This window comes from Glutamicibacter sp. AOP5-A2-18, from assembly GCF_052446055.1.
In the GTDB taxonomy this organism is placed as follows: domain Bacteria; phylum Actinomycetota; class Actinomycetes; order Actinomycetales; family Micrococcaceae; genus Glutamicibacter.
The window spans coordinates 3,548,855-3,603,139 of sequence record NZ_JBQSVW010000001.1; the positions used below are offsets into that span (position 1 = coordinate 3,548,855).

General features: G+C 55.1%; 51 protein-coding genes and 1 riboswitch (1 of these 52 running past the window's edge). Of the genes, 19 read left to right on the forward strand and 32 right to left on the reverse strand.

Going from position 1 to position 54,285, the window contains the following annotated elements; translation table 11 throughout:
- From ACT3RW_RS16980 to ACT3RW_RS16995, 4 genes are all read right to left on the reverse strand, one after another.
- A protein-coding gene (locus tag ACT3RW_RS16980) for an MFS transporter (protein ID WP_131089605.1) crosses the window boundary here: on the reverse strand, positions 1-1,033 show its 5' portion. The gene continues 353 nt to the left of window position 1, outside the view; only the first 1,033 of its 1,386 coding nucleotides appear in the window; the start codon lies at positions 1,031-1,033; the stop codon falls past the left edge of the window.
- 23 nt (positions 1,034-1,056) lie between these two features.
- A complete protein-coding gene (locus ACT3RW_RS16985; protein ID WP_131089606.1) occupies positions 1,057-1,800 on the reverse strand; it encodes a ZIP family metal transporter in 744 nt (247 codons plus the stop codon).
- Positions 1,801-1,838: 38 nt separating this feature from the next.
- Positions 1,839-3,194 (reverse strand): replicative DNA helicase, encoded by a 1,356-nt coding sequence (gene dnaB / locus ACT3RW_RS16990; protein WP_131089607.1) that lies wholly within the window; start codon positions 3,192-3,194, stop codon positions 1,839-1,841.
- 650 nt (positions 3,195-3,844) lie between these two features.
- Positions 3,845-4,345 carry a flavin reductase family protein gene (locus ACT3RW_RS16995; protein WP_131089608.1) on the reverse strand — a complete coding sequence of 167 codons (501 nt, stop codon included), beginning with the start codon at positions 4,343-4,345 and terminating at the stop codon, positions 3,845-3,847.
- Positions 4,346-4,441: 96 nt separating this feature from the next.
- A riboswitch (SAM riboswitch) is annotated at positions 4,442-4,559 on the reverse strand.
- Positions 4,560-4,901: 342 nt separating this feature from the next.
- Between ACT3RW_RS16995 and ACT3RW_RS17000 the strand changes: the two genes are divergently transcribed.
- The 3 genes from ACT3RW_RS17000 to ACT3RW_RS17010 are packed head-to-tail and all read left to right on the forward strand — an operon-like array spanning position 4,902 to position 7,573.
- Positions 4,902-6,509, forward strand: a complete 1,608-nt coding sequence (locus ACT3RW_RS17000) for an AMP-binding protein (RefSeq protein WP_444614567.1) — start codon at positions 4,902-4,904, stop codon at positions 6,507-6,509.
- A gap of 17 nt (positions 6,510-6,526) precedes the next feature.
- Positions 6,527-6,943, forward strand: coding sequence for a PaaI family thioesterase (locus ACT3RW_RS17005; RefSeq protein WP_262198942.1), 417 nt, complete (start codon positions 6,527-6,529; stop codon positions 6,941-6,943).
- A gap of 45 nt (positions 6,944-6,988) precedes the next feature.
- Complete coding sequence (locus ACT3RW_RS17010) at positions 6,989-7,573, forward strand: dihydrofolate reductase family protein (RefSeq protein WP_131089611.1); 585 nt, start codon at positions 6,989-6,991, stop codon at positions 7,571-7,573.
- 78 nt (positions 7,574-7,651) lie between these two features.
- Here ACT3RW_RS17010 and ACT3RW_RS17015 read toward each other — a convergent pair whose 3' ends face one another.
- Complete coding sequence (locus ACT3RW_RS17015; RefSeq protein WP_165477326.1) at positions 7,652-7,816, reverse strand: hypothetical protein; 165 nt, start codon at positions 7,814-7,816, stop codon at positions 7,652-7,654.
- A 43-nt stretch (positions 7,817-7,859) separates the two neighbouring features.
- On the opposite strand from ACT3RW_RS17015, the gene ACT3RW_RS17020 reads away from it, so the two are divergent.
- Positions 7,860-8,621, forward strand: a complete 762-nt coding sequence (locus ACT3RW_RS17020; RefSeq protein ID WP_444614568.1) for a hypothetical protein — start codon at positions 7,860-7,862, stop codon at positions 8,619-8,621.
- 3 nt (positions 8,622-8,624) lie between these two features.
- Here ACT3RW_RS17020 and ACT3RW_RS17025 read toward each other — a convergent pair whose 3' ends face one another.
- Positions 8,625-10,142: an acetyl-CoA hydrolase/transferase family protein gene (locus tag ACT3RW_RS17025; RefSeq protein ID WP_444614569.1), complete on the reverse strand. Its 1,518-nt coding sequence runs from the start codon at positions 10,140-10,142 to the stop codon at positions 8,625-8,627.
- Positions 10,143-10,469: 327 nt separating this feature from the next.
- On the opposite strand from ACT3RW_RS17025, the gene ACT3RW_RS17030 reads away from it, so the two are divergent.
- Together ACT3RW_RS17030 and ACT3RW_RS17035 are read left to right on the forward strand one after the other, a co-directional pair.
- Positions 10,470-10,772, forward strand: a complete 303-nt coding sequence (locus ACT3RW_RS17030; protein WP_131089613.1) for a PadR family transcriptional regulator — start codon at positions 10,470-10,472, stop codon at positions 10,770-10,772.
- Between the two features lie 9 nt (positions 10,773-10,781).
- Positions 10,782-11,168: a hypothetical protein gene (locus ACT3RW_RS17035; protein ID WP_444614570.1), complete on the forward strand. Its 387-nt coding sequence runs from the start codon at positions 10,782-10,784 to the stop codon at positions 11,166-11,168.
- 169 nt (positions 11,169-11,337) lie between these two features.
- Here the strand turns inward: ACT3RW_RS17035 and rplI are convergent, their stop codons facing one another.
- The 10 genes from rplI to ACT3RW_RS17085 all read right to left on the reverse strand — a co-directional run bounded on the left by rplI (position 11,338) and on the right by ACT3RW_RS17085 (position 20,722).
- Positions 11,338-11,796, reverse strand: coding sequence for a 50S ribosomal protein L9 (gene rplI, locus ACT3RW_RS17040; protein ID WP_131089615.1), 459 nt, complete (start codon positions 11,794-11,796; stop codon positions 11,338-11,340).
- Between the two features lie 20 nt (positions 11,797-11,816).
- Positions 11,817-12,056 (reverse strand): 30S ribosomal protein S18, encoded by a 240-nt coding sequence (gene rpsR, locus ACT3RW_RS17045; protein WP_013350683.1) that lies wholly within the window; start codon positions 12,054-12,056, stop codon positions 11,817-11,819.
- 61 nt (positions 12,057-12,117) lie between these two features.
- Positions 12,118-12,696: a single-stranded DNA-binding protein gene (locus ACT3RW_RS17050; protein WP_131089616.1), complete on the reverse strand. Its 579-nt coding sequence runs from the start codon at positions 12,694-12,696 to the stop codon at positions 12,118-12,120.
- A gap of 55 nt (positions 12,697-12,751) precedes the next feature.
- The gene (gene rpsF, locus ACT3RW_RS17055) at positions 12,752-13,048 is read right to left on the reverse strand and encodes a 30S ribosomal protein S6 (protein ID WP_060703203.1); all 297 of its coding nucleotides are present in this window, start codon (positions 13,046-13,048) and stop codon (positions 12,752-12,754) included.
- A 187-nt stretch (positions 13,049-13,235) separates the two neighbouring features.
- A complete protein-coding gene (locus tag ACT3RW_RS17060; RefSeq protein ID WP_131089617.1) occupies positions 13,236-14,429 on the reverse strand; it encodes an aminotransferase-like domain-containing protein in 1,194 nt (397 codons plus the stop codon).
- Positions 14,426-15,601, reverse strand: a complete 1,176-nt coding sequence (locus tag ACT3RW_RS17065; protein ID WP_444614571.1) for an ABC transporter ATP-binding protein — start codon at positions 15,599-15,601, stop codon at positions 14,426-14,428. The genes ACT3RW_RS17060 and ACT3RW_RS17065 overlap by 4 nt, the downstream gene beginning before the upstream one ends.
- Positions 15,602-15,949: 348 nt before the next feature.
- Positions 15,950-18,040 (reverse strand): acyltransferase family protein, encoded by a 2,091-nt coding sequence (locus tag ACT3RW_RS17070; protein ID WP_444614572.1) that lies wholly within the window; start codon positions 18,038-18,040, stop codon positions 15,950-15,952.
- 77 nt (positions 18,041-18,117) lie between these two features.
- Positions 18,118-18,609 carry a helix-turn-helix domain-containing protein gene (locus ACT3RW_RS17075; RefSeq protein WP_444614573.1) on the reverse strand — a complete coding sequence of 164 codons (492 nt, stop codon included), beginning with the start codon at positions 18,607-18,609 and terminating at the stop codon, positions 18,118-18,120.
- Between the two features lie 192 nt (positions 18,610-18,801).
- Complete coding sequence (locus tag ACT3RW_RS17080) at positions 18,802-19,350, reverse strand: LURP-one-related/scramblase family protein (RefSeq protein WP_131089625.1); 549 nt, start codon at positions 19,348-19,350, stop codon at positions 18,802-18,804.
- 91 nt (positions 19,351-19,441) lie between these two features.
- Positions 19,442-20,722, reverse strand: a complete 1,281-nt coding sequence (locus ACT3RW_RS17085; RefSeq protein ID WP_444614574.1) for a M18 family aminopeptidase — start codon at positions 20,720-20,722, stop codon at positions 19,442-19,444.
- A gap of 182 nt (positions 20,723-20,904) precedes the next feature.
- Here ACT3RW_RS17085 and ACT3RW_RS17090 point away from each other — a divergent pair, with 182 nt between their 5' ends.
- The gene (locus ACT3RW_RS17090) at positions 20,905-21,330 is read left to right on the forward strand and encodes a LapA family protein (RefSeq protein ID WP_444614575.1); all 426 of its coding nucleotides are present in this window, start codon (positions 20,905-20,907) and stop codon (positions 21,328-21,330) included.
- A 60-nt stretch (positions 21,331-21,390) separates the two neighbouring features.
- Here ACT3RW_RS17090 and ACT3RW_RS17095 read toward each other — a convergent pair whose 3' ends face one another.
- The 6 genes from ACT3RW_RS17095 to ACT3RW_RS17120 all read right to left on the reverse strand — a co-directional run bounded on the left by ACT3RW_RS17095 (position 21,391) and on the right by ACT3RW_RS17120 (position 28,223).
- Complete coding sequence (locus ACT3RW_RS17095; protein ID WP_131089628.1) at positions 21,391-22,095, reverse strand: response regulator; 705 nt, start codon at positions 22,093-22,095, stop codon at positions 21,391-21,393.
- Complete coding sequence (locus ACT3RW_RS17100) at positions 22,092-23,387, reverse strand: sensor histidine kinase (protein ID WP_444614576.1); 1,296 nt, start codon at positions 23,385-23,387, stop codon at positions 22,092-22,094. Before ACT3RW_RS17100 ends, ACT3RW_RS17095 begins: the two co-directional genes overlap by 4 nt.
- 34 nt (positions 23,388-23,421) lie before the next feature.
- On the reverse strand, positions 23,422-24,264 hold the full coding sequence (locus ACT3RW_RS17105; RefSeq protein ID WP_131089630.1) for a hypothetical protein: 843 nt from the start codon (positions 24,262-24,264) through the stop codon (positions 23,422-23,424).
- Between the two features lie 5 nt (positions 24,265-24,269).
- A complete protein-coding gene (locus ACT3RW_RS17110; protein WP_444614577.1) occupies positions 24,270-25,196 on the reverse strand; it encodes an ABC transporter ATP-binding protein in 927 nt (308 codons plus the stop codon).
- Positions 25,197-25,329: 133 nt separating this feature from the next.
- Positions 25,330-26,763 carry a phytoene desaturase family protein gene (locus ACT3RW_RS17115; RefSeq protein WP_444614578.1) on the reverse strand — a complete coding sequence of 478 codons (1,434 nt, stop codon included), beginning with the start codon at positions 26,761-26,763 and terminating at the stop codon, positions 25,330-25,332.
- Positions 26,760-28,223, reverse strand: coding sequence for a glycosyltransferase family 87 protein (locus ACT3RW_RS17120; RefSeq protein ID WP_131089633.1), 1,464 nt, complete (start codon positions 28,221-28,223; stop codon positions 26,760-26,762). The genes ACT3RW_RS17115 and ACT3RW_RS17120 overlap by 4 nt, the downstream gene beginning before the upstream one ends.
- A 229-nt stretch (positions 28,224-28,452) precedes the next feature.
- On the opposite strand from ACT3RW_RS17120, the gene ACT3RW_RS17125 reads away from it, so the two are divergent.
- The 7 genes from ACT3RW_RS17125 to ACT3RW_RS17155 all read left to right on the forward strand — a co-directional run bounded on the left by ACT3RW_RS17125 (position 28,453) and on the right by ACT3RW_RS17155 (position 36,636).
- Positions 28,453-29,634, forward strand: a complete 1,182-nt coding sequence (locus ACT3RW_RS17125) for an acylneuraminate cytidylyltransferase (RefSeq protein WP_131089634.1) — start codon at positions 28,453-28,455, stop codon at positions 29,632-29,634.
- An 11-nt stretch (positions 29,635-29,645) separates the two neighbouring features.
- Positions 29,646-30,539 (forward strand): N-acetylneuraminate synthase family protein, encoded by an 894-nt coding sequence (locus tag ACT3RW_RS17130; RefSeq protein ID WP_131089635.1) that lies wholly within the window; start codon positions 29,646-29,648, stop codon positions 30,537-30,539.
- 111 nt (positions 30,540-30,650) lie between these two features.
- A complete protein-coding gene (locus tag ACT3RW_RS17135; RefSeq protein ID WP_444614579.1) occupies positions 30,651-31,649 on the forward strand; it encodes a glycosyltransferase family 2 protein in 999 nt (332 codons plus the stop codon).
- Positions 31,646-32,992 (forward strand): polysialyltransferase family glycosyltransferase, encoded by a 1,347-nt coding sequence (locus tag ACT3RW_RS17140; RefSeq protein ID WP_444614580.1) that lies wholly within the window; start codon positions 31,646-31,648, stop codon positions 32,990-32,992. Before ACT3RW_RS17135 ends, ACT3RW_RS17140 begins: the two co-directional genes overlap by 4 nt.
- A gap of 8 nt (positions 32,993-33,000) precedes the next feature.
- A complete protein-coding gene (locus ACT3RW_RS17145) occupies positions 33,001-34,014 on the forward strand; it encodes a hypothetical protein (RefSeq protein ID WP_444614581.1) in 1,014 nt (337 codons plus the stop codon).
- A gap of 8 nt (positions 34,015-34,022) precedes the next feature.
- A complete protein-coding gene (locus ACT3RW_RS17150; protein WP_444614582.1) occupies positions 34,023-35,255 on the forward strand; it encodes a DUF6716 putative glycosyltransferase in 1,233 nt (410 codons plus the stop codon).
- Positions 35,256-35,550: 295 nt separating this feature from the next.
- Positions 35,551-36,636, forward strand: coding sequence for an inositol-3-phosphate synthase (locus tag ACT3RW_RS17155; protein WP_444614583.1), 1,086 nt, complete (start codon positions 35,551-35,553; stop codon positions 36,634-36,636).
- A 139-nt stretch (positions 36,637-36,775) separates the two neighbouring features.
- Here the strand turns inward: ACT3RW_RS17155 and ACT3RW_RS17160 are convergent, their stop codons facing one another.
- Both ACT3RW_RS17160 and ACT3RW_RS17165 read right to left on the reverse strand, forming a co-directional pair.
- Entirely contained in the window at positions 36,776-36,898 is a 123-nt protein-coding gene (locus tag ACT3RW_RS17160) for a hypothetical protein (RefSeq protein ID WP_262198890.1), read from the reverse strand.
- A gap of 584 nt (positions 36,899-37,482) precedes the next feature.
- A complete protein-coding gene (locus ACT3RW_RS17165) occupies positions 37,483-38,934 on the reverse strand; it encodes a CCA tRNA nucleotidyltransferase (protein WP_444614584.1) in 1,452 nt (483 codons plus the stop codon).
- A gap of 124 nt (positions 38,935-39,058) precedes the next feature.
- On the opposite strand from ACT3RW_RS17165, the gene ACT3RW_RS17170 reads away from it, so the two are divergent.
- The 5 genes from ACT3RW_RS17170 (at position 39,059) to trxA (ending at position 44,645) form a co-directional block, all read left to right on the forward strand.
- Positions 39,059-39,598 (forward strand): NUDIX domain-containing protein, encoded by a 540-nt coding sequence (locus ACT3RW_RS17170; protein WP_131089642.1) that lies wholly within the window; start codon positions 39,059-39,061, stop codon positions 39,596-39,598.
- The gene (gene murJ / locus ACT3RW_RS17175; RefSeq protein WP_444614585.1) at positions 39,582-41,342 is read left to right on the forward strand and encodes a murein biosynthesis integral membrane protein MurJ; all 1,761 of its coding nucleotides are present in this window, start codon (positions 39,582-39,584) and stop codon (positions 41,340-41,342) included. The genes ACT3RW_RS17170 and murJ overlap by 17 nt, the downstream gene beginning before the upstream one ends.
- 126 nt (positions 41,343-41,468) lie before the next feature.
- Complete coding sequence (locus tag ACT3RW_RS17180) at positions 41,469-43,223, forward strand: hypothetical protein (RefSeq protein ID WP_444614586.1); 1,755 nt, start codon at positions 41,469-41,471, stop codon at positions 43,221-43,223.
- A gap of 100 nt (positions 43,224-43,323) precedes the next feature.
- On the forward strand, positions 43,324-44,292 hold the full coding sequence (trxB, locus tag ACT3RW_RS17185) for a thioredoxin-disulfide reductase (RefSeq protein WP_444614587.1): 969 nt from the start codon (positions 43,324-43,326) through the stop codon (positions 44,290-44,292).
- Positions 44,293-44,321: 29 nt separating this feature from the next.
- Positions 44,322-44,645, forward strand: coding sequence for a thioredoxin (gene trxA / locus ACT3RW_RS17190; protein ID WP_131089644.1), 324 nt, complete (start codon positions 44,322-44,324; stop codon positions 44,643-44,645).
- A gap of 3,505 nt (positions 44,646-48,150) precedes the next feature.
- Here the strand turns inward: trxA and ACT3RW_RS17195 are convergent.
- From ACT3RW_RS17195 to rpmH, 8 genes are all read right to left on the reverse strand, one after another.
- Positions 48,151-49,350, reverse strand: a complete 1,200-nt coding sequence (locus tag ACT3RW_RS17195) for a ParB/RepB/Spo0J family partition protein (RefSeq protein WP_444614588.1) — start codon at positions 49,348-49,350, stop codon at positions 48,151-48,153.
- 194 nt (positions 49,351-49,544) lie between these two features.
- Positions 49,545-50,468 carry a ParA family protein gene (locus ACT3RW_RS17200; RefSeq protein ID WP_278184788.1) on the reverse strand — a complete coding sequence of 308 codons (924 nt, stop codon included), beginning with the start codon at positions 50,466-50,468 and terminating at the stop codon, positions 49,545-49,547.
- Positions 50,469-50,643: 175 nt separating this feature from the next.
- On the reverse strand, positions 50,644-51,285 hold the full coding sequence (gene rsmG, locus ACT3RW_RS17205) for a 16S rRNA (guanine(527)-N(7))-methyltransferase RsmG (RefSeq protein WP_444614589.1): 642 nt from the start codon (positions 51,283-51,285) through the stop codon (positions 50,644-50,646).
- A gap of 46 nt (positions 51,286-51,331) precedes the next feature.
- Positions 51,332-51,859, reverse strand: a complete 528-nt coding sequence (locus ACT3RW_RS17210; RefSeq protein WP_131089647.1) for a Jag family protein — start codon at positions 51,857-51,859, stop codon at positions 51,332-51,334.
- Positions 51,860-51,861: 2 nt separating this feature from the next.
- Positions 51,862-52,836 (reverse strand): membrane protein insertase YidC, encoded by a 975-nt coding sequence (gene yidC / locus ACT3RW_RS17215; RefSeq protein WP_131089648.1) that lies wholly within the window; start codon positions 52,834-52,836, stop codon positions 51,862-51,864.
- Positions 52,836-53,213, reverse strand: a complete 378-nt coding sequence (yidD, locus tag ACT3RW_RS17220) for a membrane protein insertion efficiency factor YidD (RefSeq protein WP_131089649.1) — start codon at positions 53,211-53,213, stop codon at positions 52,836-52,838. Before yidD ends, yidC begins: the two co-directional genes overlap by 1 nt.
- Positions 53,213-53,566, reverse strand: coding sequence for a ribonuclease P protein component (gene rnpA, locus ACT3RW_RS17225; protein WP_131089650.1), 354 nt, complete (start codon positions 53,564-53,566; stop codon positions 53,213-53,215). The genes yidD and rnpA overlap by 1 nt, the downstream gene beginning before the upstream one ends.
- Before the next feature lie 65 nt (positions 53,567-53,631).
- Positions 53,632-53,769, reverse strand: coding sequence for a 50S ribosomal protein L34 (gene rpmH, locus ACT3RW_RS17230; RefSeq protein ID WP_075972541.1), 138 nt, complete (start codon positions 53,767-53,769; stop codon positions 53,632-53,634).
- Positions 53,770-54,285: the final 516 nt, after the last annotated feature.

The following is a 54,285-nucleotide window of genomic DNA, read 5'->3' on the forward strand; positions in this document are numbered from 1 at the left end:
CCGCCACTGCCCCGAGGGTAATGCAGGTTGAGGCTTGGACCTTCTCCCCCAGCTTGCCTTGCAACCACGAACCTACCGACCAGAACAAGGCCGAAGCCGTCAAAATCAGCCCCGCTTTATCCGGGGCAAGCTGGTAGTCCTGTCGCAACAGGTAGGGGAGATAAACCTCCACACCAAAGAAGGCACCGGTGACAAAGATCCGGGTCATGATGGTGGCTGGCAGACCGCGCCGCAAGGTGAAGGTACCGACGGGCAACAACGGGCGAATGGCCACAAGTGCCACCACCAGGGCTAACGCTAGTCCGATCAGTGACCAGCTACTGCGCGAATTTCCTAACAGGTTCATGGAGATCACCGCTAGACCGGTGAGACCTGCCAACCCGAGGCGCTTCATCGAGATCGGGCCGAGGTCTTCGTTGCGTTCAGACCCCAGGGCTCTGAGCACCGGAATGATCCCGCAGAACGCTACGACCACCAAAACGGCGACACCAGTAAAGACCCAGCGCCAGCCCAGGTGCACCGCCATCAGACCTGCCAACCATGGACCGATCATCGCCGGCAGTACCCAGGCGGTAGCAAACAACGCAAAGATTTTAGAGTGCAAGTGTCCGGGATAGGCGCGTGCAATCAGCACGTAAATGGCTACGGTAATGGCGCCACCACCGATGCCCTGCAGGATGCGACCTGTAATAAGCACCTGCATGTTCGCGGCCGAACCACAGACTACCAAGCCCACACAGAAGATCGTGACACTGATCAGCAGAGGAAACTTTGGCCCCCAGCGGTCGGTAATCTCGCCAGCTGCGACCATGCCCAGCATGCCACTGGCAATCGGAGCGGCAAAGGCTAACGCAAAATAGCGTTGCCCGTGCAGTAGTTCGCTGACCAACGGCATGACGGTGGTAACCGCCATGGACTCAAAGGCAACAAGGAACACCAGAATAAACATGCCGATGGTGGTGGCAAGATACTGCGGTGCGTAGATCGATTCTGTAGTGGGTCCAGACAGGCGGGAACTACGGTTTGAAGGCATAGTCCAATCTTGCCAGCTTGTGGTTAGCCGCCTAGCACGTGCAAGGCAAAGGCCGAGAGGAAACCGGCGGTAACCAACAACCCGGTGTAGTCATGCTCAACGGAATAGGCTTCGGGGATCATCGTGTCGGCAATCATGGTCAGGATGCCACCAGCGGCCACTGCTGTAGCGAAAGCCAGAGCCTGCCCAGGCATGGATTGCATAACAAGTGCGCCAAAGAAGGCAGCCAGCCCACAGGAAATTGCGATGGATCCCCATAGCGCGGCAATCGTTTTGCCTTGGCGCCCGGCGTCTTTCATTTGAGCTGTGCTGGCCAGACCTTCGGGAACATTCGAGATGAAGATGGCGATAAGCATGGCTGGGTTGATGCTCGCACTGGTAACCACAGTTAGGCCCAGGGCCACCGACTCCGGGATACCGTCAATCAGTGCACCAACGGCCAGGGCGGTGCCTGACGATTCCCCTTGGCTGCCTTTACCTGACTTCACTTGACGCTTTTTCGTACGCCAATCCAGTAATCGATTGGCTAAGAAATATAGTCCGGCACCTACCAGCACGCCAGCGATGGTAGCTAGCAGGCCACCGGTTTCGAAGGCTTCTAACACCAACTCAAAACTCAGCGCACTAACCAATACTCCGGCGCCGAAAGCCATGATCGCGCAGACCCAAACTTTTGGGATCTTGAACCACCAGGCCGCACCGGAACCCAGCAAAAGTGCCGAGCCGGCCACCGTACCCCACAGCAGAGCCTGCAAAGAAGCAATCATGGAACTCACTATAGCCAGCAAATCGAATCTGGCTGGAACTAGCCCTCTGAGGACATGTTATTAAAGCGTGAGTAGTGACCCTGGAAGGCTACGGTGATGGTCTTAGTTGGACCCGCACGGTGCTTAGCGATGATCACGTCAGCTTCACCCGGACGGTTTTCCTTGTCGTAAACATCATCACGATGCAGCAAGATAACCATGTCGGCGTCCTGCTCAATCGAGCCCGATTCACGAAGATCGGAAATCATTGGCTTCTTGTCGGTTCGCTGTTCGGAACCACGGTTCAGCTGAGACAGTGCAATCAGTGGAACGTCGAGTTCTTTGGCCAGCAACTTCAGGTTACGCGAGAACTCCGAGACTTCCTGCTGACGGGATTCAACGCGCTTACCCGAGCTCATCAGCTGCAGGTAGTCAAGAACAATCATACGCAGCTCGTTGCGCTGCTTGAGTCGACGGCACTTGGCACGGATTTCCATCATGGACATATTCGGCGAATCATCGATGAATAGTGGAGCTTCGTTCAAGCGACCCATGGTGGTTGCAATCTTGGTCCACTGCGAGTCTTCCACCGAACCCTTTCGCAGGTCCTGAAGCTGGATGGAGGCTTCTGCCGAAAGCAGGCGCATCGCGATCTCGTTGCGGCCCATTTCCAAGGAGAAGAAGACGGTAGCCATATTGTTCTTGATGGCTGCAGAGCGTGCGAAGTCCAGTGCGAAGGTCGACTTACCGACGGCGGGACGGGCCGCGATGATGATCATCTGACCACCCTTGAGGCCCTGGGTCAGCTCATCAAATTCGTAGAAACCGGTAGGTACGCCGGTGATGCCGTCGCCTGCGTTGGCTGCGTTTTCGATTTCGTCAACGGTGCCTTCGATAATGTCCGAAAGGCGTACGTAGTCTTCACTGCTGCGGTTTTCGGCAACCTTGTAGACCTCAGCCTGAGCTTCGTTGACGATGGCATCAACTTCACCGTCTGGCGAGTAACCCATCTGAACAATGCGGGTACCGGCGTCCACCAAACGACGAAGTACTGCGCGTTCTCGTACGATTTCTGCGTAGTATCCAGCGTTCGCAGCGGTTGGGACTTGCTGGATGAGGTTGTGCAGATATGCGGCTCCACCAATACGTGAGATCTCTCCACGTTTGGTCAGTAAGTCAGCAACGGTCACCGCATCGGCTGGTTCTCCTCGACCATAAAGATCGATGATTGCTTCGTAAATGGATTCGTGAGCGGGACGATAGAAATCGGTGCCACGCAGTGCTTCAACTACGTCTGCAATGGCGTCCTTGGAGAGCATCATGCCACCGAGCACGGACATTTCCGCCTCGATGTCCTGTGGCGGCTTGCGCCCCGCGTCGGATTCCCGTGCCTCGTAAACCGGCTCAGCACTCATTACAGCCACTTCCATCCCTATTGAACCGCTGGGAAAAACTTCCTTGCCAGATGGCAACGCTCCATCATGTCAGTCGATACCGACAACTGAAAAAGCGTCTGTGGATATTTCTGTCCCAAAGTCAACACTAAGACCGTTATTTGCTCACGTAAACCTCGTTATCCACAGCGCCTGTGCATAACATGGCCTGACTTGTGGACTGCCCTGTTCACTAACTGGGGAGAACCCTGTGGATTAATAACTATTACCATTCGGTAATATGTTTTGACTTGGGTGTTTGTGTTTACACAGCTGTGGACAGAAAAATATTTTGTTGAAGCTTGCGGCACCCTTCGCAGAGTTATCAACAGCCAAAAACACCCGGAATTCGGGGTTATTAGCGATATGCACAGAGTTCTACACACATCACCCACAAGCGTGTGGATAACCCTGTGGATAGTGAGATTCTCCTAAAACCCTTAGTCACCGTAGGTTAAGCGGTTCACTTGACCCTCAAAAACGACGTCGTCCACATTTCTTTGCCCCAAGGCATCTTTTGTCCCCGTGGATAACTCACCACATCATCAAAATGCTGCCGTCACGCAAAAACGCTCCGGGTGGAACACCGTGTGTTCCGTCCGGAGCGTTTGAGCAACTAGCTAGCTGAAGTTTTAGACGAGTTCAGGAACTGGGATTGAATGAAATCGTGAATCATGGAAGATCTGTGGCGAATGTTCGGAGGCGTGGTGCCCGTGCACTTCCAAGAAGACGACCCAGTGATCTCCAGCTTCAACTTCGTTGTAGATGGAAGTCTCCAGCCACAATGTGGATTCCTCGATAAACAGCGCGCCACGATCAGTGACGGCAGTGTCTACACCACGGAAGCGGTCACCGGTCTTTGAGGCGAGCTGCGCGCACACTCCCCCATTGCGGTCGCTGAGCACTGAGACGCCAATGTGGCCAGCTTCGCGTAATTTGGGCCAGGTGTTAGAAGTTTTCTGTACTGCAAACATCACCAGCGCAGGTTCCAACGAAACACCAACGGTGAACGACGAAGCGATAATTCCGGTTTTTACACCGTCAATCTCGGCGCAAAGAGCTGCGATGCCTGAGGGGTGCTGAGCGAAAACCTTGCGGAGCGTCAGCGGGTCAAGTTCACGATTCAATGACATGGCTCGATTCCTTCTGGTCTTGCCCACGGCGCTGAAGAGACCCGAGCAAACGGTTCGGCGTCCCCGAATCCACTTCTCACTGATCATTCACGCAGTGCGCGGTACTTGTTTCAACACCATTTAGCGCGAAACCGAATCCTCACCTGGAGCACCCCACTACCGTAGAGAGGGTTGCCGATCAGCAAGCCAGGGCTTATAGCTGATGCTCTTGATTCTGTTTAAAACGATATGGGTCATGACGAAGTATCGTCAAACAAATCACTTCGTAAATCGCAATATTCAATGATTCATTCGACGCATAGGCCTACATCGAGGTGTCTGGCAGTCAATTATTCAGAAGATGTGTGATCCATAACGCAATCCGCTTATCGGTGACATCCTGCCCAGCTCGGTCACCAAGGCCACTTCAACGCTTTTCTGGGGCCGCCCACCGTAATGAAACCGGGTTCCTTTCTCTGGCGTTCAGGTTCATGCCACGATAAAAGATGCAGTGTTATGCGTCACACCATTCATTGCCTGCCGCCGTTGCCAGAGATGATGAGTGAAGGATGCCTCCATGGTAGAAATTCAGGCCAACCATTCAGAACTAACCCCGTTGCGTTTCCTTGAACGCTCGGCCGAGGCCTACCCCAGCAAGACCGCCATCATTCATGGGACTCGTAGTTATACCTACAAAGAATTCGAAACTCGGGTGCACCGTTTTGCTCAAGTACTAGCCGAGCGCATCGAACCCGGTGACCGAGTAGCGGTCTTGGCACCAAATACTCCTGAGATGTTGATGGCTCACTACGCCGTGCCGCTAGCTGGGGGTGTGCTCATCGCTCTGAACACGCGACTCTCCGCCCACGAGCTGCAGTACATCATCGACCATTCGGGAGCGAAGCTCCTCCTGGCCGATACCGAATTATTGGAGAACACCAAAACCCTGCGAGGCGAAAACCCCGGCCTGCAGGCACTGATTGAGATCACCGACGACCAGTTCACCTCCCCACGCCCGAACGTGGAAGTTGATGGAACCTTGGAGCAATTGCTGTCTACCACCAGCGACGAGAAACTGCCCTATGCGATCGCGGACGAGTGCTCTGCCATCGCCTTGAACTACACCTCGGGGACCACGGGAAAGCCCAAGGGTGTGCTCTACTCGCACCGCGGCAGCTACCTAAACTCTCTGGGTGAAGCGCACCATCAGGGCCTTAGCTCAGCGACCCGATACCTCTGGACGCTACCGATGTTTCACTGTAACGGCTGGTGTACACCTTGGGCAGTGACCGCAGTTGGTGGCACCCATCTATGCCTGCGTGGAGTGCGTGAAGATGCAGTGTGGGATGCCATCGAGAACCTCGGAACTACTCACCTGTGCGGTGCCCCGACTGTTTGCTCGATCATCGCCGACTCGACTCGGGCGCACCAACTTCAGGCTCCGCTGCGCATCACCACCGCTGGAGCTCCACCGTCCCCGGCCATCATTTCCAAGTTGCAGAAACTGGGCATCGAAGTCGTTCACGTCTATGGGCTGACCGAAGTGTATGGCCCCTACACAGTCTGCGAATACCAAGAAGAATGGGATCAGCTAGAGCCGGCCGAACGCGTGGCCAAGCTAGCCCGCCAAGGCGTCGGAATGATCACCGCGGAGTCGGCACGCATTGTTGATGAGAACATGTTCGACGTTCCTGCCGATGCCCAGACTATGGGCGAAATCGTCTTGCGCGGTAACAATGTCATGATCGGCTATTACCGAGACGAAGAAGCAACCGCACAGGCCTTTGCCGGCGGATGGTTCCACACCGGCGACTTAGGCGTCATGCATCCCGACGGCTACATTCAGGTGCGCGACAGGGCCAAAGACATCATCATTTCCGGTGGCGAAAACATCTCAACCATCGAAGTGGAACAAGCTTTGGCTTCCCACCCCGAGGTACTGGATCTGGCCGTTGTTGGCATCGCCGATGAGAAGTGGGGCGAACGTCCCGTGGCCTACGTGATCCGAGCCAGCGACTCCACCTTGAGCGCGCAAGATCTGATCGATTTCGCCAAGCAGAAACTTGCTGGCTACAAAGTTCCGCGCACCATCGTTTTCCCGCAGGATTTGCCGCGTACTTCAACGGGTAAAGTGCAAAAGAACGTACTACGAGCCCAAGCGCTTGAACAGCTTAATAAGAACTAAATGTTTTGGAGTCAGCTATGAGTTCCACCAACCAACCAATCCCCGATAAGACCAGCCGGTTCACCGATAGTGTCGGTCTTATCTTTGATGAAGTCTCAGCCACACTTGTCCGTGGGCACGCGGAGCTGAACGAAGACCACCACACACCTTGGGGAGTGGTCCACGGAGGCATTTACGCCACCATGGTTGAAAGCGCTGGCAGTGTGGGAGCCAGTTACGCGGTGGCCGAGCGCCAGCAGTTTGCCGTTGGTGTTCATAACGCCACCGACTTCCTCCGCCCCTCCACCGGAGCACATGTGCAGGTCGAGGCCAAGGCCCTTTTCCAAAGCAAAACTCAGCAGCTCTGGGACGTTGTTATTACCGATACGGCTACGGGCAAAGTACTTTCGCGCGGACAATTGCGCACCCAGAACGTAGATTTGCCCAAATCTTGAGCGTAATCTGATGGCATCTAGCGGATCAGCCTCGGGAGGCTCATTATGAGTGCCACCTATACCTTTGATGTGTTCAGTAGTCTTGATGGTTTCGGCAGTGCCGGTGGCGACTGGGGAGGATACTGGGGCAAACAAGGACCGGAGCTACTTGCTCGACGCCTTGAGCTCTACGGCCAGGAGTGCCACATGGTTTTTGGGGCGAATACTTTTCGTTTGTTCTCCCAGTTTTGGCAGGAGATTGAACAGAATCCTGAAGTTGAAGATCCTTGGGGCGTTGCCATGCATGAGCAACCCGCCACGGTCATCTCCACAACGCTTAGCGACCCACTGAAGTGGCCACAGGCCACCTTGGAGCGGGCCGATGCCGTGGAGGTGGTCAGGCAATTAAAGGCCACCTCAGCGTTGCCCCTGCGATCTCACGGTAGCTTGGCGATGAACCGCTCCCTGCTCGCCGCCGGTCTGGTGGACTTTATTCAAATAACCATTTTCCCGGTACTCACCGGAGCTCACGGAGACTCCCCTGTGCTGGATGTCGGCGAAGACTACGATCTAGAACTCATTGATTCGCGACTTTTAGATGGCAGTATCCAAGAATTGACCTATCGGCCAACTCAACACGTAACTCTCTGAGCTTTTCAGAGCTCTAGGTAATAACCATTCATTCTGCATGTTTGAATATTTGAAGGTGAGACTGACATTGAGAGTGCATCAAAGATTCCCAACAGTTATCGCGGTCATTGCAGCCTTGTCGCTGACGGGCTGCTCGGCTTCTGAATCAACGGCCCAGAGTTCCACATCATCCCTGACGACTTCTTCGTCCGCCTCAGCCTCTGCCTCTTCACCCCGTTCATCCCCGTCTCCCACAGCGCTCAAGGACCTCACACCAAATATGGTTCTGGGCGCCAGCATCCCGTCAATGTGCGAGTTTCCGGCCGGGAAATTGGTCGGCGGTGTCCTGAAGGAAGAGCACTCCGAATATCCCAACGCCACCCCACCATCGCTCGTTTCTGAAAAGTTAGTGGTGGCAGGTGACCTGACCGGTGATGGGGTTAAAGAACTGGCGGCGACCTTTTACTGCGACAAGGGTGGTGTTGCTTGGCCTACCCATATCCAGCTGTTCCAAAACACGGCCAAGGGCATCGCCCCGCTGGGCCAGCCCTTCCAAATGGGTGACGTTAATGGTGGCGCTCGCACCCTACCGAGCTCACTAAAATACGCCAACGGTCAGCTGGTGGTGATCGATCAAGCTCTGCTACCGATGGAAGCCGCGGCGGCTGCCTCAGGAAAAAACAAAGCAACACTGAAATGGAACGGTAAGAAGTTAGCGGCCAGTTCAATTCAGGATCTGGCAGTCCCACAAAATGGCACGTTGAAGACTGCAACGGTCAACGGGACTTGGTGTCTGCTGGACGGCAAGGGGAAGTCCACAACAAAAGACTGTCTGACTATCGACTATCCAAATGTCACCAGAAAAGGCGAAGACGCGCAGACCCTATCCTTCTCAACAAATAATGGCTTCACGGTGCTGAGCTACTTTGATGCGCCGCTAGGCATGATCTATTCATCAGGAGTCAAGATCCAGGATCCGGCCAATCCTTCGGTAACTACGTCGCAGCTACAGAAGGATCGGCTGTACAACAATCAAACCCATGAGGTCTTTGTCCGTCAGGGAAAGTAAGACCTAGCTGGCCGGGCGCATGTCACTGGTTTCTTGGAACCGTTGGTGCCAGCTCAAGGCCTCACCCAACAGGTGCGGGGTGTGCTTGCCGTAGCTGTACTTGCGGGCACGATCGAAGTAGTCCTGCAGCATTGGGCGGTAGTCCGGGTGGGCGCAGTTATCGATGACTACCTGAGCGCGCTGTTTCGGAGACAGCCCACGAAGGTCAGCCAAGCCTTGTTCGGTTATCAGGATCATGGTGTCGTGCTCTGTGTGGTCTACGTGCGAGGCAAAAGGAACGATGCCCGAGATCTTGCCACCCTTGGTGGTAGATGGGGACATGAACACCGACAGGTAACCGTTGCGGGCAAAGTCGCCCGAGCCGCCGATACCGTTCATCACGTGCGAACCGAGCACGTTGGTGGAGTTCACGTTGCCGTAAATATCGGCTTCGATCATGCCATTCAGCGCAATGCAGCCCAGTCGGCGGATGATTTCCGGGTGGTTTGAAATCTCCTGAGCGCGCAGCAAGATGCGTTCGCGGTAGTGCTCAACATTCTTGTTGAACTCCTCGATGCCGTCGGCCGAGAGCGAGAAGCTGGTAGCGGAGGCGAACTCGATGGTGCCATCCTTAATCAGCTGGAGCATGCCGTCTTGGATCACCTCGGTGTAGGCGGTCAGGCCCTTGTAGCCGCCGCGGGCCAGGCCAGCGAGCACGGCATTGGCGATGTTGCCGACGCCCGACTGCAGCGGCAGCAGCTTCTCGGACAGGCGGCCGGCGCGGATCTCGGAGTCCAGGAAGCCCAGCAGGTGATCGGCGATCTTCTCGCTGGTCTCGTCTACTGGTGCGAAGGGGCTCAACCGGTCCGGTGCGTCGGTTTCCACGACCGCGACGATCTTGTTCACGTCGACGTCCAGGTACTTCTGGCCGATGTGGTCGCGCACCGTGGTCAGGTCGATTGGCTTGCGGTGCGGCGGCAGGGCGGTGCCGTAGTAGATATCGTGCATGCCGTCCATGGCGGCGGACTGCTGGGAGTTGACCTCGATGATGATCTTGTCGGCCATCTCCAGCCAGGTCTTGTTGTTGCCTACCGAGCTGGAAGGGATCAGGTCGCCCTCGGCGGTCACGCCGACAACTTCCACGATGGCCACGTCGATCTTGCCGTAGAAGCCGAACCAGGCGTGCTGGGCGACATGGGACAGGTGGATGTCCATGTATTCCATGTTGCCCTCGTTGATGCGGCGGCGCAGCTCAGGGTCGGACATGTACGGCAGGCGCAGATTCATGCCCTCAGCCTTGGCAAGCACACCGTCCAACTCTGGTGCGGTTGAAGCACCGGTGAGCACGTTGATTTTGAAGTCCTTGCCTGCTGCATGCTGGCGTTCCATCTGGGCGGCCAATGCCCCGGGAACGGACTTCGGGTATCCGGCACCGGTGAAGCCGCTCATTGCGACGGTCATGCCCGGCTTGATGAATGTTGCCGCTTGCTCGGCGCTCATCAAGAGATCAGCAAAGGCCCGGTGTTGAATACGCTCGTGCAAAATTACCCCTTCGAAACATCTTTGTGACGTAGGTCTATAACCCGCATCTCACCGGATTACCTTAGCTGTTCTCGCCTGTCACTGAGACCACGTCCGGGCGTTCAGAGCAGTAGATGGCGCTTTTCTCGATGAGTTGCGCGCTATTTGCGGTGGCCGGTCAACGTCTTGCGCACTGTGGTCGGCTAGCTCTACTGGTAGTCGGTCTGGCCGCAGAGCTCTTCGTTCCACGCAGTTGAACCAAGGAATGGCACTGCAATCAGTGCTGATCAGCGAAGATCATCCTGAAGGAGTATAGAAATGAACCTATGTAGAATTCATACTTAGCTCATGGAACAAAACAAACTACTTCAACAGATTAAGCGTTCCATGCTTCCGGCTGTTCTTCTGAGCCAACTGGCCGAGGAACCCGTTCACGGTTATTCCATGCTGAACAAACTCGAAGAACTCGGGGTATCAGGCGTCAAGAGTGGGACTCTTTACCCACTACTTCGATCGATGGAAGAGTCCGGGGACATCATCTCCGACTGGCAAATTGCTGACCGTGGGCCAGCACGCAAGATCTTCAAAATCACCGACCAGGGCCACCAGACTCTGACTTCCCTCAATAGCTGGTTGCGACAGTTCACCTAGGAGACCTTCATGGAAAGCACCCTCAAAACCTACATCGATGAGCTGCGCTACAGCCTTTCACTACGCAACGTGGAGCCCGCAACTACCCGCGACATCGCTAGGGAAGTGGAATCCGAAGCCACTAGCTACGAAGATGCCGTCGCCAGCTTCGGAACCCCCGAACACTACGCGACGTCTTTCCCCTCCACCGCATCCCCAAAGAGCCACTCGGCATTCCTCGTGGTCGGCATACTACTGGCCGCCCTTTGGGCTATACTGACAATCATTTTCCGGGACCGCCAGGCGAATGCCTTTTCGGGTTGGGCAATCACTTGGCTACCAGTCTTCGGATTGATCGCGGCCGGAATTATTGTCGACTTCTCCCGATCATTGCTCCGTTCACGGGCCAGCCGGTAAGTTCAGCAACTACGTGGAAAGCTCGGAGCTCGCGCATGGGCGACATTTGCCTAGACTGAACTACTTCGCAGAGCAAACACGCCAGAACACTGTATTAAACGCCAACAGGTGGCGTACATTCCCTTAGGAATGCACGCCACCTGTTGATCAGAAGGTGAGTCTAAAAGACTTACTTCTTTGCGGCAGCAACAACCTGCAGACGCAGGTTTGCAACAACGTCAGCGTGAACGCGAACGGTTGCGGTGTAGTTGCCAGTCGACTTGATGTGGTCGTTGACCTCGATGTTGCGCTTGTCGATCTTACCCAGACCGGCTGCCTCAACGGCGTCAGCGATATCGGTGGTCTTGACGGTGCCGAATAGGCGTCCGTTAGAACCAGCCTTGATGGTGATCTTAACCGGCTGGGACTTCAGCTTAGCTGCAATTGCCTGAGCATCCTCAAGGTTTGCAACGGCGCGAGCAGCACGTGCAGCCTTGATCGACTCCACCTGCTTTTCACCGCCCTGGGTCCAGACGATTGCGAAACCGCGTGGCAGAAGGTAGTTACGGGCGTAGCCGTTCTTTACCTCAACAATATCGCCAGCAGCACCGAGACCGGATACTTCGTGAGTCAAAATGATCTTTGCCATGATGTTATATCCCCTCTTCCTTAGCCGCGGCCTGCGCCGGAGTAAGGTAGCAAGGCTACTTCACGTGCGTTCTTGATTGCCTGTGCGATCTTGCGCTGTTCCTGAACGGAAACGCCGGTCACTCGACGAGCGCGGATCTTTCCACGGTCAGAGATGAACTTGCGCAGCAATGCAGTGTCCTTGTAGTCGATGACGGTGATGTCAGCGGCCTTCAATGGATTGGACTTTGGTTTGGGCTTACGGATTTCAGCCTTAGCCATCGTGGAGCTCCTTAGGTTTGGAGCCCGCAGAGTGATCTGCGGGATGGTGAATAAATAATTTTTAGAAAGGTGGTTCGTCTGCGCCTGGGTTACCCCAGCCGCCACCGTTGTTTCCGCCGGTGCTCCATGGGTCAGCGGCTGGAGCGTTCCAGCCACCACCCTGTTGCGGCTGCTGCTGACGCGGCTGCTGCGCTGGGGCACCTTGCTGTGGTGCGTTGGAGAATCCTCCACCGCCACCATTGGCATTGCCGAAGCCACCGTTGCCACCGCCGGAGCGCTGGGTACGGGTAACCTTGGCGGACGCAAAACGGAGTGATGGGCCGATTTCATCGACTTCAAGCTCCATTACGGTGCGACGTTCGCCTTCCTTGGTGTCGTAAGAACGTGAACGCAAACGACCCTGAGCCATGACTCGCATGCCCTTGGTCAGCGTTTCAGCAACGTTCTCTGCAGCCTCGCGCCAAACCGATGCACGCAAGAACAGGGCTTCCCCGTCCTTCCATTCATTGGACTGGCGGTCAAAGGTGCGAGGAGTCGAAGCGATCGTAAAGTTCGCTACGGCTGAACCGGACGGCGTGAAACGCAGCTCCGGATCGGCGGTCAGGTTTCCGATAACGGTAATAACAGTCTCGCCTGCCATTGACTCTCCTTAAAAAGATTGAACGTTATTTCTTACGACTGAAGGTTTGGCGTAATTAAACGCGAGCCTCTTCCGGGCGGGTGACCTTGTGGCGCAGGATCAGTTCGTTGATCTTAAGCTGACGCTCAAGCTCAGCCGAAGCTGCTGGTTCTGCGGTGTAGTTCACCACTACGTAGGTGGCTTCTGCCTTCTTCTTGATCTCGTAAGACATCTTGCGACGTCCCCAGACATCAACCTTTTCGATAGTGCCACCGTTGGAGCGGACAACCTCGAGGTACTTCTCGATGGTTGGCTCTACGGTGCGGTCATCGACCTCTGGATCAATGAGGACCATAAGTTCATAAGCACGCATGTGAACCCACCTCCTTTGGGCTAAACGGTCGCGGTATTTCCGCAACAGGAGGTTCTTGCGTTATCTGAGCACCAGACACCCAACATTCGGGCATGCGGTTGCACAGACTTATCTAGTTTAGCCCAGAGTTGCTCTGAGCTGTAGTCATGGTGGTGCACATCATGACAAGGCTGACTTTCTCCGGGTTTTAGCTTTGCTCCTTAAACGCCAAACCAATCCGGCGAGCGCCCTCTTTGAGATTTTCTTCGGAGACGTGGCCAAAGGAGAGCCTGAGATGCCGTGCAGCGTCGGTGCCCGGTCCGCTGGGGAAGAAGGCACCTTGCTGGTAGTCCACACCATGGCTTTTCGCGGATTCTGAGAGCTTAGCGGGGTCGATCCGATCACTGGCGATTCGGGGCCATAGGAACAGTCCTCCGTCCGGAATTTGTACTTCCAGTCCTCCCTGGGTCTCGACCTCGATGGCCGTTGCGAGAATCTGAGCTCTGTTGCCATAGGTGGCTCGCGCCTTGTCGAGGGTTGCATCAAATAGAGTCTCATCGCTGGTCAACGCCTCCGCAACGATACTTTGCACCAACGTTGAGGAGTGAGAATCTTGCCGGCTTCGCAGCGCGGAAATATCTGACTTCAGCCAGTTCGGCACCACAAGCCAACCTAAACGCAATCCCGGGCCAAGCGTCTTGGTGAAGGTGTTGATGTGAATGACGTTTTCAGAGTCATTAAATTCTCGGTGTGATGCACCTGCTGACCCGAAGTAAAGCTCACGGTATGGGTTATCAGCCAAGAGCACAAAGCCATAGTGGGCGGCCAAGTCAACAAGTCGTTGCCGGTCCGCCTGCGAAAGTGAGCCCTGCGTTGGGTTGTGGAAGTCTGGCACTGTATAGAGCGCCTTTGGCCGTGCGCCAGCGCGCAGTTGGCTTTCCAATGCGTCCAGATCTAGTCCTGCGGCCCCTACCGGAATCGGCAGGATGTTGGTAGTAGCCAGTTCCAATCCGCGCAGGAAAAGTGGAAATATCGGGTTGTCTACGGCAACAAGATCTCCCGGATTGATCAGTGCCTGGATAGCCAGCGACAAGCCGTGGAACCCTCCATTGGTGATGATAATGCGATCAACCGCAACCCCTTCGCGAGCAGCTATCCACTGGCGAAGTTCGGCTATTCCCTCCGTTCTTGAATACTGCAGTGCTGGGACTCCGGATCTGAACAGCACACGTTCCGTGGCGGCAGCCAACTGGGCCACAGGAAGAACGTGAGGGTCAGGAATGCCACCTAAGAGTTCGATGGAATCAGCGCGAGGACTGCGCAGGGTCGCATCACCAAAACCTTGCGGTTTGGAGAACCGTCCAACGAGTTCCGAGGCAGGTAGTGCGGTAGCGGTTGTCATGCGATGGCTCCTGCGTAAATGTGGCTTGGGCTCTGTTCCTGGACACCTTGGGTGACATCACCACGTGAACTAGGAACGGAGGAAATAAGGGTTTGGGTATAGCTATGTTCTGGATTCTCAAAGATCTTCTGCGTCGTTCCGCTTTCCACAACAACTCCACGACGCATGACCGATACCGTGTCTGCCACCTGACGAACCAAAGCTAGGTCGTGGGAGACAAACAAGTAGGTCAACGAGTGTTCGCGCTGCAAAACTGCTAGCAGGTCAAGAATGTCCGCCTGAACGCTGACATCCAGAGCTGAGGTTGGTTCATCCAGCACGAGAATCTCAGCACGCAGGCTCAGCGCTCGAGCAATGGCCACACGCTGGCGTTGCCCTCCGGAGAGTTGGGCTGGACGGCGGGAAAGGAAAGATTCATCCAGCCCGACTTCTGCCAGAACCTCGCGTACTCTTACCTTCTGCTGCGCCCGCGATCCATATTTCAGCCGGGCCAATGGTTCTGCGATGATCGTGGCTACCGACCAGGCCGGGTCAAGTGAGGCAAACGGGTTCTGGTAGACCAATTGCAGTTGGCGCCTGGCTTCGCGCCAATCTTTGGTACTGCGATTAGTTAGATCCTGCCCGGATAAGAAAATCCTGCCGGCAGCAGGAGTTTCCAACCCCACGATCATCCGTACCGTGGTGGTCTTACCGGACCCCGACTCACCTACCAACGCATGGGTACTGCCCCGTTTGACCTCAAAACTGACCCCGTCAACGGCCTTCACCAATTCAGCGGAGTGGCCAAAGTGTCGTACTACGTCTTCAACGTAGATCGCATCCTTCTCATGTGCACTTGAGTCGTTTAAGGGCCCACGAGCATCTCGATAACGTTCGGTATTGAGTGAAGGAACATCCGCAAGCAATTTCCTCGCGTATTCGGTTTGAGGATTCTCAAAGATCTGTGAGGAGGTGCCAGATTCCTGAACCTGACCCTGTCGAAGTACAACCAGATGATCCGTGCGCTGTGCTGCAAGCGCTAGATAACGCGTGGGATCCGCGGTTCGGTCGTGGAGATAAGGAACAGTCGCTGGTGATCCTGCCACAACCTCAATTTCTGAGTCATGGGTCAAAAGCTCGTCGCGGAACTTTTGGCCCGCCTGTTGGTCAATCTCGAAAATTACGTGGCTCAATGTTGGACTCCGATGGAAACTGTTTGCTTTCCACCGAGTATTGATGATCGAAATTTCCAATGATGCCTTTATGACCGGCGACGATGCTCGAGCTCATTACAAGGTCACGAATCGACTCTATGTCGTGAATGAGACTAAGTCTCAGGTCAACAAAACGACATATACTTCGTTGCTTTACGTACTAATCAACGAGCTATTTCTCCAGTCTTCACAAGTTTCCTGTTGCGTGTTAGCCGTCGTGGTTGGCCGATTTTTAGCCTCTGGCCAATGATTCAGCTCAGCATTCAGATCTAGTGGTGGCACACGTTTCTTGAGGTTTGAAGCATGTCGCAGCTGTGGCTGGACTACCTATTTGGAGTCGATGGCTCGTTGCAGTCGTTGCCCAAATACCGGCACCAGTGTGCTCATGTAGGTGTCGCTGATGTGGTGCTTATCCCGGTAGATCAGGACGTTGCCAACCACCGCTGGGCAGGTGCCGTTCACGCAGAACTGGTCGCTGAAGTCCAAGACTTTCACTCGCGGTTCCAGTTTGGCAGCGGCCTTGGTGGCATCGCCCTTTTCGTAGGCGCCCTTTTGCGGGAACGAGCAGGCTTGCGGGTTATTAATGTTTTGCTCCACGCAGTCCCTGGCGTAGGAATCTTTCGGAGGCCGCGGAGTATCAACGATTGCGTAAACCGGCTTTCCGGCGTCCTCGAGTTCAGCCCAGGCGGCAGCTAAACCCTTTGCTGGATCAGAAACAAAGGTTGACCCACCCCAGCTTGAGGTCACTACCGCGTCGATGTCGTTCCGCTTGGTCAGCGCATCCATACTCTGCTCAAAGGTCTCTTGGCAGTTAATGCTTCCGTCTTGATCGGCTTTGCGTTGAGCAGCGTTAAAGGGACAAGAGTTCTTCAGGTAAGTGACTACTTTCCACCTCTTACTCAGTGCGTAGTCGTTCAGCGCTTCGAACCAGTGAGCCGCGTGCGAGTCTCCCACCAACGCCACGGTGAAGGTCCCGTCCTTGCTCCCGAACTCGCATTCTTTGATCTGCGTCGACTGTGGGTTCTGCACACAACTACCGATGTCAGGCAGGTCGTTGGCGGCTTCCGCGGGAACCGGGACTACTTGGTGCTCATCGGTGATAAAGGCAGGAGCACCGTGCGACAGGGATGCTGCGCCAAAACCCTCGGGAGGTTTCTCGGCCAGTGCTGCTGCCACGCGCGACTCCTGTTGAACCATGCGTTCTTGAGCCAGGCCAGGAAGTAGTGCCACCGAAGCGGCCACAGCAACCATGGCCACCCCAGCGACCAATGACCGTCTCGGAGAAACTGCCAAGAAGCGAAGTCGGCGCATCGGAGTTTCCACGATTTTTAGGCTCCCCCATGCCAAGATCAGGGACCCAGCCAACAGCGCAAGGGATTGCAAGGGTTTTGGTTTGCCACCGGAGAGTTCGGTGTAAAAAACGATCAGTGGCCAGTGCCAGAGATAAAGCGAATACGAGGCGAGACCAACCCACTGCACCGGCGCCCAATTCACGAGCTGGTGCAAAGAACCTGGGCCACGGGTACTGCCGGCGGCAATGATTACCGCACAGCCCAGCACTGGCACGGCTGCTGCAATGCCGGGGAAGACCGTTGCGCCGTCATAACTAAAGGCGGCGATACCGATGGCCATCAGCGATAGTAGTACCGCCAGATTCCGTGTGGACCAAGCGGTGACCCATCGTGGCAGACGAAGGGCATCTTTGGCATGTGCTTGCGCACCCAATGCCAGCAACCCGCCAATGGCCAACTCCCAGATGCGGGTGGTGGTCACGAAGTACCCGGCGGCGTCCCCCGAGTATCCGGCGTACACCGAGTACCCCAGAGATAAGAGTGCTACCGTCCCAAAGACCATCCACAGCCATCTGCGGCGAGTGGCAAATTGATCCGAATGTGATCCGGGAAGGTTGGGCTTAACCAGCCAGCACACCGCCAAGATCAACAATGGCCAGAACAGATAGAACTGTTCTTCAACTCCAAGGGACCAGAAGTGTTGCAGCGGTCCTGCCGCTTGTTCGGCGGCCAGATAGTCAACAGAATCAGCGGCCAGCACCCAGTTCTGCACGGAGAAGGCTGAGGCCAATGCCTGGGTACCCAGTGTGCCCCACTGGGTCTTCGGCAGGATCATGACCCCGGCCGCCACAACGACGAGAATCACCAGCATGGCGGCGGGCAGGATGCGTCGAGCTCTACCGGCAAAAAACGCCGACAGTTTCACTCGTCCGCTACGTTCGGCTTCGCGCAACAGGTGGGAGGTAATCAGAAAACCAGAAATGACAAAGAAGATGTCTACGCCGATATAGCCGCCCGGGACCACGTTGGGCTCCAGATGGTAGGCAACCACTAGCAGGACTGCCAGCGCACGGAGTGCTTGGATTTCTGGTCTGAAATTTTTGACCTGCACGGAATTCGAACTCATATTGTTCGATCTGACCAGTTCGGGATGAACAGCAGGTAATCAAACGGTATCCGCGGAGAAAACTGCTGATGGGAAGCTTAGCTATCTTCGTCCCTGCTGGGCACGGACAGTGGATATTTGGCATCCAATTTGGGATCAAGACTCAACCGCATCAACGCGTCAAGAAGGACCTTGCCAGCGCCCCAGTAGATAGGAATTATCAGCCAGACGTACCAGCCGACTCCTCCCGCTGTGCCTAGGATGACGGTGCCGAAGGTAACCAAAAGACCTACGCCACGGAAGATCATCATGATCCCCTGTGTGATTGAGTCTCGTCGTTCTTGTTCGATACGGGTTCTGGATTCAAGCCCTTCAACAGCTTGAGAGAAATTGGGGGTTTGAACGCTTTGGAATAGTTCACCGACTTGTACGTCCAGTGCTCTGGCTACGAGCGAGATGGACTCCAGGCTGGCATCATTGCCGGCTTCAAGTCGTTGAATAGTTCTGACAGTAATTCCGCTCTCTTTGGCCAGTCGTTCTTGAGTCCAGCCCTTGGTGCGGCGAAGTTCTGCAATCCGTGATTCATTCATGGCATAAAGCTATCGATGAAGTGCACGAAAGCACCACGACATTGTCGCGACAGTCGCACGACTGTTTCCCGACAGCGCACGACAGATTGCTAAACAGGCTACTGACCTGTCCTGATGGAATATTCCAAACAGGGAATACTATTGTTCTTGCCTGTCGCAGGTTATTTCGGAGGAACGACTTCACCGTGGACATCAATTGCGCTGTTGCTTTTCGCGAATAAGGTCCAAGGCCAGGACAGAACCGATAATTGCTTGGCGATGTTGTGTGCTTAACTCGCTGGCCAAGTGCAAGGCATACGTCGATTTACCCATCAGTGCGTTGCCCATACCTGACCATTGACGAGTAACGGTGCCAAGTACGCCCTGGGAGTTGGTGATCTGGAAATCAAAATCCCAGATGCTGCCCAATAGATCCAGTTCTTCGCCAAGCATTGAAATGGTGACGCGCGTTTTGAAAAACGTGATCCGCTTGACCAAGCTCGCCAGCGGAGCGTCATTTCCATCAAAGATTTCAAAGCGGTCGCGGCCCATGGTCATGGTGTCCTTGACCTTAATAACCGGTCGCTGTGGTCCGTCAAAGACCGTCAGCTCACGCGCACCAGCAAACATCCGTCCCAGCGTACTTCCGCCGGTTTCGACATGAGCAACCTGCATGCCAGCGGCGTCAAGGATCGCAAAATCATTTTTCGAGAAGTTTCGGGTCTGTTGAAAAATGAGCATATCTTGGGCAAATATCGTCATGCTGATGATTATGCCATTGTGATTCTTCCGCCGATAGCCTGCCGGGAAAGCTCAAGGCCAGCATCGCTGCTGGCCTTGAGCTAGATCGGGATTATGCTCCGAAGAACTGACGAGTCACCTTGGACAGGTACCAAGGATCATCCACGCCACACATTTCACGGGCCGAATGCATGGACAGCAGGGCGACACCTACGTCGAGGGTGCGGATACCCAGACGTGTGGCAGTCAGCGGACCGATGGTCGAGCCACAAGGAACGCGGTTGTTGGATACAAACTCTTGGTAAGGAACTCCGGCTGCCTCGCACCAGTTGGCGAAGGCCGCAGCGCCTACCGCATCGGTGGCGTATCGCTGGTTAGCGTTGATCTTCAACAACGGCCCGGCATTAACCTGCGGGCGGTTGACTGGGTCGTGGCGCTCCGAATAGTTCGGGTGCACTGCGTGGCCTGCATCAGCAGAGAGGCACACCGAATTGGCTAGCGCACGCGCTTGGTCTTCCACCCCTGCACCCAGCGAAGCCTGGATTCGGTTGATCAGTTCCTCAAGGAAAGGACCGCACGCACCGGAGCGTGAGCTGGAGCCCAACTCTTCGTGGTCAAAGGCAGCCATCATGGCAATGCGCTTACCCGACGGCTTCCTCGAATGATCGGTCAGCGCGATGATTCCGGCATGCACCGAAGTGAGGTTATCCAATCGGCCACTGGCGAAGAAGTTCTTGCCTTGGCCAAATACCTCACCACGTTGCGCTGGTGCGGTAAGGATGTCATAGCCAGCTACCTGAGCTGGATCCACGCCAGCCGATTCGGCCAGGACGGCAAGAATATCTGCATCAGCCAGATCCCCGGCTCCGAAGATGGGGTTGGTGTGGGTCTGCTTATCTAGGGTCAAGCCCTCGTTGACCTGGCGATCAAGGTGGATCGCCAGCTGTGGGATGCGCAGGATCGGTTCAGTCTGAGCCAAGTGTTCCGTGCCGTCCTTAAGCACCAGACGGCCAGCAAGGATGAGTTCACGGTCCAGCCAAGAGTTCAGTAGCGGTCCTCCGTAGACCTCTACGCCTGCCTGCCACCAGCCGTTAGATCCGGTGGTCGGCTTGGGCTTGAGTTTAAAGCCTGGTGAGTCGGTGTGTGCACCGAGGATATGGAATCCGCTGGTAGCCGTGGCCGATTCAGGTTGCACCCACGCGATGATCGCACCATCACGAACCACATAGTAAGAACCTGGTCCTAGATTCCACGCATCAGCTTCGTTCAGGCCGGTGAACCCGACAGCGTCTAGCCGCTTCGCAGCCGTTGCTGCCGCGTGGTAGCTGGAGGGTGAAGTTGCGACGTATTCGGCTAGGTCTGCAATGTGGGCCATTGCTGCGGCTTGTGCCATAGCTGGTTACTCACTTCTTTCTGTCATCGTCTTACTGAAATCCAGGATGCGGTTCCCGCCTGAATTCTCGGGTTGCTCTCCAGCTTAGTAGCCCACTGCGTAATTACTAATGGCTCAGCTCCGGCCAGCCCGGTGACGAACCAGCCGGACACCTTGATCTGATGCTTGACTTGGAGCCTTGCGTGGGCAAAGCTGAAGGCAGACTTGAAGACTACGAAAGCGAGATCATCATGGCTACATCTGATCAAACTCCGGACCCGGAGCGTTTCCCTGTGGAGCCCGTGGCCGAACCGGGCACGGCGAGGCCAAGCAACTCCCAGCGGGAAGTGCCACCGGCTAAGGAAAAGCTTCCGGCAACCAAGCTGGGTCGTATTTGGACCGCCACGGTCTTAGGCATCATTGTGCTGATCTTGCTGATTATTTTTATCGCGCAAAATCAAGATCAGGTCACCCTGCGCTACTTCGCCTATGAGGGCCAAGTTAACCTAGGGCTGGCGTTGTTCATCGCGTCGATCGGCGGAGCCCTAGTCGTGGCTATCGCCGGGGTTGCCCGCGTTATTCAATTACGCGCCACCGCACGCAAGCAACGCAAAACTAGCAAACGCTAAAAACGCGGATGGCCGCCAAACGTAGGTTCTACGTTTGGCGGCCATTTTTTGCGTTCAGAATCAGTAGTCCAGACCCTGAGACGGGATCACTAGACCCGTTTCGTAGGCATAAACCACAGCCTGCACACGGTCTCGCAAATGCAGTTTGGTCAAAATTCGGCGGACGTGAGTTTTTACCGTAGCTTCTGAAAGGAAGAAGCGGTGAGCGATTTCCGCATTTGATAGTCCTTCGGCGAGCGCTCGGAGCACTTCTTGTTCGCGCGGAGTCAGGTCATCAAGCAAGGGATCTCGAGGTATTTCTTGCTTCTGACCAGCAGCTGACTTACCGCCATTACGCACATAGGTTTCCAGCAGTCGAGCGGTCACCCGCGGGGCAACCACCGCGTCGCCCGAGGCTACCAAACGCACAGCTTGCACTAGTTCTTCAGGGGCTACATCTTTGAGCAGGAATGCACTGGCGCCGGCCTGAAGTCCGGAGAATGCGTATTCGTCTAGGTCAAAGGTTGTAAGAATAATGATCTTGGTTTCCGGATGCGCCTTGGCAATGCGTTCGGTCGCTTCGAGACCGTCCATCTTTGGCATGCGTACGTCCATGAGCACCACGTCAGGTTTCAGCACGGCCGTCTGCGTCAAGGCATCTAACCCATCTGCAGCTTCGCCGACAATGACAATGTCATCCTCGCCTTCGAGAATCAGTCGGAATCCCATTCGTAACAGCGGCTGGTCATCGACCAGCAAGACTTTAATTTTTTCGTCCACGTCTATTCCTTCGCCGTCTTCTGCTTCTCATTGTTCACGCTGCATTCGGGTAGCTTCAGTACCGCTTTAACAATCCAACCGCCACTGGCTACCGGCCCAGCTTCTACGGTGCCGTCAAAGAGCGCTGCGCGCTCACGCATGCCGCGCAACCCTCGACCACTACCAACACTAGGAACTCTGGTGGCGTCCCCGTTGTCCATGACTTCCAGTCTCAGTTCATCACGCCGTCGTTCCAAACGTACTCGCACATCACTGACGTTACGGGCATAGCGCAATGAGTTGGTTAGAGACTCTTGGATCATCCGGAAGACCGTGAGCTGGAAAGTGGTGTCTTCTGGCAGTGCTCCCCCGGTTTGGGTAAACGTAATGGGAAGCCCCGCTGTTCTAAATCCCTCCAAGAGCTGCTCGACATTTCCGCCGGTAGGTTGTGGCTCCAGCTCACCGGTTTCGTTTTGACGTAGTACCCCAAGCATGCGACGCATATCTGCCAGTGCGGCTCGTCCGGTGCCCGAGAGCTCATTGAGCACTTCGTCGGCGCGGGTTTGATCCCGTTTAGCCACGACGCGGGCACCTTCGGATAGGGCAATCATCACCGAGAGTGAGTGGGCCACTACATCGTGCATTTCTCGGGCAATGCGGTTTCGTTCTTGAACCTGGGCCAAGGTGGAAACCTGCCGTGCCCAGTGATTTAGTTCTGCTTCATGGATTCGCGCATTGCGCACAATCAAGCCAAGTACGGCTGCGGAGATATAGAAGCCGATGATGAAACTTCCGGCAACGCCAATGAGAATCCGGCTGAATGTGGTCTCATCAATTCCGTCGCTTTGATCCAAATCCATGTCGGTCATTTCCGGGAAGCCCATCAATACCATCAGGACCGTTTGAAAACTGGCGGCAAGAATAGCCAACGGAATGGTGCGTTTGGCCGAATAGCTCGTGGCGACCGTGTACAGGGCAATCATCATGCCCACGCCGCCCAGTCCGCCTTGCGGACCGGCAATAACCAGGGCAACACATTCAAAGACGAAGACCAAGATAATCACGGTCATCGGCGCTTTTCGCCGATAGAGCAGTGCGGCGCCTACGGCCAGAGTGACCACCAACAGACCAGTCGCGTTGGTGTCCGGCATTGCTGCCATAATCAGGACGCTAGGCAGCGTGATCAACAAATAGATGCCGACGACGCCAACAACCACCAAGCGGGGATGGGTGCGCAAGTAGAGGCGCAACCGTCCCATTCGCTTGGCGGTCAGTGCATCAAAGGAAGCGACAGTTTCCTGCAGCGTCTGTTGGGTCATGATTCCAGTGTAGTTTTCTCTCAGTAACCGCTGATTACTTGATATCTCGCTTGGCAAGCAAGACCGCGCCTAGAGCCAACGGAACAATGATCCATCCGGCAACGCCCAACAGTTGTTGCCACAGTTCTAGATCGCTTGGCGCGCTCAGCGGTGTAGCCAGAGACAGACCCAGCTGGTCTGGCAGGAATGCCGATACGTTTGGTAGCCAGTCCACATATGAGCCAAAGATGGCGGTGATGATCGGCAAGACGAAGAACACTGCGGCCAGAACCGTAATGCCGCCGGCGGAGCTGCGGAGCAAAACGCCAAGCGCCAAACCGATCAAGGCTGCCATGATCACTGCCAGGGTGCCGTACCAGAGCACCGATTGGAATGAAGAGCTGCTAAATTCCAAGGTCAGATTGTAGTTTTCAGCGACCGGCTTGGCGATGATGAACGCCAACAGGGTGGAGACTAGCTGCGTGAGACCGGTGAGCACAACGGTGAAGATAATCTTTGCTGTCATCACCCGAAGTCGTTGCGGGCTGGCCAAAAAGGTGCTGACGGCGGACCCTGTGGTGAATTCTCCGCTGAAGAGTAGTACGCCGAGCACTCCGAGAATCAACTGGTTGAAGACCAGTCCGGAGCCCAGCGTTTCGCTGGCAAAGCCTGGCTGGGACATAGTTCCCATGCCTTCCATCTGGCTTGGATCGCTCATGTCTTGAAGCAAAGATCCGATAGCCCAAGTGGCGATGACGGCAATGCCTACATAGAGCACGATGGAAAGGGCAATCAAGATCCCGGTGGATTTCAGCGAGAACATGCGGATAGCTTCGCTGCGCAGGACTCCAGCCAGAGTTACTTTGCCGCGTAGCGGGGTTTGAATCTGAGTTGTCATGGCTATTACTTCCCGCCGCGGTTCTCGGCAACAATGTTCGAGTGGTATTCCACGGCGTCTCGGGTCAATTCCATGTAGGCATCTTCCAAAGTGCGCTGCAGCGGGCGTAGCTCGCTAAGGGCCACACCAGTTTCTAAAGCGCGGCGTCCGATAACTTCAGAATCTGGTCCGGTGACTTCCAGAGTCTGTGCGTCAATCCGGCGAAGTTGCACACCTTGGCTGCTCAGGGCGTTCATCAGCACTTCGATATCGCTCGATTTCACGATGGTCTGAGCAAGGCCGTTATCAATGAATTCACTAATCGGCGCATCAGCCATGATGCGTCCTCGACCAATAACGATCAAATGATCAGCTGTTTGCGCCATTTCGCTCATCAGGTGAGAGGAGATGAAGACGGTTTTGCCGGCGGCGGCCTGCTGTCGGGCTAGGTTTCGCACCCAGGCAACACCTTCAGGGTCCAGTCCGTTCACTGGTTCATCCAGGATCAAGACCTGCGGGTCACCTAGCAGTGCGGTTGCAATGCCAAGACGTTGCCCCATGCCCAAAGAGAAGCCGCCGATCTTCTTGCGGCGAACCCCAGTTAGTCCGGTCAATTCCAAGACTTCGCTGACACGGGAGCTGGGTAGTCCGGCCGTGGCGGCGATCGAACGCAAGTGCGAGGAAGGAGTCAGCGATTTATGTACGGACTTTGCCTCTAGCAGCGTGCCAACCTCGGTGATTGGATGTTTTGATTTTTTGAAGTCCCGGTTATTAACCAGCACCTGGCCTTGGGTAGGCGCGGCCAGTCCCACGATCATTCGCATGGTGGTGGACTTGCCGGCTCCGTTGGGGCCGAGGAAACCGGTGACTTGTCCGGGTTGGACGGTGAATGACACCTGATCTACTACGGTTTTGGAACCGTAGGTCTTCGTCAACTGCTGTGCCTGGATCATTTAACCAGCCTACGAAAAATACAGTTGCATTGAACCGCTCAGAGTGCTGATCTTTGTCTCCCTCCAAAGGGTTAGACCGCAGCCTGATAGCCAACAGGGCATGCACCAGATGGTGCATGCTCTTCTCTAGGTTTTACTTTGCTGACTTCCAGTTTTTGATACCAAACTCGCGCTTGAGCATGGCTTTGGCTCCGAGGAATCCGCCCATGCCGTGTACCGACGGTCCCGGAGGGGCTGCGGAGGAAATCAGATACAGTCCCTTGGATTGCAAGTACCACGGGTCCAGCGAAATTCGTGGGCGTTTGATACTGCCCAGAAGATCCATGGTGCCGCCAGAGAGATCTCCACCGATCAGTGCTGGATTCTGCTTTTCAAGCTCTTGCGCGTTGACCACGTGTTTTTCGAGGATGATGTCAGAGAACCCGGGGGCCGCCCGCTGGATCATCGTTTCAATCGCTTGACTCATATCTGCGGGTGAGTTCAGCGGAACGTGGCAATAAGCCCAGATAACGTGCTGGCCAGCAGGCACACGTGAGTCATCAAAGAGTGAAGGCTGGGCCACGATGGTAAACGGCTTTTGCGAGCCAACGCGTGCCGCGGCACGCTCTGCTCTGCCGACCTGCGCTGCACTTCCACCGAGATGCACGGTGCCTGCCGTTGCCAGTGCCGGGTCGCTCCACGGCACGGGCTCAGAGAGCACAAAGTGCACCAAGCAACTACCCGGCGAGCGCCGGGTGGCGCTCATAGCGCTAGAGAGCTGATCCGAAAGATGACCTGCGCTGAGCTTTGCGGCTTCTTCGGCCGAGGTATCAAAAAGAATGTTCTGCGCTGCCAGATCATCAATATGGTTCACTCGTACACCGGTGTGAATTTGCGCGCCATGAGCCGTGGCTTCGGCTGTTAACGCATCGCTGATAGCTTGGGAGCCACCTCGTGGGATTGGCCAGCCTTTGGCGTGCGCGGTAGCAGCTAGGAACAACCCAGCTCCGGCATTGGCTGGCCCTCGTGATCCACCGGCAACGTGAGCCGCGCATCCGGCATACAAGGCGGCAGCCCGCTCGTATTTGCTGGAGCGTACGTTCTTCAACGCCATCCCGCCCAGCGAGCTAAGCGCAAAAGTGGCCAGTAACGATGGGTGAGAAGGGACTTTGAGCAGCGGGTTCAGCAAGGTATCGCTGAGCGAGTCGATCTGCTCAACTAACGGGGCAATTAGCTTTTGATAGTACTTCCCGTCCTCGCCGCCCAGTTCTTGCACCGTACGGTCCAAGTCCTTGTAGGCATAGGCCGTGCCCTGATCAAGCACATGGGCGAAGGAGAGCTCCGGGACAATGAAGTCCACCTTGTCGTGGACACCCAATTCACGCATGGCCTGAGATTGAAGCGCCATCGGATGCACGGCGCTACCCAAATCAAACTTTGCTTCAGAGCCATCCAGACTCTGGGTTCTGGCAGCACCGCCAATAGTTTCATTAGCTTCGTACACCTGAACGTTCAGTCCAGCCCGAGCCGCCACAGCGGCGGCCGCCAGCCCGTTAGGACCAGCACCGATTACGGCAACGTCAATCACTGTTGGCTCCCTGCAAATTTTTTAGTTTTCTTTTCCCCCGGGAACAATCCGCGCAGGGTAAATCGGTCTGGTGCACCAGCGAACTCTCCGGCCAACGGATCCAATTGGCCAACGGCACGGATTGGATCTCGTCGTGGGTCCAGAATTGAGCGGGCCACTAAATACATCAAGTACGCGAGCATGAGCATATGCGCGGCCACAAGGAAGACGTACCCGGTTTCCGGGAAGGTCTTGATGGGATCTTCCGCGGAGAACGAGTCCAGATAGTTCCAAAGCCCGTAGAAGTGCGCTATTTCCACCAGCATCCAGATCACAAATTCTCTCCAGCGTGGCAAGGCCAGAACGAACAACGGGATCAGCCACACGATGAACTGCGGTGAGTAGACCTTGTTGACCATGACAAAAGAAGCAATGATCAAAAATGCCATGGAACCTAGCCGTGGGGTCTGTTTAGCCAACAGCCCCAGCAGTGCCACCCCTACGCAGCACAGGAAGAAGAGGATCAGCCCGTAGCGCGAGATCTGGTCCGCTTCAAAGATTGGAAGACCAGGGTTCTTGCCTGCCACTACATTCCAGGCGTGCCAGAAGCTAGAGAAACCCGCACCACGTTCTGAGGAGAAGTTGAAGAAGTGCATAAACGAGTCTGGGAAGGCCAACGCATATGGAAGGTTTACCAGAACCCACGTGGCAGCCGCAGTACCGGCGGTAACCCAGAAAGTTTTGAATTTCCCGGTGCGGACGGCTAGAACCAGTAGTGCTCCGAGGATAAAGAATGGATAGATCTTCATCGCCGCGCCAAGCCCGATCAGGACTCCGGCAAGTACCGTGTGCTTACGCGCAAAGGCAAGCATGCCTCCGGCTAGCAGGGCTACAGCCCACATGTCCCAGTTGATGCTTCCGGCCAGGATGATGCCCGGGGCAATGGCGATCATCGCCGCATCCCATGGTCGGCGTCCGGTCATACGCACGGTGCAAATCACGGTGAGCATCCACAAAATCGCGACCAGCAAGAGATTGATGTCGAAGTACATCAATGAGCGGTTAGCCACCGAGTGGGGAACAATCGAAGCCACGGCGGAAGCCACCGCGCTCATTAGAACCGGGTATTCAAATTCGGCACCGGAACTAAAGGGTGCCCAAGGATTATCGGCAAAGCCGCGAGCACCAAATAGTGGCACCCAGTCGCTGTAGCAGGCATAAACGTAGGGATTATTGCCACCCCAACCGCTAACTCGGCAGGGGTTCTTGGCCAGCAGCATCAGCAATGCTCCCACGGTGGTCATCAAAATGATGACTCTTTCCACGCTGAAGAACCCTGGATCTACTCGTCCGGGATCACTGCGCCGTCCTAAGGGACCACCGATGAGTGCGGTGAATTGGCGAAGGAAACCGTCGGCCCGTGATGGCACGGTGATACGCAGAGGTCCACGCTTGGGTGGTGACTGGTTAGGCTCGTGCATACTCTCCAGCCTAAATGCTTTGTCCTTGCTCACAGCTTTGAACACCAAAGTTTCATCCCAATACCTAGTGCCGACGATGTTCGAAGCGGCAAAAACTCAGTCATAAGATTCACGTAAACCGCTTGCTGACCTCACATTCAGCAAATTTGCAGGTGATTACACCGTGACTTCACCCCTCGTTTACCTAAATACTCCCGGCTAGTTAACTAAGGCCCATAGCGTCGTATTTGTGAACGAAACCAATCAGCCAAGTGCCATGGCGATCATCCCCGCGCGGGGAGGGTCCAAGGGCATCCGGCTCAAAAACCTGCGTGAGATCGGCGGCAAGTCGCTGCTCGGTCGAGCCATTGAATCAGCAAAGGCTGCGGCGACTGTCAGCGACGTCGTGGTCAGCACGGATCATGAACAGATCAAAGCCGAAGCACTTCGTTACGGGGCGCGAGTTGTTGACCGACCGGCAGATATCGCCGGGGATACGGCCAGCAGTGAGTCAGTCCTGGAACATGTCTTGGCAAACACCAACACGTTGCCAGCGGTGACCCTGTTCATTCAGTGCACCAGCCCGTTTATCGACCCAGCCGATCTCGACGCTGCCATCACCACGGTGACCTCCGGGCGCGCTGAGGTCAGCTTCGCAGCAGTGTCCGACCACGGATTCCACTGGGGACTTGATGAGCAGGGCGAGGCGGTGGCCATCGGGCACGAAAAGCTGCACCGCCCACGCCGCCAGGACCGCGAACCACGCTTCCTTGAAACCGGAGCGTTCTACGCGATGGAAACCGCAGGCTTCTTAGCTGCCGGACACCGGTTCTTCGGCCGGGTTCGAGTCCATGAGGTTCCCGCCGAACACGGTATCGACATTGATACCGAGGCAGATCTCAAGCTCGCCGAACTCAGCGTCACCGATGAGCCGGCACCGATCGAGGTTGACGCTGTCATCACCGATTTTGATGGTGTGCACACCCCGGATACCGCCTACGTGGATGAGCACGGCACCGAATCCGTTCGTGTTTCACGCTCCGATGGAATGGGCGTGGCTCGGCTTCGGGCCGCAGGAGTGAAGTTCCTGATCCTCTCCAAGGAGGCCAACCCGGTGGTTGCCGCCCGTGCAGCCAAACTAAAAGTTGAAGTGGCCCACGGTATCGAGAATAAAGCCGAATACCTGGCCCAGTGGTTGGCCGATGAATCGATCAACCCGGCACGAGTGGCCTATGTCGGCAACGACATCAATGACCTCGGCGCCATGAAACTTGTTGGCTGGCCCATTTCCGTGGCCGACGCCAACAACCAAGTGCACCAAGCTGCACGCCACCGCCTGACCCGCAAGGGCGGCTATGGGGCGGTGCGAGAACTAGCAGAGCTAGTGATCGCGGCACGCTCCACCACAAATTTCCCAAGTTTCACCCAATGAAAGGCAAGTCAATGACCTCCGTGACCACCGATATCAAGCCAGTAGCCATCGGCGAATCCCAGCTCGGCGCAGGCCAGCAGGTCTACGTCATCGGCGAAATCGGCATCAACCACAATGGTGACATCGAAATCGCCAAGCAGCTGATTGATGTTTCGGCTGAGGCCGGCGCCAACGCAGTGAAGTTCCAAAAGCGCACCCCGGAAATCTCCACCCCTACCGATATGCGTGACAAGATCCGCTCCACCCCATGGGGCGATATGACCTACCTGGACTACCGCTACCGCGTTGAGTTTGATGCAGCTCAGTACAAGGAGCTCATCTCCTACGCAGCTTCCAAGGGTCTACACGCTTTTGCTTCCCCATGGGACGTTCCTTCGGTTGAATTCATGGAAGAGCAGGGTGCAGTCACCCACAAGGTAGCTTCGGCATCGGTCACCGACATCGAGCTGCTCAAGGCCCTGGCAGAAACCGGCAAGCCAATCATTCTCTCCACTGGCATGTCCACCATCGAGCAGATCGACAAGGCCGTTGAGACCTTGGGTACTTCCAACCTGGTCATGATGCACGCCACCAGCACCTACCCACTGCCTCCAGAAGAGGCTAACCTGCGCATGATCGAAACCCTGCGCGATCGCTACCAGGTTCCAGTGGGCTACTCGGGCCACGAGCGCGGCCTGCAGATCTCGCTGGCAGCCGTGGCACTGGGCGCTGTGACCGTAGAGCGTCACATCACACTGGACCGCACCATGTGGGGTTCGGATCAGGCTTCCTCACTTGAGCCAAAGGGCTTCGAGTCGCTGATCCGCGACATCCGCATCCTCGAGCAGGCCATGGGTGACGGCGTGAAGAAGGTCTTCCCAGGCGAGTTGGCTCCACTGAGCCGCCTGCGCCGCGTCGACGCATAATCTCAGTTCTCCCCGTGACTTCTCGGCGGCCGAACCTTCCCGGTCCGGCCGCCGAGTGTCATTAGTTTTCACTTCATCACTTAGCACCAACCAAAGGAAGCCAGTCCCGCCATGACGAGCCCGATCCCTGGCCGCATATCCGTGGTCATCCCGGCCTACAACCAGGAGGCGTACATCTGCGACGCGCTGGCTTCCCTTTCACGCCAACAGCTGGGCCGTTGGGAGATGGAAGTGCTCGTGGTTGACGATGCTTCCACCGACGCCACCGACGCCTTAGTCCAGTCGTACCTGGACACAGTCCCGGGGCTTAAGCTGATCACGTTGGAAGAAAACGTCGGAGTTTCAGCTGCCAGAAATATCGCGTTGGAACAGGTCACTGGCGAGTTTTACACTTTCTTGGATCCAGATGATTGGTATGGCCCGCAGCATCTGGCTACCCTTGCGGACACCTTGAGCAACTTGCACGTTGATTTTGTACGCTGCGACCACGTCCGCGTCAGTGGCACCACCCGCGTGATGTTCCGTGCTCCTCAAGCCTTGCGTGGCATCGTGCTAAATCCTGCTGATGACATTGAGCCAATCGATTCACCGTCCATGGTGGACTACCCCTACTCATGGGCCGGGATGTACCGCACCGAGCTCATGCGCAGCATCGGCTGCTTCTACTTTGATGAGCAGTTGCAATCTGCCGAGGACCGTCCGTGGATCTGGAAGCTGCACCTCGATACCTCACGCTATGCAGTCATCTCCTCCCCCAGCGTCTTCTACCGACGCGGACTACCAAGTTCCCTCAGCCAGGTTTTTGACGAGCGCCAGTTAGGTTTCCTCGAGGCCTACAAACAAGTGCTCGCTGCCGTACGAGAACACCCAGATTCCGCCCGCCATCTTCCCAAGGCTTTGCGGCAGTTCTTCGCCATCGTGTGCCACCACGAGAAGCGTTCCAAGAACTATCCACCGCAGGTGCGACTGACCATCAAGCAGCAGCTGCGAGAAATCTTCAGCGACATCGACGTCACCGTTGCCCACCAAGTAGTACTCGAAATGGATGTTGCCCGGCGCCGGCATATCCTTTCCTACCTCCAGCCAGGGAAGATCGGGGTCAGCAAGTGATCGCACTGATTGAAGCCAGCAGCTACTTCCAGCTCGCTTCTTTGGCCGCGATGGCCGATGCAGGACTTCTTCCAGAAGCAGATGAGTACGTTTTAGTTTTGGTTAATGGCTCACAGGTTCCAGAGCTAACCACCGCGTTAGATGAGGTTCCAGGCTTTGAAAAACTTGCCTCACGTTTTGATCGGGTGGTGGACTTCGCTGCACTGCTGGCCCCGCGCCGCCCTTTTCAGTTCAACCCGCGTGAAGACGAATTACACATTTTTGAGCGCCTGCTGCGCCAAGCGTGGGACCTCGGTGACGGGACACTGACCTTGGTTTTGGAATCGATTCAGGTCAACCCTGCCCGCGCCCTGGCTCGCATCTTCTTTGATGCACAATTATGGGTTCACTCGGACGGGCTCATGTCCTATGGCCCAACCCGTTCCAGGCTAGCTATGTCGTTGCGCCAACGTTTGATGGGAACAATCCATGTGGATCTAGTTCCTGGATTGGAACCGCACCTGCTCGCCGAGCTCGAGCCAGCACGCAAAGAACTTCATACCGAGCAGTTGGCTCAAGTTTTCACTGAACTCGCTACCGATGCTCATTTTGATTTGCCTGCGTCCTCGGCGCTGATCCTCGGACAGTACCTCGGATCCCTTGGATTGATGGATTCCGAAGAAGAGTTTGATCTTCACGTCAATATGCTCCAAGTTGCCATAGACCGTGGGCTGAGTACCGTCTTGTTTAAGGCGCACCCTTCAGCCAGTGCCACCTCGGCTGCGCGGTTGGCTACTGTCGGCGCCGAATTGGGATTAGATTTCCGAGTGTTGAACACAGATCATCTGGCAGAAACGGTGATCACTGCGGTGCGACCGAAGGTTGTTATCTCTTGCTTCTCTACCGGCCTGGCCACGGCCAGATACATTCTTGATACCGAGGTCCATGCCGTGGGCACCGGCATGATGCTCCAGGCGCTGGCTCCCTATGAGAATTCGAACCGTATTCCACTCTCGATCATTCATGCCCTGTTTGTTCAGGGCCTGCCAGCTCCTACACACAGCGAAACTGATGACCAACTTTCGGCATTGCTGACAGCCGTGGCGTACTGCATGCAGCCTAATCAGTTACCTGAATTGCGTGAGGCCGCTGAAGAGTTCCTGGCCGCCAACTACCTTGATTTCTCTGAACACTTCAAGCGCCGTCGCATCACCAAGTTGGATCTGCCACCACGCTTCGTTCATCTGGCCCCTGCGCGACGTACCTTGCCGTCTAAGGTTCGTTCAGCCTCGCGTCGAGTCTTGCGTAAAGGGTCAAAGAGACTTGATAAATTGTCCAGATCCCTGGGCCGACTGGCAAAATGACCCTCACCATGATGAAACTGACCCAGCATGATACTCACGAAGTTCCACGGCCTCGCTTTGGCACGGCACACGTGTGGGTTGAATCCCCCTTGCAGTTACTCTCTGCCGTAGAAACTCACGCGGCAGGGCTCCTTGGTACGAACATTAGGGTCGTCCCACGTTTGGGCATGCCTCTGGAGGCAACCACCGAAGCGTTGCTGGCTCGTGCACCGGATGGTGTTCACTTTGAACCGGCCGCACGCAAACCACCTCATCCTAAAAGCTCTTCGGACCGTTATGTGACCGGAGATGCCTATTCGGGAAAGGTGCAGCGCAGTTTGCTGGCCGGAGTTAAAGCCAAAGAAATCATCATCATCGATGACGGGCTAGCAACCTTGGCACTGATCAAGCAGCTCATTAGCGATACTCCGGTGCCCTTGGTCCGCGCTCGAGCCAAGAATTCGGCAGCACGAGTTGCCATGGGTCTTGCTACCTGGCATCGGTTGCGCCAGCTCGCACGTGAAGAGCGACTGTTGATCGTCTCGGCGCTTTTTGTTGATCCTCCGACTCGTCAGAAGATGACCGCGTTGGGAATCAAGTTCGCTCAACACAAGTTTGAGTGGCTCGCTACTCAGCCGGTGGCCGAAAGTTTCACCGAACCAACCCTTTTGATCGGTTCAGCCATGGTTGCCGATCAGTTGATTCACGAACAGCCCTACCTGCAGTGGGTTGAACAGATCGCTTCGGAAGGTTCGGTGGCCTATTTCCCGCACCGACGTGAGACCCCACAGTTGCTGGAAAAGATTGCCAAGATTGATCAAGTAGTACTCAAGGAACATACGGTGCCCATTGAAATGCGCCTTCGTGTGCTGCGTCCCGGCCAGGAAATCCGGGCGCTTCCTTCCACGGTCATCCCTTCACTGCGATTGCTGCTGGGATCTGATGCGCGATTCCTTTACCCGCAGGCGGTTCCTGAACATTGGTGGACCGACGATACAGAACTTGAACTTCGTGAGCACCTATCCAGTTCGTTGAAGGTGTGAAGAAACTAATGAAACCCTCTATTCTCGCTATTGCCGACTCAGATTCATACCTGAAAATGGCAACAAGTTTTTTGCACCGTCTAGGCCCTGAATGGGACCGGAAGATCTATTTGGCGCGCACCCCTGTCATGCCAACTGCACAACAAATCGCGGCAGCCTTCGAAGGAACCGATTTAGATCCAGCGGCGCTCGAGGTCATTCAGCTTTCTCAGCTCAACGCCGATACGGTGGCGCAAAACCTTGTTTTTGCCTCGGCAACTGGCCCTGTTGTCGCTGAAATTTACTCACGGATACTACGTACCGAACCGATTGACGGACGTTGCACCGCACTAATTTCTGCTCTGCCTGGTGTGGCCTATCCTGCGACTCGTAAGGGTTGGAATTACCGTCGCGCAGGCGATGCGTTTATTTGTCATTCTCATGCCGAAGCTCGCGATTTTTCCTATATGACCGAGCTAAGCGAGGGTCATCAGCCGACCATCATGGTCAGCAAGCTGCCGTTCTTGCATTCCATTGGTTTCCCTCCGGTCCAGGAGCACCAGGTCAGTCGTCTGGTGTTTGCGCCTCAGGCCAAGGTTCCAGAGACTGAACAGCAGCGTGAATCCATCTTGTTAGCGTTGGAAAAGGCTAGCCAGATGAATCCGGGCCTTGAGGTTCTGATAAAGCTTCGTGCCAAGGCGGGTGAACCGCAGACGCATATGGAGGCCTATCCCTATGACAGTCTGTTCGATAACCTCAAAGCTCAAAAGCTGATCAGTTCAGAATCACGGATTCGCTTTGATGCGGGGTCAATGAGCGAAGCCCTGGTTCCGGGCAGCGCACTGGTCACCGTGTCATCTACTGCCGCTTTAGAGTCCATTGATCGAGGTTTACCCACGATGGTGCTCTCTGATTTTGGCGTCAGTACTCAGATGATCAATACCGTATTTACTGCCTCGGGCATCATCGGCGATTTGGATGACGTTGTTTCCTTGAATTTCGGTGAACCCAGCAAAGCTTGGTTAAGGGAAAACTACTTCCACCGCATGGATCGCAGCTTCATTCAGTCCCTCGAGGTATTGGCTCAGCGGGCGAATGAAGGCAAGCTACGCACTGACCCTGAGATGTTGGCCTTTATTCGCCGACAGCCTTTGCGTCATCGCCTGCGCACGTCTTTGCCATCGCCGGTGGTCAAGGTCTTACTGAAGGTTCGCCGTAGCTACCAACGCTCACGTGGCAGCAGAGCTAGAACTATGTCATGAGTGTCTAGTAAATTGCTGCTGACATAGATTTTGACCTGACTTCCAGCTAGGAGACACGAGTAAAAGTCTTTTTACTTCTGTACAAAATGGCTGTCCTTGTTAGCTCAGCTTCGACCATCAACCTTTGATCGCGGTCGCCGGGGTCCGCCCTACTCAGCTTTAGATTTGTAATGTCTTGGCTGATTGGGAATGTTCTGATCGTCATACGGCTTAATAGCTTCAAGGGCAATCTCCAGCACGTGCTTTTGATGCGCCCTAAAGTCCGAAGGTCTTACACATTTTCAAAGGAGCCCATGTGTCAGCAAATCCGATCCGCGTTGCCATCGTTGGAGTAGGCAACTGCGCCACTTCACTTATCCAAGGTGTTGAATACTACCGAAATGCGGACCCAGCAGCCAGCGTTCCAGGTCTTATGCACGTGCAGTTCGGCCAGTACCACGTTGGTGATGTTCAGTTCGTTGCTGCCTTTGACGTTGATTCCAAGAAGGTCGGCCTCGATCTCGCAGAAGCAATTCTGGCCAGCGAAAACAACACCATCAAAATCGCTGATGTTCCTACGACCGGGGTTACGGTGCAGCGCGGTCACACCCTTGATGGGCTAGGCAAGTACTACCGCGAGACCATCGAAGAGTCTGCTGCGCAGCCGGTAGATATCGTTGCGCAGCTAAAGGAAAACAAGGTGGACGTCCTAGTCTGCTACCTTCCCGTTGGATCTGAGCAGGCCGCCAAGTACTACGCTCAGTGCGCGATTGATGCCGGCGTTGCTTTTGTTAATGCCTTGCCAGTGTTCATCGCTGGCACTCCCGAGTGGGCTGCGAAATTCACCGAAGCGGGCGTCCCAATTGTTGGCGACGATATCAAGAGCCAGATCGGTGCGACTATCACCCACCGTGTGATGGCCAAGTTGTTTGAAGACCGAGGCGTAGTGCTCGACCGCACCTACCAACTGAACGTTGGCGGCAACATGGATTTCAAGAACATGCTCGAGCGCGACCGTTTGGAATCAAAGAAGATCTCCAAAACTCAGGCAGTCACCTCAAATACTTCGGCTCAACTGGCCGCTGACGATGTTCACATCGGCCCGAGCGACTACGTTGCTTGGTTGGATGACCGGAAGTGGGCTTTTGTTCGCCTCGAGGGACGCAATTTCGGAGATGCTCCAGTGAATTTGGAGTACAAGCTAGAAGTTTGGGACTCACCAAACTCTGCAGGTGTCATCATCGATGCGGTACGCGCAGCCAAGATCGCCCTGGATCGCGGCATCGGTGGCCCAATTTTGTCTGCATCGAGCTACTTCATGAAGTCGCCACCCGAGCAGTACGACGATGAAACAGCACGCAACAAAGTCGAGGCCTTCATCCGCGGCGACGTGGAACGCTAGTTCTCACTACCAAAACACCCTTAGATGCGCAGAAGCCCGCCGGCTTGCAGGCCGGCGGGCCTCTGAGCATTAATATGCGAGTTCATTATGGGGTACCTCTGATTCGACGGACGGACAACGGTAATGGCGTTGTCGCGGATCAACGAATACGTAGGTACATCTCTACGGGCACATGGTTTTTCAGTTCACGCTCACGCATGCGACGGTTAAATTCTGTGCTGTCGAGGTTTTTCAACTTGCGACTGGCTTGTCGATTTTTCATTTGTTTTCCCTCCCTTCGTTAACTTTCGAAGGGTTGGGAAGATCTTGTCGCGTCGTGGAGATTGCGCGAGCCTTGAGGCTTTCGGGTCCTGCGAAGATAAGTTCCGAGGTGCGAACAGCCTGTTGAGCGGATGAGGAAAACAGGAGGCTAGACATGAAAAAAGTTCCTAAGGTGGGAGTCGATTACTGACTTTCAACCTCAGGAACTTGGGTGGGGATCACCGTGTTCTAGGAATCCACTGTTCCGGAGGTTGGAGAGAAAAGGCCGTGATTGCCGGTAGACATAAAGCCACCGTCAATTCGCCATGTGCGATGAGTTGAAATATCCAGATTGATATTCATCGTTTCTCCACCTCCTAAGATCTATTTGTTGGCCAGCCGCGAATCACCACGGGGCCTGCTAATAAGTTTCATCGATCCGCAAGTCTCATTGAGACTTCCCAATCACAGTATTCAGCATACATGGATTGCACAGGCTCCGCCACTAATTAGGTCAAAAAGTTTAAGAACTTTTTTCGAGCATGAAAAAGCACCCGGCCCCTTGAGGGTGCCGGGTGCTCATTCTGTCTCTGTGCTTGTCAGCAGTTACTCTTCGGTAATTGCTTCCTGCGCTTCAGGCTGCTCGCTCCACCAAGCTCGTAGCTGCTCAATGGCAGCATCTTCACCCAGCGGACCTTCATCCAAACGAAGCTCGAGCAAGAACTTGTAGGCACGACCAACTACCGGCCCAGGCTTAATGCCCAAGATGCCCATAATCTGCTGCCCGTCCAAGTCTGGACGGATCGACTGCAGCTCTTCCTGCTCAGCAATCTGCGCAATGCGTGCCTCGAGATCATCGTAGGCAAAGGCCAGTCGATCCGACTTCTTGCGATTGCGCGTGGTGACATCCGAACGGGTCAGGCGGTGCAGGTACTCAAGCAAGTCACCGGCATCGGTAACGTAGCGGCGCACCGCAGAGTCAGACCAGCCTGCTTCGCCGTAACCATAAAACCGCATGTGCAGCTCAACGAGCCGAGCCACAGCTTTGGTGGTTTCCTTATCAAAACGCAGGGCCCGCATGCGCGCCTTGACCATCTTGGAGCCAACCATGTCGTGATGGCGGAAAGACACCGCGCCGTTAGGTTCAAACTTGCGTGTGGCCGGCTTGCCAATGTCATGCATCAACGCTGCAAAGCGCAGAACAAAGTTGGGTCCAGGCACTGGGCCATCTTGATCCGTTTCCATCGAGACGGCCTGCTCGAGCACAGTCAATGAGTGCTGGTAGACATCCTTGTGCCGATGGTGCTCATCAATTTCTAGGCGCAGTGCTGAAACTTCAGGCAGTACTCTGTCAGCCAACCCGGTCTCAACCAGCAGGTTGATGCCCGCCCGAGGATCTGCTCCCTTGATCAGCTTCACCAATTCGTCACGCACACGCTCCGCGGAAATGATCTCAATACGTCCGGTCATCTCGCTCATGGCCTGACGAACCCCGGCGCTGACTTCAATCTGCAGCTGCGAAGCAAAACGCGCTGCACGCATCATGCGCAATGGATCATCCGAGAAGGAAATATCCGGAGCACCTGGAGTCCTGATCGACTGATCTCTCAACGAGGACACCCCATCAAAGGGGTCCACCAGTTCAAGATCTGGCAATCGAAGTGCCATCGAGTTCATGGTGAAGTCACGGCGGAACAGGTCATCGTGCAGGTTATCGCCAAAGGCAACAATTGGCTTACGCGATTGGCTGTCGTACGCATCTGCCCTATACGTGGTGACTTCCAAAGTATGCTCGCCCTTTTTGAAGGCGATAGTGCCGAACTCTCGACCCACATCCCAGATATTATCGGCCCAACCGGAGATCACCTTAATGGTTTCTTCCGGGCGCGCGCTGGTGGTGAAATCTAGGTCCGGGGATACTCGACCCAAGTAGAGATCTCGGACCGGTCCACCCACCAAGGACAACTCATGGCCCGCCGCCACAAAACGGTCGGCCAAGTCGAAAATAACCGAGGGCAGGATTTGACGTAATACGTCAGGTGAGGGAAGTGCATGCATAGTTACTTAAGCGTGCCAGAAATCTGGGCAAAATGCTTGAAAATGCGCTGAAATTGCTTGCGATATAACTTACTTGTCCACGTCGATAAAGCGAACGAGGCCACTTTCTCGATAGAGTGGATCCATGAACCGACCGATCCCGTCTGCCCCAAAGCGCACCCCATTGACTGCGTCAATGGCTCGTGCGCAGGCAACTGGCGGTCATACAAGCTTGCCAACGGTGGAAGAAGTCTCTTCCGGCGGCATTGTGATCGACTTCAACGCACCCAAACTCCCCGTCGCAATTATCGCCCGGTATAACCGTGGCGGACGGCTGGAATGGTGCCTGCCCAAGGGTCACCCCGAGGGAATAGAAAACAATGAGGAAGCGGCTATCCGCGAAATCGAGGAAGAGACCGGCATCGCCGGAAAGATCCTTGCCCCGTTGGGTTCGGTCGATTACTGGTTCACCGTGACCAATTACCGGGTGCACAAAACTGTGCACCATTTCCTGCTGGAAGCTACTGGCGGACAACTAACGATCGAGAACGACCCCGATCACGAAGCCGTCGATGTTGCCTGGGTACCTCTTGATGCCCTAGGCAAACGCCTGTCCTTCCCTAATGAACGCCGGATCGCTGATCTGGCACGCGAGGTTCTTACAAAGCATGTCTCAGGTTCCTAATTCTTCTGCGGGCTCCGATCAGCAGCCAATGACCGGGGCCATGGACTTAGTCGCCGAATCTCCCCAGCAGCTGCATACCCAGCAGGGACGCTCACGCTCTAAGATCTACGCCCTGATGGCCTCGGGAACCATGGTTTCGCGTCTGTTGGGCTTTGCTCGCACCGCGTTGCTGGCGATGGCTATTGGTTCGGTCACCTCGGTGGCCGATATTTTCGAAAAAGCCAACGTCATCCCGACGATCATCTACATGTTGCTCGCCGGTGGCGTCTTCAACGTGGTGCTGATCCCGCAGCTGATCAAGGCGTCCAAAGCTAAAGACCGAGGTGCTGCGTACACCTCAAAGCTTTTGACCTTGGTTGTGGTGGTGATGGGGCTGCTCACCCTGGTCCTGACCATCTGCGCTAAACCGTTGATCATCGCGCTGACCAACAACTGGACCGACCCGATGATCATGCTGGGCACCGCGTTTGCCTATTGGTCTCTTCCACAGATCTTCTTCTACGGGCTCTACGCGGTACTAGGCCAGGTACTCAACGCCAACGGGCGATTTGCCGCCTTTATGTGGGCCCCGGCGGTCAACAACATCATTCAGCTACTAGTCATTGGCGCCTTCATCCTGACCTTCGGCGCCTACTCTTCGGGCGATCCGATGCAGGACTGGAGCGCGGTCAAAAGCATGTGGCTTGCCGGTGGCGCCACCCTAGGCATTGTGTTGCAGTCCTTGGTGCTCTTCTGGCCACTGAAGAAGGTCGGCATTAAGCTGAGCTTTGACTTTGGCTGGCGCGGCATGGGCCTGCGCCACGTGGGCAAGCTGGCCATCTGGACCTTGGGCGCCATGGTCATCGGCAACCTCTCCTCGTTGCTGTACTCCAAGATCGTCTCTGGTGCCACCGCAGCTCGTGCCTCCATGGCTTCCGAACAGGCCGCCTCGGTGGCCGGTGAGTACGCGCTGAATACCTCGCAGCTGATCACCGTTTTGCCACACTCGCTGTTCGCGCTGACCGTGGCCACCGTGCTGTTTAACGACTTCGCAAGAGCCTTCACCGAAAAGCGCTACGCCGATGTTGGCCAGCTACTGAACCGCGGCATGCGCTCTACCGCCATCCCAATCGTCTTCTGCACCATCGTGTTTATCGTGCTTGCCGGTCCGCTGGGTCGACTGTTTGCTGGCTCCTCGGAGAACGCCGCGCAAGCCGCCGGAGCACTGGGCCAGTTGTTGGTTCTCACCGCCTTGGGCCTGCCATTTAAGTCCCTCCAGTTCTTCATGCTGCGCGTGTTCTACGCCGAAGAAGATACCCGCACCCCGATGCTGATCCAGTCCGCCACCGCGGCGGTTGGCCTAATCTTGGCCTTCACCGCAGCAGCCGTGATTGACCCAATGCACATCGCTGCGGCCATTGCCTTCATCTACGGCCTGACCAACGTGCTCTCCTGCATCGGCACCCACTTCCTGGTTAAGCGCCGCTACGGAAACTATGGTGTGCAGTCGGTGATCGATACCTATGTTCGCATCGGTTGGATGGCTACGCTCTCCGGCGCAGTGGGCTGCTTGGTGCTGTGGCTACTGGGTGGATTCAGCTTCGGATTTGCCTACTCCTCGCTGATTAACGCCATAATTTCGATCATTGCGGTGGCCGGAACCATGGGCGTTGTCTACATCGGATTACTCCACAAAACCAAGGTGCCGGAGCTTGATGGCTTCCTCGGTCCGATCCTTCGAAGAATCCCAGGATTCAAGCGCTAAAAAACCTTGGAAACTTGCCAGTGATTCTGCGCAAGATTGGCACCAAATCGGCCCCGCTGACAGGTAACATGACAGGTGGTGGTCTGAGTACTGCTACCGAAGAACAATCAACCCTTGGAGATGCACGTGGCGCAGCCAATCGATGTCGGCTCTGTCCTCAGCGGCCGTTACCAGGTCACTGAGACCGTCCTTTCATCAGCTGAAGGTGACTTGGTACTTGCAGGCATTGACCAAGTACTTAATCGCTCCGTCAGCATCATGGTGGCTTCGGCCGAGAACTCCTCTCAGCTGGCCGCTAGTGCCCGCGAAATTGCGATGGGTGAACGCGCCTCCAACGTCCAGGTACTGGACCTTGGCATCACCGACACCAACCAGAGCTACCTCGTGGCCAATGTGGCACGCTCTTCGGACCTGTTGGACCTAGTTCTCGAGTCCGACGACGCACCCTACGTTGAACCGTTCTTCACCGACACCTTGGGCACCGAGATCTTCGGCGTGACCCGTCAGTCCGCCCCAGAGTCTTACGAGGACGACAACCAGTACGAGGTCGAGCCTGCTGAACAAAACAAGTTCGGCACCGCCTTCTCCAGCGGTTTTGCCGGTCTGAAGAACCGCTTCGGCAAGAAAAACCAAGACCAGGCCAATGGCCAGCAGTCGGACCAGACCGCTCCTAACGAGCAGGTTCCGGCTACCACTGCCCACCCTGTGGCTTCCACCGAGCCACCGACCACCGAGGGTCAGCCAGCGGTTACCCGTCTTGATGATCAGGACGACGAGCCAAACGTCACCGCCACCGCAGCCTTAGCTGCCGCCGCCCAGTCAAAGGGTGATACCCCAGCGGCTGCAAAGCCAGCTGACGCAAGGTCGGATTCGACTCAGTCTGATTCGGCCAAGTCCGAGTCCGCCAAATCAGATTCCACCAAGCCTAAGGCCGCTGCTGGCGCCGCCGCCGGAACCGCAGCAGGTGCCGCGGCAGCAAAGCCAGCTCAGCAGCCAGCTCAGCAGCCAGTTCAGAAGCCAGCTGCGGATAACAAGCCTGTTGAGGACGAGCAGAAGCCCGCCAAGAAGAAGGGTGCCGGTGTAGCCGGTGCCGCAGCAGGTGCCGCGGGCGCTGTTGCTGCTGGTGCAGCCGCTGTTGCAGCCAAGGCATCAACTTTCCCAGCCGCCGCCAAAAACGTTGTCATCCCAAACCAGGCTGCGGCCACCGGGCAAGAAGATGATGAGTCGACGTCCAAGGGCACTCGCATTGTGGTTGGCGCGGTTCTGCTGATCATCTTGATCCTTGCTGTGGTCTTCGCCTTCAACTTCCTTGGTGGCGATAAGGAAACTACTGCCGATACCACCAACGAGCCTCAGCAGTCCGCTGCTCCTTCCGAGTCGGCCAAGCCGAAGGAATCCTCCGAGCCGGCCTTGCCAAAGCCTGTAATTTCGGATATTTCACGACTGGTTCCTGGTAACCAGCAGTTGAATGCTGAAACCGATGGCAAGCTGGCCAACATGGTCGACGGCAACGCCTCGAGCACCTATGACACCTTCACCTACACCACCAGCAACTTCGGTGGCTTCGCCTCCAATATGGTCTTCATCCTCGAGCTCAAGGACAAGGCGGCCATCTCCGAGGTGAACTTGGAAGGTTTGAATGGCACCGGCGGTGACTACGAGATCCTCGTTGGTGATTCCGATGATCTGGGCAATGCTAAGTCTGTAGCCAAGGGCTCATTCTCCGGCCCATCGGTCTCCGTGGCCGTGAAGGACGGGGATAAGGATTCCATGGAAGGCTCCTACGTCTTCCTCGATGTCACCGACCTGCCTCGTAAGGCATCGGGCAGCAACTCATCGCGACCATACGGTCTGCAAATCGGTGAATTCTCCGCCAAGTAACAGTAGCGGAATTTTTTAGCAAAGCCATACGTTGAGGTGGATAGTGAGGTAAAGCCTCGCTATCCACCTCGCAATTTTAGGACGAAAGGGTTCTATCCCCGTGACTTCAGCACAGAACGACGAAATCCGCGACGTAATCATCGTCGGCTCCGGCCCGTCGGGTTATACAGCTGCGATTTACACCGCCCGTGCGAACCTTAAACCTCTGGTTATCGCAGGTTCGGTTACAGCTGGTGGCGAACTGATGAACACCACCGAGGTGGAGAACTTCCCAGGTTTCCCAGAGGGCATCATGGGCCCAGACTTGATGGACAACCTGCAGAAGCAGGCAGAGCGCTTTGGCGCTGAAATCTTGTTCGACGACGTTACCGAAATGGACCTGAAAGGCGACATCAAGACCTTGTCGCTGGCTGATGGCACCACCTACCGTGCACATGCCGTCATCGTCTCCACCGGCTCCGCATACCGCGAGCTGGGCCTAGAAGACGAGAAGCGCCTCTCCGGCCACGGCGTCTCCTGGTGCGCTACCTGCGACGGTTTCTTCTTCCGCGACCAGAACATCGCCGTCATCGGCGGTGGCGACTCAGCCATGGAAGAGGCACTGTTCCTGACCAAGTTTGCTACCAAGGTCACCGTTGTACACCGTCGCAGTGAGCTGCGCGCATCAAAGATCATGGCAGATCGCGCCCTGGCCCACGAGAAGATTGACTTCGTTTGGGACTCAGAGGTTGTCGGCATCAACGGCGAGGATAAGGTTCAGAGCATTGCACTGAAGAACCTCGTCAACGGCGCCGAGAGCACCCTGGACGTCACCGGTATCTTTGTTGCCATTGGCAATGACCCACGCGTTGATCTCGTCAAGGATCAGCTCGAGCTGACTTCCGAGGGCACCATCGCCGTCGAAGGACGTACTTCGAAGACTTCGCTGCCAGGCGTATTTGCTGCAGGCGACGTCATCGATTCCACTTACCGCCAGGCAATCACCGCAGCCGGTTCCGGCTGCGCCGCTGCACAGGACGTGGAGCACTACCTGGCCAACATCACCACCGAAACCGTAGCTACCGTCTAAGTAGATTTCTCAGAAAGGGGTTGTCTCTCATGAGCAACGCAAAAGCAGTAACTGAAGCAACCTTCCAGAGCGAAGTTCTGGATTCCGAAAAGCCAGTCATCGTCGATTTCTGGGCAGAGTGGTGCGGTCCTTGCCGCCAGCTTGGTCCAGTACTGGATCAGATTGCTGAAGAGCACGCTGAAAAGGTAGACGTTGTAAAGATCAACGTTGACGAGAACCAGGGCATCGCCGCTAAGTACGGCATCACCAGCATCCCTGCTGTTTACGTTTTCAAGGGTGGCGAGCACGTAGCTACCTCGATCGGTGCTAAGCCAAAGGCTGTCATCGAAAAGGACTTTGCAGAGTACCTGTAAGTCACTAGCTTTACCAGAAGGGGGATCGGCCATCGGCCGGTCCCCCTTTTCTTGTCTCAGCATATTTTCAGACCCTAGCTGGGGTTAGGGTGAACTAGGTGCCTCTCCTGAGAGCTATTTGGAGCACGATATGCGGTATGAAAGTTATTTACTTTGTTTTTCTAGATATTCTTACTTGAAACTAGAATTCTGACCTCACCGGGCTCAGGAGAGCGGTTCGTTCAAAGCGCCTGCCGGTGGTTGCCAAAGATGCATCCTCTACGATCGAAAATGGTATTTGCATTTCTCTCGAATCAGCCAGAGCAACCCCTTGAACTGCAGTTGGTTCCCTCGGGAGGAAAACTAGCTCCTCCTTCCACGGTGTAAGTCTGCTTTGTAGATCCCGTCAGTTTTTGTATTCACGACTCTTTCAGACCAACGCGTTAGACCTATGTGTAGTTATCGATTAAAACGTCGGTTTTTTTGCTCTCCGAGTCCCGCATGGAATTGTTGTGAACCGAGATGGAATCTTGAGTTCTTGGCCACCGATGCTGACAACGATAGCTCCTCCCCTGAACGCCCAAGCTGTCAAAGACACATCCTCTTCGCAATGTCCGTGCCCTCAGTGTCTATAGCTTCAGCTTGCTGCCCCGGTGTCTGTCCGCGACCCACACGGAGCATACGGACAGAGTCAACTGAACGAATCTTTTCAAATTTCCCTTAGGAGCTATCTAGTCCAAGTTTCAGTCCAACCAACCTGGTGGCGAGGAGATCATCACGCTCATAGGAGCTCTCCCTCAAGACCGGACACAGTCTCTACACCCCACCTGAAACTCAGCTGATCTTCACTAGATCTTAGAGAGCCATACGTCAGCTAGCCGCTCGCTCTCCCCCATAATTCGTGAGCTTTCCTTCGACGCTCGATATACATCGTCAAGCGCCGCGAGTTCAGCCTCCTGATGCCTCCTGTTGCGTTCTGCCGACATGACATGCACTCATCGCGGTACCAATTGCCTAGAGTATGCGCTCGATAGGCCCAAAACTCGTTCTTATAGTCATCCCGGAACCTCTCTGGATCACTGGACAGCCTAGAATCGGCCTCTAGAGGCCGTAGGGGCCTCACGTGGAAACGTGGGGGAACCTCTCACGAGAGAGGAGGCTCTGGAGGCCCCTGAGGGGGCCGTAGAGCACCTAAGGGGTGCTCGGTTGCCCTAGAGGAGTTCTGTTGGGCATTTAGGCACTTGAAACACGTGTCTTCGGCGCTTTTGTTCGCATAAAACTAGGCCAGTGGTATCCATTCCTTACGAGCTCGAACTTCTATCTAGGTCACGCTGTACAGCAGAAGTTATCGGCCCATGAACCGCGCAAGTCTCTCTGGGCGCACCCGATCATGGTCGCCCGATCCGGGGCTACTCCGGCATCAGCTCCTGTCGCTTCTGAAGGGTCAATACATGAGGTCGGGACCACCGCTGAGGCCACAACGTTGATCGCGCGGCAGGCGTCGATTTCGATCTGCGAGACCGTCACTCAGCGTGGGCTCGGCATAGCGCGCATCCGTCACATACTCGCATGTCTCTATGTACTAAGCCGTCTCTTCTGGACACGTTTCCTGTTTTCATTCTTCGACACCATATAGCCTGCCGTCCTCATTTGAATGGCTAACTGAGCTTCACTTGGCTTCCCCAGAACAATGTGAGCACTATGTTGTCTGGGATGGATACCAATCTCGTGGCGACCTAAACTGCATTCCAGGATTTCTAAAGAACTATGCCACCAGTCCGCTTGGATGTTTCACGTGAAACGTACGGCAATCCGTCGCTGGAAGTGCCTGCGCAATTACGCACTTTTCACCACTGTTTCACGTGAAACATCAATGTAGTTCGTCGTGCCCATCCAATACTTGCACTGCTCAGCCTGGATAGAACCTACTCGAGGCGCTCCCTTCTGTTCACAGTCCTGCTGTTCATTGCTACGCCAAGGAACAGGCGGCAACGGATGGATCGTGTTTCAACAACAGACCCGCAGCGCCCATGATGCTCAGCTTTACAGTACGAGACACTGATACTGATCAGCACCAATACATAATCATCGAACAGGAAATTTCTGAGCCTCCAATAATTATTTAAGGGAAGACCTGAACTGCCCCGTCGCCCCGCAGGTCTCAGAAAGTCCTATGAAGGCCATCCGAACACGGATGTTTCACGTGAAACGTCAGAACCTGGACCGAACTACGTGTCCGCAGTCGGGGGCACGCCCACGGAGAAATCATTCAAGCCTGACGCCAGACACAGGCATGAACTCACTACGTAGATCAAGAACCACTCCCCCTCGGTGAACTGATTCAGTTCCGTAGACACATAGTCCCTCCAGCTGAAGCTCATCAGGTGCTTGAAGAAACCGTCAGTATTCGTCGCGGAGGTCGAGAGCACACTTATGGTGCGTCTCTGCTGAATCTACAGACCAGTAACTCAGCGCAGGCGATCCTGATCAGAAACCCGTGCCTAGTCGCAACTGATTGCTTCAATTCCTACTCGCCGCAACTGTCCATCCGCGAATCATGTCAGATGCTCCTATCCCCTATCCGTCTCAGTGATCGCGTTTCATGTTTGTAGCATCAGCGCTCTTACATCTGATGACGCGCTAGTCTCTCGGAACCTCCGTGGAGAAGCCAAAACGATCTCTAAACTAATGAATCCTGATCATCGTGTATTGCAATCTCGGAGAGGTGGAACAGTTATGTAGTTCCTTGGAGACTCGTGACAGCGAATCAGGAACACCGTTTCTAGAAGATAGCTACGGTACTTCAGTTGAGGCCCGTGGTTCTATTCCTCGCGACAGAAAATCTTTCCAACCCCAGGGACACTCCCCAATGCTGTTGTTGCAGTCCGAGCGAAAGCATATCTCCACGTATGCAGAAGCCAGGTAGCTACACTGAGTCGGCCAGCAAGATCATTAGTGGTTTGCGACGCTGCATCCGACGTTGTAGCTACACACTCGCAGTTCAACGCCGACCCATCTGAATCTGACATCTCCACCGTGATTCCTCCAGAGACCTCTTCATCCCAATATTGGAGCTACATCTTGGAGGCAAATTTGCGGCTGACGGACTGGATCCTTCTGTCGTTCCTAGACTCGCTCTAAGCCCGGATCCCCTGCAACCGAACTTTCGCCGATTGCGGTCGCATAAATCTGTAGTCCTGCGTCGTCAAACGTTGAAATCGTAATGTTTCACGTGAAACTTCACGGCTAATCACCCTATCAATCGTCTGTCCCCTCGATCGCAGGACTGGAGAGGCCTGTACCCCAGGTGTGTGCATTCGTCAGCCCCGTCAGGTACCACTGGTAGGACTGAATAGGATTTCCTTCGGCTCGGTCGATTCCACCAGTTATCGATGCCCTTGGAGTCTGTGGATTACTGAGGACGAGAACATCCGTTCGTCTTCCTCTCCATGATGTTTCACGTGAAACGCGTCGTTAAATGCAAAAGGCGCATGTTTCACGTGAAACATGCGCCTTTTCTGCTAAATTATTGCTTCATCTCAGGGTCAATGACCTGCATGATGCGGTTGAGGTCATCGACGGAGGCGAATTCAATACTGACCTTACCCTTGCGCGAGCCAAGTTGGATCTTCACATTCGTGTCCAGGCGGTCCGCAAGCGACGTAGCGAGGAAGTCTAGGCGTTCGTTACGCTGAGTCTCCTTGGTCTTCTTTGCAGCCTTCTTAGGCTTGTCGTCACTGAGCGCTACCGCTTCTTCCGTAGCTCGTACGGAAAGGCCTTCGTTGATGATTCGCTGGGCTAGTTGCTCAATGGCTTCGTTGTTCGAAAGCCCAAGTAATGCCCTCGCGTGTCCAGCGGAGAGTACTCCCGCTGCCACCCGGCGCTGAACCAGTGGAGGCAGCTTCATGAGACGAATAGTATTGGAGATCTGCGAACGCGAACGTCCAATACGATCCGAAAGTACTTCTTGAGTACAGTCGAATTCTTCTAATAGCTGCTGATATGCAGCCGCTTCTTCAAGAGGATTCAGCTGCGAACGATGCAGGTTTTCAAGCAATGCGTCGCGAAGAAGATCATTATCTTGTGTGTCGCGGATGATTGCTGGGATGGTTTCCAGGCCGGCCGCCTGCGTCGCGCGCCAACGGCGTTCACCCATGACCAGCTCATACGGTGCGTCATCAGCTTCGCGTGAGGGACGAACAACGATGGGCTGAAGAAGTCCAATTTCGCGGATGGAATGGATGAGTTCATCCATGTGTTCCTGGTCGAAATTGGTTCTTGGCTGCTTACGGTTAGGATGAATCTGCGTTACATCAAGTTCCGCAAATTTAGCGCCCGGCACCTCAACAAGATCGGACGTCTCATCGGTTGTCACCGAAGGTGCTTCGATCTTTGGTGCAGTCTTTTTAGCTGGCTTTTCAGCTTCGGTGGGTTCAACCACTGGCTTGGTGGACAACGAGCTATTCAACCCTGGCATCGTCGCGCGTGGTCGCTTCGTAGTCTTGCTTGCAGCTGGCGCAGCAGACTTTGGTGCCGAGGACTTGCGACCCGGTTCAAAGAACATGTCTACAGGACGTGCTGCCTTACTTTTTGCGGAATCCGCTTTAGTCTCAGTCGAAGATGTTTCACGTGAAACATCGACTTTCTCCTCGGCAATCTCCGTGACAGGCGAGCTCGAGATAAGAGCACCTAGTCCCCTACCCAATCCACGCTTCTTCTCTGCCATGTTAATTGCACGCCCTTTCGTCCGAACATTCAGCCCGAGACTAGTTTACTGTTTTTAAACTTTCATACGGGGATGCGCGCGCAAAAGCCTAGCTCCAGTGTTGACTTCGCTTCAAACCGCTTAAAGTGAACACGAAAAACAAACAAAAAAATACGTAAATATCGATCTATTTACGTGGAACGGCTTGAGGCAGACTAAGCGCCGCGCTCGGCCATCTCTTGGGCTGCTTCCTTGTACGAAAGTGCGCCAGTTGAGTTGGGATCGTACGTAATGACGGTCTGCTGGTAACTAGGTGCCTCGGAGATACGAACGGACCGAGGAATTACTGCTTCAAGAACCTGCTCAGGGAAATGCTCGCGAACTTCATTAGCAACCTGCGCGGCCAACTTGGTACGACCGTCATACATGGTCAAAAGAATCGTGGAGACGGTCAGCTTGGAGTTCAAGTGCTTCTGAATCATCTCAATGTTCTTCAGCAACTGGCTCAGTCCTTCCAATGCGTAGTACTCACACTGGATAGGAATCAAAACTTCGCGTGCAGCAACAAAAGCGTTGACGGTCAGAAGGCCCAGGCTAGGTGGGCAGTCAATGAACACGTAGTCGAGTCGTGGGAGACCCTCTCGCTGACGCGTACGTGCGTAGTCATCTAAGGCTCGCTGTAGGCGCTGCTCGCGCGCCACGAGGGATACAAGCTCGATTTCAGCACCAGCGAGGTGGATCGTCGCAGGAGCTACCTGCAAGCTAGGAAGCTCTGGGCAGGTTGCAACAACGTCAGCCAACGGAAGATCATTGATAAGCACATCGTAGATGCTGTCGACCTCGGCATGGTGCTCAATTCCGAGAGCGGTTGAGGCGTTGCCCTGCGGATCAATGTCGATCACCAAAACGTTCATTCCGCCCTGCGCTAGAGCAGCAGCAAGGTTAACAGTGGTCGTCGTTTTACCGACCCCACCCTTTTGGTTTGAGATCGTGAAATAGCGGGTCTTATCAGGCGCTGGCACCGTGGTGGCCTCCAAAGCTTCGCGACGACGAAGTTCGCTAGCTATCTGTGTAGCCAGTGGCGAGGACGAGTCACTGAAGTCAAAAGCGCTGCTCGATGAGCTCTTAGTCTTGGACACAGGTAAAACTCCTCCTCGTGAATTGATGCAACCCATATTCAAGGCAACACCGACAATGTTTCACGTGAAACATTCAAAACAAGTTATTGGAATTGCTAAACAACTTCAGGCCTACAGCTCGCGCGAAATTTGCCGTTAGCGTCCCAAGAACTATTAAACAGACTATCGCGTTGGGCTAGCCAACCTTAATGCGAACCACCGTAGTTGGCTCTGCGAGGAATTCTCCACCGATGGTGAGGACTTCTGTTTCCTTGCCTCCGAGCTTGCGGATGGCCTTGGAAGCCTTGTCGATTTCTTCGGCGGCTGAGCGACCCTTGATAGCAATAAGTTGGCCCTTGCCGTGGAGCAGGGGGATCGTCAGGCCAGCGAGGTTGGTCAGTGCGGAGACGGCACGTGCAGTGACATAGCTAGCGTTAACGGCATCAACCATCTGCTCAGCACGTCCACGCATAACCGTCACGTTATCCAAGCCAAGGTCATCGATGACTTCCGAAAGCCAGATGCAACGACGCTCTAGTGGCTCAATGAGAGTCAGCTTGAGGTCTGGGCGGGCAATGGCCAAGCAGAGGCCTGGAAGGCCCGCTCCGGAGCCTACGTCAGCAACTTCGACGTCGCGCTCGATGACCGATTCAATCACGGCACAGTTGAGTACGTGACGGGACCACAGGCGCGGTACCTCACGAGGGCCAAGCAGTCCACGCTCAATGCCTGAGGTAGCCAGGTGCTGGACATAGCGCTTAGCTAAATCCAGGCGGTCGCCGAAGATCTTTTCAGCGGCCAGGGTCTCTTCTGCAGTAAGGCTGAGATCCTCAGTCATGGTCTTGGTCCTTTAGGTCGATCAGCACGCTTGCGCGCGATGTTGCTTAGTTGTCCAGTACCGAGATAACGATATGGCGTCGAGTTGATTCACCCTCGGATTCCGAGTGCAATCCTGCATCGGCAATCACGTCGTGCACGAGCTTACGTTCGTAGGCGCTCATTGGATCCAGGTGGACCTTTTCACCCGTTGAACGAGCAGACTCAATGGCTTCTTCAGCCAACTTCTTCAGCTGCCCAGCACGGTCCGTACGGTACCCTGCAATGTCCAGGATCAAACGGGAACGCTCACCGGTAGCGGTAAGAACTGCCAGTCGGGTCAGTTCCTGCAGAGAGTCTAAGACCTCGCCCTTATCGCCAATGAGGCTATTGAGCGAGTCATCGTCCTCATCGGTGAGGATCGAAATGTAGGTACGTCCGCCACGGATTTCGATGTCGATGTCGCCATCAAGATCAGCAATATCCAGAAGTTCTTCAAGGTAGTCTGCAGCAACCTCACCCTCGTCGAGGGCGTCTTGTGGTGCCACGATTTGAGGCTCCACGGTTGGAGCGTCAATATTCTCAGTTGCAGTCATCGCTACTTCTTCTTCCGGCGGTTATTTCGCTTTGGCTGGTCACGCTGGCCCTTAGCCTGCTGGAGTGCTGCCTCTTCGGCGGCTGCAGCTGCGTCTTCCTTCTTAACACCTACTGGAGGCAAACCCTTGGTTGCGCGGCGAGCGTTAAGTTCACGCTCTGCCTGGGAGCCTGGAGTTGGGTTGTTACGGATAACCCAGTACTGCTGACCCAGGGTCCAAAGGTTGGTAGCGGTCCAGTAAATCAGAACACCAATTGGGAAGTTGATACCACCGATACCGAAGACCAACGGCAGGATGTACATCATCATCTTCTGTTGCTGCATGAACGGGCCTTCGAGTGCCTCCTTGCTCATGTTCTTGGTCATCAGCTGGCGCTGGGTGAAGAACTGCGATGCGATCATCGCGAGGATCATGATGACGGCAACAACTACGACGGCCCAGTTGGTATGGCCCGAGTTGAAGGTTCCCAAGAAAGTTTCCGATAGCGGAGCACCAAAGATCTCGGCGCTATCAAAACTACGGATGTTCTCAACAGAGAGGGCGCCAACGGACTGGTGGTTCTCGCTGGCGTGCGAGGCATTGTTCAGTACGCGGAACAGTGCGAAGAAGAACGGCATCTGAATCAACAGAGGCAAGCAGGAAGACAGCGGGTTAGTCTTGTGCTTCTTGAACAGCTCTTGCTGCTCCTGAACCATAGCCTGACGCGACATCTGGTCGGTCTTGCCCTTGTACTTCGCCTGTAGCTTGCGAAGGTCAGGCTGCAAGGCCTGCATAGCGCGCTGCGATTTGATCTGCTTGACGAATACTGGAATCAGCAACGTACGGATCAGCAGCACAAGGAAGATGATCGAGAGGGTCCAGGTAACGCCTGAACCTTCGTTCATGCCAATCCGAGTGAACAGTTCGTGGAATGCCCACAAAACCCACGACACCGCATAAGTAAACGGAGTCAATATGGTGTCTAGAAAGTTGTTCATCAGTGGTCGAGCTCCTTGCGGCCGCTATCCGCGGCGTCTTCATCGTCGGGAATCACAGGATGATTCAGAACTATGATCCTCGGCAGTTTGCCTTCTGGCCAAATCCTTGGTCCCTCAGGAACATGATCGACGCCCCCGTGAGACCACGGATTGCACCGAAGGATTCGCCAAGTGGTCAGTCCGGCACCTTTAACAACGCCGTGCTGAGTCACCGCTTCGAGCCCATAGGCAGAACAGCTAGGAAAGTATCGGCATACATCGCCATATAGTGGCGAGATGATTTTTCGGTAAATCTTTAGCAACCCGATGACGGTGTTGCGTGGAATATCAATGATGATCCACAGCAACCCAGTGCGGGGGGCAGAATCCTTACGCATCAGCGATCCTCGAGCTTCCTTAACGCAGCGGAAAATGATGCGTTGATCTGGGAACGAAGTTCATCCCAAGAAAGTTCCGAGGCGCCAGGAAGCGCACGTACGACAAAGTCAACATCGCCCTCTACGCGCCGAAGCTCGTGGGCGATTTCTCGCATTCGTCGTTTAGCGAGATTCCTTTTAACGGCAATACCAACAGCCTTGGAAACTATGAATCCAAACCGGTCCCCCGCAAACTCTTCAGTTTCGCGGCGGCGTGCATATAGCACGACGTTCCGGCGTCCGCTTCGGACGCCGGAACGTACTGTGACTGTTAGGTCCTGCGCTAAGCGCAGTCGCTGATTCTTTGGCAACATGATGGTTCAACCAGCTCTTTAGTTGAGCTCGTTGAAATCATGAAGCCAACAGCTGAGTCGCAAATTTATGCTGAGAGTTCGGTGCGGCCCTTGCCACGACGTGCCGAAAGGATGGCACGACCTGCACGGGTACGCATACGAAGACGGAAACCGTGCTTCTTCGAACGACGACGGTTGTTTGGCTGAAAAGTCCGCTTGCTCACGGTGACACTCCAAGACGATCTAGATGATGCGTTCTTCCCGTTGACTATTTAGCAGTGAACAACAGGATGACGCTCGTAACTTATAAAAAGTGTGCGTATTTCGCGGGCTCTTCTAAAAAATGAGCAAGTCGCAAATGAAGCACACAGGACTGAATAACAATAGAAAAATGTTCGCCATAGGTCAAATTGGCGCGACAGTTCCACCAACTTCGCCCGGCAGGCGGTTAGCCTGTGAATAATCTACCCCAAACTTGTGGATTACTACTGTGTATAACGAAAGAAAGTTCACATTTAGCCACGAAACCGCAGGTCATCTCCAAGCTTAAAACGCTTATTCTCAAGGGAAAACCTCTTTTCCACAGTTTAGTGGCCAACTTTTTCCACCTAGCTGTGCATAACTGTGTGGATGGTGGATAGAATCAATGGAGACGTCGTCCAAAAAACGGCGTTTTCGAGCCTTGGAAACAAGATTCGTGTGACCAAGATTGCATTTTTATCGAGAGTGGGGCGCCCTTA

Bases quoted from the DNA above. Each gene is read 5' to 3' on its own strand.
- ACT3RW_RS16985 (WP_131089606.1), bottom strand. From the start codon at position 1,800: ATGATTGCTTCTTTGCAGGCTCTGCTGTGGGGTACGGTGGCCGGCTCG.
- dnaB (WP_131089607.1), bottom strand. From the start codon at position 3,194: ATGAGTGCTGAGCCGGTTTACGAGGCACGGGAATCCGACGCGGGGCGC.
- ACT3RW_RS16995 (WP_131089608.1), bottom strand. From the start codon at position 4,345: ATGTCATTGAATCGTGAACTTGACCCGCTGACGCTCCGCAAGGTTTTC.
- ACT3RW_RS17000 (WP_444614567.1), top strand. From the start codon at position 4,902: ATGGTAGAAATTCAGGCCAACCATTCAGAACTAACCCCGTTGCGTTTC.
- ACT3RW_RS17005 (WP_262198942.1), top strand. From the start codon at position 6,527: ATGAGTTCCACCAACCAACCAATCCCCGATAAGACCAGCCGGTTCACC.
- ACT3RW_RS17010 (WP_131089611.1), top strand. From the start codon at position 6,989: ATGAGTGCCACCTATACCTTTGATGTGTTCAGTAGTCTTGATGGTTTC.
- ACT3RW_RS17020 (WP_444614568.1), top strand. From the start codon at position 7,860: ATGTGCGAGTTTCCGGCCGGGAAATTGGTCGGCGGTGTCCTGAAGGAA.
- ACT3RW_RS17030 (WP_131089613.1), top strand. From the start codon at position 10,470: ATGGAACAAAACAAACTACTTCAACAGATTAAGCGTTCCATGCTTCCG.
- ACT3RW_RS17035 (WP_444614570.1), top strand. From the start codon at position 10,782: ATGGAAAGCACCCTCAAAACCTACATCGATGAGCTGCGCTACAGCCTT.
- rplI (WP_131089615.1), bottom strand. From the start codon at position 11,796: ATGGCAAAGATCATTTTGACTCACGAAGTATCCGGTCTCGGTGCTGCT.
- rpsR (WP_013350683.1), bottom strand. From the start codon at position 12,056: ATGGCTAAGGCTGAAATCCGTAAGCCCAAACCAAAGTCCAATCCATTG.
- ACT3RW_RS17050 (WP_131089616.1), bottom strand. From the start codon at position 12,696: ATGGCAGGCGAGACTGTTATTACCGTTATCGGAAACCTGACCGCCGAT.
- rpsF (WP_060703203.1), bottom strand. From the start codon at position 13,048: ATGCGTGCTTATGAACTTATGGTCCTCATTGATCCAGAGGTCGATGAC.
- ACT3RW_RS17060 (WP_131089617.1), bottom strand. From the start codon at position 14,429: ATGACAACCGCTACCGCACTACCTGCCTCGGAACTCGTTGGACGGTTC.
- ACT3RW_RS17070 (WP_444614572.1), bottom strand. From the start codon at position 18,040: ATGAGTTCGAATTCCGTGCAGGTCAAAAATTTCAGACCAGAAATCCAA.
- ACT3RW_RS17075 (WP_444614573.1), bottom strand. From the start codon at position 18,609: ATGAATGAATCACGGATTGCAGAACTTCGCCGCACCAAGGGCTGGACT.
- ACT3RW_RS17080 (WP_131089625.1), bottom strand. From the start codon at position 19,350: ATGACGATATTTGCCCAAGATATGCTCATTTTTCAACAGACCCGAAAC.
- ACT3RW_RS17085 (WP_444614574.1), bottom strand. From the start codon at position 20,722: ATGGCACAAGCCGCAGCAATGGCCCACATTGCAGACCTAGCCGAATAC.
- ACT3RW_RS17100 (WP_444614576.1), bottom strand. From the start codon at position 23,387: ATGACCCAACAGACGCTGCAGGAAACTGTCGCTTCCTTTGATGCACTG.
- ACT3RW_RS17105 (WP_131089630.1), bottom strand. From the start codon at position 24,264: ATGACAACTCAGATTCAAACCCCGCTACGCGGCAAAGTAACTCTGGCT.
- ACT3RW_RS17110 (WP_444614577.1), bottom strand. From the start codon at position 25,196: ATGATCCAGGCACAGCAGTTGACGAAGACCTACGGTTCCAAAACCGTA.
- ACT3RW_RS17120 (WP_131089633.1), bottom strand. From the start codon at position 28,223: ATGCACGAGCCTAACCAGTCACCACCCAAGCGTGGACCTCTGCGTATC.
- ACT3RW_RS17130 (WP_131089635.1), top strand. From the start codon at position 29,646: ATGACCTCCGTGACCACCGATATCAAGCCAGTAGCCATCGGCGAATCC.
- ACT3RW_RS17135 (WP_444614579.1), top strand. From the start codon at position 30,651: ATGACGAGCCCGATCCCTGGCCGCATATCCGTGGTCATCCCGGCCTAC.
- ACT3RW_RS17145 (WP_444614581.1), top strand. From the start codon at position 33,001: ATGATGAAACTGACCCAGCATGATACTCACGAAGTTCCACGGCCTCGC.
- ACT3RW_RS17150 (WP_444614582.1), top strand. From the start codon at position 34,023: ATGAAACCCTCTATTCTCGCTATTGCCGACTCAGATTCATACCTGAAA.
- ACT3RW_RS17160 (WP_262198890.1), bottom strand. From the start codon at position 36,898: ATGAAAAATCGACAAGCCAGTCGCAAGTTGAAAAACCTCGACAGCACA.
- ACT3RW_RS17165 (WP_444614584.1), bottom strand. From the start codon at position 38,934: ATGCATGCACTTCCCTCACCTGACGTATTACGTCAAATCCTGCCCTCG.
- ACT3RW_RS17170 (WP_131089642.1), top strand. From the start codon at position 39,059: ATGAACCGACCGATCCCGTCTGCCCCAAAGCGCACCCCATTGACTGCG.
- murJ (WP_444614585.1), top strand. From the start codon at position 39,582: ATGTCTCAGGTTCCTAATTCTTCTGCGGGCTCCGATCAGCAGCCAATG.
- trxA (WP_131089644.1), top strand. From the start codon at position 44,322: ATGAGCAACGCAAAAGCAGTAACTGAAGCAACCTTCCAGAGCGAAGTT.
- ACT3RW_RS17195 (WP_444614588.1), bottom strand. From the start codon at position 49,350: ATGGCAGAGAAGAAGCGTGGATTGGGTAGGGGACTAGGTGCTCTTATC.
- rsmG (WP_444614589.1), bottom strand. From the start codon at position 51,285: ATGACTGAGGATCTCAGCCTTACTGCAGAAGAGACCCTGGCCGCTGAA.
- ACT3RW_RS17210 (WP_131089647.1), bottom strand. From the start codon at position 51,859: ATGACTGCAACTGAGAATATTGACGCTCCAACCGTGGAGCCTCAAATC.
- yidC (WP_131089648.1), bottom strand. From the start codon at position 52,836: ATGAACAACTTTCTAGACACCATATTGACTCCGTTTACTTATGCGGTG.
- yidD (WP_131089649.1), bottom strand. From the start codon at position 53,213: ATGCGTAAGGATTCTGCCCCCCGCACTGGGTTGCTGTGGATCATCATT.
- rnpA (WP_131089650.1), bottom strand. From the start codon at position 53,566: ATGTTGCCAAAGAATCAGCGACTGCGCTTAGCGCAGGACCTAACAGTC.